Origin of the sequence: Terribacillus saccharophilus, assembly GCF_002272745.1 — a bacterium.
Classification (GTDB): domain Bacteria; phylum Bacillota; class Bacilli; order Bacillales; family Amphibacillaceae; genus Terribacillus; species Terribacillus saccharophilus_B.
Genome location: NZ_NPBD01000002.1, coordinates 690817 through 748210, shown reverse-complemented (window position 1 = coordinate 748210; position 57394 = coordinate 690817). Strand labels below are relative to the sequence as shown.

Below are 57394 nucleotides of genomic sequence, written 5' to 3'. Positions count from 1 at the left end.
CATGACCGAAGACGGATTCTTGTTCGGAAACGATGTATTTCAAGAGTTCCTTTTAGAAGAAGAACCGGCAAGCGTTTCGAATTGACAATTTTTCTAGGCTTTGTTACCTTATATGTATATTTAGCACTCCCTATAAACGAGTGCTAATCGAGGTGATGATCATGCTGACAGAAAGACAGCTGCGTATCCTTCAGGTTATAGTCGATGATTTTATTCAAACGGCGCAGCCGATCGGTTCGCGTGCTATCTCCAATAAGCAGGATGTTGCCTATAGTGCAGCAACGATTCGTAATGATATGGCTGAATTGGAGCAGCTTGGCTTGATCGAAAAGACGCATACCTCATCTGGAAGAATACCTTCCGAAAAGGGTTATCGCTTCTACGTGGATCATCTACTGACACCGTTTCATTTGTCGCGCCAGGATACGTCAGCAATCAAACAAACATTTTCGACGAATATTCGTCAGATGGAAGAAGTCGTACAGCAATCCGCCGCTCTGCTTTCAGAGCTGACGAACTACACTAGTATCATCTTGGGTCCGGAACTGCTGGAGACAAAGCTTAAGCATATTCAGATTCTGACTTTATCTGACTTTAGTGCTGTCATGATTTTAGTGACAGACACTGGTCATGTGGAACATAAATCCTTCCGTATACCGGATGGGATGGACCATGCTGAAATGGAAAAGGTAGTGAATATCCTGAATGACCGTTTGGCTGGGGTACCGCTTATGATGGTGCCTGGCAGACTTAAATCGGAAGTACAGGAACTGCTTAAGCAGCACACCGTCCATTTTGACACAATGTTCGCCTATCTGCGCTCGTTCATGGAAACGGAACAGCCGCTTAAGCTCTATTTCGGAGGCAAAACAAACATTCTGATGCAGCCCGATTTTCAGGATTTGAATAAGCTGCGAAGCCTATACACAATGATTGAGGAAGAAGGCGAGACGATTGCACGTCTTCTAAAGGGAGAACAGAATGGTCTGCATGTTTCCATCGGCACAGAGAACAAGCTGAGTGCAATGCAGGATTGCAGTTTTGTCACTGCGAGTTACACAGCGGATGGCATACACATGGGAACCGTTGCCTTGCTAGGTCCTACCAGAATGGAATATTCCCGGGTAATGTCGTTGATGCATGTTTTAACGAACAAACTGACCAGCGCCTATCAGGACTGGCAGAAATGAGTTGAATATGGCTTGCTTCACAGCAAGCCTTTCATATAAGCAATGCTTTTCAGGAGGTGACCATCATGGCAAATGAAGAAAAAGAAAAAGTGAATGAAACCGAAGAGCAGGAAGCTGTTGAAGCAGAAGTGATTGATGCAGCCCCAGCTGAGGAATCCGAAACTAACAATGAAGGCAGCGAACGATTAGCGCAGCTCGAGCAAGAAAAAAACGAGATGTATGACCGTCTGCTTCGCTTGCAGGCTGAGTATGATAACTTCCGCAAGCGTACACAGAAGGAAAAGGAAGCTGCCAGCAAATATAGATCTCAGGATTTGGCGGAAGCTTTACTTCCAGTTGTCGACAACTTGGATCGCGCCCTTCAAACTGTTCAGGATGAAGAAGCGAACAAAGGTTTCGTCGATGGTATCCGCATGGTACATCGTCAATTATTAGATGCTTTTGACAACCAAGGTATCGAAACTATCGAAACAGTTGGACAGACTTTCGATCCGCATTTGCACCAGGCAGTCATGCAGGTGGAAAATGACGAATACGAACCAAATACTGTCGTACAGGAATTGCAAAAAGGCTATAAGCTAAAAGACCGTGTCATTCGACCGGCTATGGTTCAAGTGAATCAATAAAGCACTACATATGCTGTAGAGGAGGAAAAATACAAAATGGGTAAAATCATTGGTATTGACTTAGGTACAACAAACTCTTGTGTGTCCGTAATGGAAGGTGGAGAAGCTCGCGTTATCCCGAACCCGGAAGGTAACCGCACAACTCCATCCGTTGTAGCATTCAAAAACGGAGAAAGACAAATCGGTGAAGTGGCGAAGCGTCAGGCAATCACGAATCCGAACACAATCCAATCCATTAAACGTCATATGGGTACGGATTACAAGGTGGAAATCGAAGGCAAGTCTTACACACCTCAAGAAATTTCTGCAATCATCTTGCAGTACATTAAATCTTTCGCTGAAGATTATCTAGGTGAAACTGTTGATAAAGCAGTTATCACAGTTCCTGCATACTTCAACGATGCAGAGCGTCAAGCAACTAAAGATGCTGGTAAAATTGCAGGTCTTGAAGTAGAACGTATCATCAACGAACCGACAGCAGCAGCGCTTGCTTACGGTATCAATACAGAAGAAGATCAAACGATCCTAGTTTATGACCTTGGCGGCGGTACATTCGACGTTTCCATCCTGGATATCGGTGATGGTACATTCGAAGTAATTTCCACTGCAGGTGACAACCGCCTTGGCGGTGACGATTTTGACCAAGTGATTATCGATCATCTTGTGGCAGAATTCAAGAAAGAAAACGGCATCGACCTTTCTAAAGATAAAATGGCGATGCAGCGTTTGAAAGATGCAGCTGAAAAAGCGAAGAAAGATCTTTCAGGCGTTACGCAAACACAAATTTCCCTTCCGTTCATCACGGCTGGTGCAGAAGGTCCGCTTCACTTGGAACTTTCTCTATCTCGTGCTAAATTCGATGAAATTTCTGCTGATTTGGTTGAGCGTACAATGGGCCCTACTCGTAAAGCGCTTAGTGATGCAGATCTTTCTGCAAATGAAATTGACAAAGTTATCCTAGTTGGTGGTTCTACTCGTATCCCAGCTGTTGTAGAAGCAATCAAAAAGGAAACTGGTAAAGATCCTTCTAAAGGAGTTAACCCGGATGAAGTAGTTGCACTTGGTGCAGCAATTCAAGGTGGTGTCCTTCAAGGTGATGTAAAAGACGTCGTACTTCTTGACGTAACTCCACTATCCCTAGGTATTGAAACAATGGGCGGCGTGTTCACAAAACTGATCGAACGCAACACGACAATTCCGACAAGCCACTCCCAAGTATTCTCTACTGCTGCTGATAATCAGACAGCTGTTGATATCCATGTTCTTCAAGGTGAACGTGAAATGGCTTCTTACAATAAAACGCTTGGACGTTTCCAATTGACGGATATCCCGCCAGCACCACGTGGTGTACCGCAAGTTGAAGTATCTTTTGATATCGACTCCAACGGTATTGTAAACGTACGTGCGAAAGATCTTGGCACAAACAAAGAACAATCCATTACAATCAAGTCTTCTTCAGGTCTTTCTGATGAAGAGGTAGAAAAAATGGTAAAAGAAGCAGAAGATAATGCTGAGGAAGATAAAAAACGCCGCGAAGAAGTAGATCTTCGCAACGAAGCTGATCAGCTTGTCTTCCAAACAGATAAAACATTGAAAGATCTTGCTGAAAATGTTTCTGAAGAAGATAAACAAAAAGCAGAAGCAGCAAAAGAGGAACTTAAGAAAGCATTGGAAGGTTCCGACTATGAAGACATCAAAGTGAAAAAAGATGCGCTTTCCGAGCAAGTTCAAGCATTGTCTGTAAAATTGTATGAGCAAGCAGCGCAGGCTCAGCAAGCACAACAAGAGCAAGGCGGAGAGAAAGCAGGCGACGATGTCGTAGATGCTGATTTCGAAGAAGTAGACGATAAAGACAAAAAGTAAGACGATAAGTAAAATCTAGTATCACCCGACAAGTCAAAGCCGCTTATAGAGCAGCTTTGACTTGTTACATGTTTAGCGCATTTGCTGCCTTTATGGCTTAATGGTATGATAAAATTTATGTATAAGAGAGAGTCGGGAGAGTGATTGTCAGTGAGTAAGCGGGATTACTACGATGTGCTTGGTGTCGGTAAAGAGGCCTCAAAGGAAGAAATAAAAAAAGCATATCGCAAACTTGCGCGCCAATACCACCCAGATGTGAATAAGGCGGAAGATGCAGCCGATAAGTTCAAAGAGGCAAAAGAAGCCTATGAAATACTCGGCAATGAACAAAAGCGTACCCAGTATGATCAGTTTGGCCATGCCGGACCGCAGAGCCAAGGTTTCGGCGGAGCTGGAGCTCAGGATTTTGGCGGATTTGGCGACATATTCGATATGTTCTTCGGTGGCGGCGGACGCCGCAGTGATCCGAATGCGCCTCGTCAAGGTGCAGATTTACAATACACTATGACGCTTAGCTTTGAGGAAGCAATCTTCGGAAAAGAAACCGATATTGAGATTCCAAAAGAAGAGGAATGTGATACATGTCATGGTTCAGGAGCTAAACCAGGCACCAAACCAAAGACTTGTACGCATTGTAATGGAAGCGGACAGCTTAATGTGGAACAAAATACACCATTCGGTCGTGTTGTGAACCGTCGTGTATGTAATACATGTAATGGAACAGGTAAAATCATTCCGGATAAGTGTAAGACATGCAGTGGTTCAGGACGAGTACGCAAACGCAACAAAATCCATATCAAAGTCCCGGCAGGCATCGACGATGGACAGCAGATCCGTGTATCTGGTAAAGGAGAAGCCGGTGTTAATGGAGGACCTCCAGGAGATCTTTATGTAGTCATTCAAGTCCGCAGTCATGAGTTCTTTGACCGGGAAGGCGACAATATTTATTGTGAAATGCCGATTACATTTGCTCAAGCAGCACTTGGTGATGAAATTGAAGTACCGACAGTTCATGGCGCAGTGAACCTTAAAGTTCCTGCAGGTACTCAAACAGGTCGCACCTTCCGTCTTAAAGGTAAAGGGTCGCCAAATGTACGCGGATATGGTCAAGGAGATCAACATGTGAAAATTCGTGTTGTAACACCAACGAATTTATCGGACCGTCAGAAGGAGCTATTGCGTGAGCTCAATGATATTAGCGGTAATGACCCAACTGATGAACAGAATGACAGCATTTTTACACGTATGAGACGTGCGTTCAAAGGTGAGTCTTAATAAAAGGAGTGACGTGCACGTGAAATGGGCGGAGCTGTGTATCCATACAACGAATGAAGCGATTGAGCCGATTTCTAATATCCTGCATGAAGCAGGTGCCAGCGGTGTTGTGATCCAAGATCCAGAAGATTTGGTCAAGGATCACAAAACAACTTTTGGTGAAATCTATGCGCTGGATCCAAATGATTATCCGGCAGAAGGCATCTTTGTGAAAGCATATTTGCCTCTTAATAGTTTCTTGAATGAATCTGTGAATGAGATTAAGGCTGCAATCACAAATCTAAAAGAATATCAGATTGACATCGGAGCAAACGAAGTGTCAGTCAGTGAAGTAGATGAAGAAGATTGGTCTACAGCCTGGAAGAAATACTACAAACCAGTGAAGATCTCCGAAAAGTTCACTATCATACCGACTTGGGAAGATTATACACCGGTAGCAAGTGATGAAGTGATCATGGAACTTGATCCAGGCATGGCTTTTGGTACAGGAACTCATCCGACGACAGTACTAAGTGTACAGGCAATTGAACGTTATATAAATAAAGGCGACATTGTTATTGATGTTGGTTCCGGTTCTGGTGTGCTGAGCATCGCTGCCGTACTGCTTGGTGCTGAGCATGTACATGCATTCGATCTCGATGATGTAGCTGTCAACAGTACTAAGATAAATGCTGAGCTGAATCAAGCAGCTGACCGTATTACGGCCAGTGCGAATAATTTGCTTGAAGGTGTTGAGGTTGAAGCGGACGTTATCGTATCGAATATCCTTGCTGAAATCATCTTGAAATTCACAGATGACGCATACAAATTGATCAAACCAGGCGGTCTGTTCATTACGAGCGGCATTATCAGCCAGAAGAAAGGCGACGTAAAAGACGCCTTGATCGCATCTGGTTTCGATATTGTTGAAGTCAATGAAATGGAAGATTGGGTCGCCATCATTGCAAAGAAGAATTAAAGCAGAGGTGAGCGTATGCAACGCTATTTCGTAGAACCTGCTAATTGGCAGGATAACCGGATTACATTGAGTGGGCAGGATGCCCATCATATCATTCGCGTGATGCGGATGAAAACAGGTGACACAATTATCTGTGTCCATCCGGATGGGCATGCAGCAAAATGTGAAATTGACGAATTGGCGTCAGATCATGTTGCTGTATGCGTAGTAGATAAAGTCGACATGAATACTGAAATGCCAGTATCAGTGACGATTGCCCAAGGACTTCCCAAGGGTGACAAACTGGAATGGATCGTGCAGAAAGGAACCGAATTGGGTGCAACTGCATTTGCTCCTTTCCAAGCTGCTCGTTCCGTAGTAAAATGGGACGAGAAAAAGAAGGACAAGAAGCGGCAGCGGCTCGAAAAGATTGCTAAAGAAGCTGCAGAGCAGTCCAGCCGTTTGATTATCCCAGCGATCGAAGATGTGCAATCCTTCCAAATGCTGCTTGATAGCAGCGATACATACAAGCACAAATTGTTCGCTTATGAAGAGGCGGCAAAAGGATTAAAGGCAGAGCCGCTTCGCTCTGTTTTCCAGCACATTTCACCATCAGATAATGTGCTTGTCGTAATCGGACCAGAGGGCGGATTCAGTGAATCAGAAGCAGATGCGCTTCAAAATGCAGGTTTTGCACCTATCAGGCTCGGGCCTCGTATTTTACGCACGGAAACCGCACCATTGTATATGTTGGCTAGTCTATCGTACCATTTTGAAGAATGAGGTGTTTTACCATGCCTACAGTGGCATTCCACACATTAGGTTGTAAAGTAAACCATTATGAGACGGAAGGTATTTGGCAGAAGTTCAAAGCTCAAGGCTATGAAAGGGTGGATTTTGATCACCAGTCTGACGTGTATGTTGTCAACACATGCACCGTTACGAACACTGGGGATAAGAAAAGCCGCCAAGTCATCCGCCGGGCTGTACGAAAAAACCCTGAAGGTGTCATTTGTGTTACCGGTTGTTATGCGCAGACTTCACCTGGTGAAATCATGGAGATTCCGGGAGTGGACATCGTTGTGGGTACCCAGGGCCGGGACAAGATGATTGAGCATATCGAGGAATTCAAGGTGAAGAAAGAGCCGATCAACGGAGTTTCAAACATCATGAAAAACCGTGTCTTCGAGGAAATGGATGTACCTGCCTTTACTGATCGTACGCGGGCGTCATTGAAAATTCAGGAAGGCTGCAATAACTTCTGTACCTTCTGTATTATACCTTGGTCCCGCGGATTGCTGCGTTCCCGTAACCCGGAGGACGTCATGAAACAGGCCCAGCAGCTTGTGGATGCTGGATACAAGGAAATCGTCCTTACTGGAATTCATACTGCAGGATACGGCGAGGATATGCAGGATTACAATTTTGCAAAATTGCTGCGGGAATTGGAAAATAACGTACGCGGATTGAAACGGATTCGTATTTCATCCATTGAAGCAAGTCAGATCACGGATGAAGTCATCCAAGTTCTGGATGAATCTGAGAAGATCGTACGTCACTTGCATATTCCGCTTCAATCTGGTTCTGATTCCGTTTTGAAACGCATGCGCCGTAAATATTCTTCAGACTTCTATCGCAGCAAAATTGATAAAGTGAAGAAAGCTTTGCCTAACCTTGCCATTACGAGTGATGTAATTGTCGGATTCCCAGGTGAGACAGAAGAGGAATTCATGGAAACATATCGTTTCATCCAGGAAATCGGCTATAGCGAGCTTCATGTGTTCCCATATTCTAAACGTACGGGAACGCCTGCTGCACGTATGACAGATCAAGTGGATGACGAGACAAAGAATGAGCGTGTGCATCGTCTTATTACACTTTCGGATCAGCAAGCGAAGGAATATGCTTCTCAGTTCGAGAATGAAGTTTTGGAAGTGATTCCGGAAGAACTTTATGATGAAAACGAATCCAACACGTTATATGTTGGCTATACGGATAACTATTTGAAAGTTAAATTTGAAGCAACACCGGATATGGTTGGTAAAATTGTCCGCGTGAAGCTGACAAAAGCTGGCTATCCGTATAATGAAGGTCAATTCGTCCGGGTAATGGATGAAGAGGAAGCAAGCATAACTATCTAACTTGACTATAAAAGGAGTTATTTCTCTTGGAAAATATTGCTGCATATATTGATCACACACTACTAAAGCCGGATGCAACAAAGGAACAGATCGACGTGATTGTCGAGGAAGCTGCAACCCACAAATTCGCTTCTGTCTGTGTTAATCCTTACTGGGTTTCCCATTGTGCCCAGCAGCTGAAGGGTACAGATGTAAAGGTTTGTACTGTCATCGGATTCCCTCTTGGCGCATCAACTAGTGCCGTAAAAGCTTTGGAAACAAAGGATGCTATTGAAAAAGGTGCTGGTGAGATTGATATGGTCATCAACGTTGGTGCTCTGAAATCTGGCGACTTAGTGACAGTTGAGTCTGACATCCGTGCAGTTGTGGAAGCAGCAGCAGGTGTACTGACGAAAGTAATCATCGAGACATCCTTGCTGACTGAGAAAGAAAAAGTAACCGCTTGTGAGCTTGCTGTGAAAGCAGGAGCTGATTTCGTCAAGACATCTACTGGATTCTCCGGCGGCGGTGCAACAGTTGAAGATATTAAATTGATGCGTAAGACTGTCGGTCCGGACATTGGTGTAAAGGCTTCCGGTGGCGTACGTGATCGCGAAGCTACGCTTGCTATGATCGAAGCGGGTGCTACTCGTATCGGTGCCAGTGCGGGCGTTCAGATCATCGCAGGCGTTGCTGGAAGCAGCGATTACTAAGAACAATTGTGAAATGTGCATGATTCTGCACCTTTCTATTGACCAGGATTTAGCATTATATTATAATGAGCAAAGACATATGCAGCAGTGCATATGAGTTAGCACATTGTTGTATGCTTCGGAGGGAGGGAAATTAGCATGTCAAACACTACTCGCGTTCGCAAAAACGAGTCTCTTGAAGATGCTCTTCGTCGCTTTAAGCGCACTGTTTCTAAAAGCGGTACTCTATCTGAATACCGTAAGCGTGAATTTTACGAAAAACCTAGTGTTCGTCGCAAGAAAAAATCTGAGGCGGCTAGAAAGCGTAAGTAAGCAAAGAGGGTGCAAAGAGATATGTCATTAACAGAACGTCTGAACCAGGATATGAAGACTGCGATGAAAGCAAGGGATAAGGAAACGCTCAGCGTAATCCGTATGGTGAAAGCTGCCCTGCAGAATGAAGCAATTCGTACTGGAAATGACACGCTGTCAGAAGATGAAGAACTTACCGTTTTATCTCGTGAGGTAAAACAACGAAAAGATTCCCTCCAAGAATTCCAAGAAGCTGGACGCGATGATCTTGCCCAGAAGCTTGAAGCTGAGCTTCAAGTTCTAAAAGATTATATGCCAGAACAGCTTTCGGAAGAAGAGCTTGAAGACATTATTAAACAGACCATCACGGAGGTAGGAGCTACTTCCAAGAAAGACATGGGCTCAGTTATGAGCGCTGTTATGCCGAAAGTCAAAGGCAAAACCGATGGTTCTTTAGTTAATAAAATCGTGAATAAGCACTTGTCTTAACTGATAGTTATATGAATATCTAAGGAAATCCCAATCATTGAATGATTGGGATTTCTGCTTTTTCACGAAAGTTTATCTACATATGAAACCTTTTCTTAATCCAAGCGTATAAGTTACTGTACATAACAACTGAAACGAAACTAGTCGGGGTCAGGAGGATTTCTATGCTGCAATATATCACGCTTCCGAGCCTTCAAACAGCGATGCACAGCTTCAGTGAAACGATGCAGACGTGGATTACTTTTCCAGTTCTTGTAACAATTTTGCTTTCCATAGCTTTTGCTGGATTGGCTGTCGAGATGTTCACACCGGGCTTTGGAGCGGGCGGAATACTAGGAATCACTGCTGGAGGGATCTTTCTTTACGGACACATTGCAGCAGGACTAGCGACAAATACGGATATACTGCTTTTGACTGCAGCTATCATTTTACTTGTCTTGGAATTATTCGTACCTGGAGGCATAGTGGGCATACTAGGTATGGTAGGGTTGCTCTGGGCGTTGTTTCGTATGTCGGCAGATAGAGCCGATATGATGATTAGCGTCAGTATTGCTTTTATTGTTACCATTGTTGCTGTCATCTATGTGATTCGTATCGTCGGTTTCGAAAAGGGTATGTTCAAGCCGATGATCCTTCAGGATACTCTTAGACCTGATACGCTTCCGAGTTTAACATCTATCATCGGTAAACGCGGTGTGGCAAAAACACCGCTGCGACCGTCAGGTGTTGCTGAAATCGAGAGTAGGGTAATGGATGTCATCACAGAGGGCAGGTATGTTGCTAAAGGATCTGAAATAGTTGTTATCCGTACAGAAGGCACTAAAATCATCGTCAGTCCTGTGACGAACAAGGAGGAAACAGAATGAATCAAGATATTATCGTACCGATTATTATTGCTGCAGTCATTTTGATTGCTTTGATTATCCTATTTACTTTTGTACCAGTTGCATTGTGGATCAGTGCCCTGGCAGCAGGTGTCCGTATCAGCATCTTCACATTGGTAGGGATGCGTTTAAGACGTGTTATCCCATCACGCGTCATAAATCCATTGATTAAAGCCCATAAAGCAGGCTTGAAGGTCGATACAAACCAGCTGGAGAGTCATTATCTGGCAGGAGGTAATGTCGACCGCGTCGTTAATGCACTTATTGCTGCACACCGTGCGAATATCGAATTACCATTTGAACGCTCAGCAGCAATCGATCTTGCTGGCCGTGATGTATTGGAAGCTGTACAAATGAGTGTCAATCCAAAAGTGATTGAAACACCGTTTATTTCAGGTGTGGCGATTGATGGTATCGAAGTGAAGGCGAAAGCTCGTATCACCGTGCGTGCCAATATCGACCGACTTGTCGGTGGTGCCGGAGAGGATACTATCATCGCGCGTGTAGGGGAAGGTATTGTCAGTACCATTGGTAGTTCCAAGAACCATAAGAATGTATTGGAAAACCCAGACAAAATCTCACACAATGTGTTGGAGCGTGGATTGGACTCCGGTACGGCATTTGAAATTCTGTCCATCGATATCGCAGACATTGATATCGGTAAAAACATCGGGGCGATGCTTCAAACGGATCAGGCGGAGGCAGATAAGAATATCGCCCAAGCCAAAGCTGAGGAACGTCGTGCGATGGCTGTAGCACAAGAGCAGGAAAACTTAGCCCGCGTACAAGAAATGCGTGCGAAGGTAGTAGAAGCAGAAGCGGAAGTCCCACTTGCGCTTGCTGAAGCACTGCGTTCAGGTAATATGGGTGTTATGGATTATATGAACTATCAGAACATCAATGCAGATACAACGATGCGCGATAGCATTGGAGACTTGTCTAATGGTGAAGAGGAAGAACGTTAAGATATAGAAAGGTGGCAGGTGCATGTTTGATATGTTGCAATTTCTCGTGCCTTTAGCAATTGCTGCCATTGCTTTCTTTTTTAACGCAGCAGCGAAAAAAGGGAATCAGGAAAACGATCCCCGACGGACGCAGCCTCCGGTCAAGAACTGGCAGGAAAAGAAGCCGCGTGCAAGCAAAGAACATCAGCAGAAACAAAAGCAAGTAAAAGCACCAGAACTAGTCCGAGCGGAGCAGAAAGCGGATAAATTTAGAGGGCAGGCAGTAGAGGCAATTCAACAAATTGTGGAAGTGCGGAGCGCTTCATCTGTCCGTCAAAATAAAGAAACACAACCGATAACCAAACCAATAAGGCTGAAAAGGCCAACAAGCAGACAATTGGCTGAGCAGGTGATTTGGTCAGAAATACTTGGAGAGCCGCGTGCAAAGAAACCGCACCGTACTTTTCAGAAGCGAGTCCGTTAACGGACTCGCTTTTTTTCGTTCATCAGTCTGTTCTTACTTCACCTTTTGCAACATAGAATGTGCAGAGGGGAGCTGGTGGAAATGAAAAAATGGCAGCAGCGGATCGGAAATTGGTTCACCGAGCATTTGGATATGCCTGCTGATGTGGTGCTTGAACTCCCTCGCATTACGACGATTGGCCATTTTCATGCCTATATCGAAAATCACAGAGGTCTCGTGTTATTTACGGATAATGAACTTAGGCTACGGCTTAACACAGGTTTTCTTCGAATAACAGGAGAATCCTTCGTACTGAAAGTCATGCTGCCAGAGGAAATCCTGCTCGAAGGCAAAATGAAGGAATTTAAATTCATTGATTCATAAGGCAGCGGAACGGGGGGGTATGTATGAAAAAGCACACACAGGATATTTATTTTACGGGATATGTGACCGTTCTGATTAAAGGAGACAGACCGGAGCTTTTTTTCAATCAGCTTGTGCAGGAGAAAGTCTTAGTCTGGGATATCATCAAAAAGGACAGCCAGACATGTGAAGCGAAAATCAGGAAACAGGATATAAGTAAGCTTCGCATGCAGCGAAGAGGGACAGGCTACAAAGTGCAGTTCCGCAGCAAGCATGGATTTCCTTTCCTCTTCACTGCATTGCTGCATAAGAAACCGTTGCTGCTGGGCATTGCCATCAGCATCCTATCCATCTTTTTCCTATCAAATACAGTATGGAAAATTGAAGTAAGAGGCGTAAGCCCGGAATTGGAACATCAAATTGAAACGCAGTTGGACGAATACGGTGTACGCTTAGGTGCATTCAAGCTGACTCTTGGTGCTCCGGTCGATATTCAACAGCGTCTTTTACAGGATATTCCGGATCTTCTCTGGATAGGAGTGCAAGAGAAAGGGACAACCTATGCATTGGAAGGTGTGCCGAAAACAATCGTAAAAGAAGAGGAACAACCAGGCCCCCGTCACCTTGTCGCAAAGAAAAAAGGTGTTATCGTCGATATGTTTGTATCAGAGGGAGTAGCGCAAGTTGGTGTACATGATTATGTAGAGCCTGGAGATGTGCTTGTTTCTGGTTTAATCGGCAATGAACCGCCTCCTGTAAACAAGGATGAAAAGGATAAGACAGAGCAAAAGGATACACGTAAGCATGTTGCCGCAACTGGTAATGTCATCGCTAGGACGTGGTATAATGTGTCTGCAGCAGTTCCACTTGAAGAAACGTATACCGTTCTAAGTGGTAAACAGGACAATAAATATGCGATTCAGTTCGGAGACAGCTTCCAGCTGCCAGTTTGGGGGTTCGGGGAAACTGAGTTCAAGGATTCCCAAGAGCAGACATCTGTCCGTCATCTCCGGTTCCTTCGGTGGGAATTGCCGATCGGAATGAGGAAGACGACCGAATATGAGCGGGTTACCAAACAAGTGAAGCGCACAAAAGAAGAAGCAAGTGCACAGGCTGAAAAATTGGCTAAACAGGATTTACAGCTCCAAGTTGGTGCTGATGCTGACATTATTTCTCAAAAAATTTTACATGAGACAGTCGAGAATGGTAAAGTTAAATTAATCTTATACTTTCAAGTAAATGAAGATATTGCAACATCTCAACCTATATCTCAAGGAGATTGATTATGCCTGAAGACGTAAAACGTGTGAATCTGCAATTAAAAGATACCAATGAAACATTAGCTCTGTTCGGCACGGAAGATCGCAATCTAAAGCAGATTGAAGAACATTTCCGTGTATCCATTGTTACACGAGGTGAAGAAGTTCGCGTAACTGGTCCAGAAGAAGATGTCCGAACTACAGAGGAGCTGCTGCAAGCGTTGGCTGCTGTCATTCGACGCGGCATTCCAATCGGAGAACGTGATGTGGTATACGCTATTGAATTAGCCAAAAAAGATAAGTTGGATCAATTCGAAACATTATTTGACGATGAAATAACGAAAAATGCAAAAGGTAAATCAATCCGGGTCAAAACGCTTGGTCAGCGGAATTATATCAATGGTATCAAGTCCAATGACTTAGTTTTCGGTATCGGACCTGCTGGTACAGGTAAAACGTATCTGGCAGTCGTTATGGCTGTTAATGCTTTGAAAAAAGGTATCGTCAAACGCATCATCCTAACACGGCCAGCAGTGGAAGCGGGCGAAAGCCTCGGATTCCTGCCTGGTGACTTGAAGGAAAAGGTGGATCCGTATTTACGACCGTTATACGACGCCTTACATGATGTTCTCGGTTTAGAACAGACGACCCGCTTAATTGAGCGTGGTACGATTGAGATCGCTCCGCTTGCTTATATGCGCGGGCGTACACTGGATGATGCTTTTGTTATCCTAGACGAAGCACAGAACACGACAAACGCACAGATGAAGATGTTTCTTACCAGACTCGGTTTCGGGTCCAAGATGGTCATCACCGGCGATTTGACGCAGATCGACTTGCCAAAAGGTGCCCTATCTGGTCTGCGTTCTATTGAAACAAAGCTGAGTAATGTAAAAGGTATCTATTTCACTTACTTAAAACAAACAGATGTAGTGCGCCACCCGCTCGTGCAGCGGATTATCGAAGCATACGAATCAGAGTAAAAAGGACAGGGCCCGACTTCGGGTCTTTTTCGGTTCAGGCGGATAGGAGGGTGGAGCGTGGCTAGAAAGAAGTTCACGGACCTGTTTAAAAAGAATTCTGGAGCTGGCGAACGTGCATTCATCCTGATAGGAGCAGTATTGCTAGGGTGCTTCTTCTTCATTACGACTGCTTCCAATGTGACGACGAAGAATTATGACGTCCAGATTTATGATGCAGCAAATGAAACGATTCGTTCGCCGATTACGATCGAGAATGAGGCCCAAACAGAAAGACAAAGGCAGGAAGCCAGCCAGCAAATAGATGACCGTTACACAGTATCATCTGAAATTACCGAAGCGAAGACAGATGCAGTAGAAGAGATTTTCTCTGCAATCGAACAAGCAGATAATGCCGATCAACCTATCGATCAAAGGGTCGAGTCAGTCAAGGACCTGCTTTCTGAATCTGTTAAGGAAGATTTAACGGATAGACAGCTGGAACAGCTGCTTCAAATTCCAACAGGCGAAAGGGAAATCAGTGAAAAAGTATTTGTCGATACCATGACTGGATTTCTTGAAGATGGAATTAAGCGCGATGAAGTACAGCAGACGCAGGAAGAGATGGGAGAAAGAATCGGTTATGCGGATGTATCCGCTAATGCTAAGCAAGCGCTCCGTTCACTGACTAGCTTTGCCATCGTTCAGAATGCATCCTTTGACGCGCAGGATACAGCTTCAGCAAGAGCAGAAGCCCAGCAGAGCGTGGCACCTGTCATGATTCGTGCAGGCCAGATCATCGTTCAGGAAGGCCAGACAATCACGAACGATGTTTACGAAGAACTGAAGCTCGTAGGTCTTCTAAACAATACAAGGAATGTCCTGCCACTTGTTGGTCTAGTGCTATTTATGGCTCTCTTAGTCGGTATTTTGGCATATGAAACAATACATACATTAAAAAAACAGACTAGACCGAGTAAGTCTGTCCTGATGTTTTCGTTTTTGCTTACTTGTATGTCGGTTCTGTTATTAAAGTTAATTAGTGCCCTTGGAACAACAGATCAGCATTATTATTTGCTGCTTCCTGCTGCATTTGCGGCAGTTTTATTCCGGTATCTGCTTAGCGAGCGGTTCGCTATCGGATATGCAATCGTGTACAGTATATTGGCTGGAATCATCTTGAATGATGAAATACCTGGATCTTTGAATATGGAGGCAACACTTTACTTCTTGTTCGCCCAGCTCGCAGCTGTCTATTCGATTCGTAATGTTAAGGATAAGACGGCGATGGCAAAAGCGCTGCTTTTGCTGGCAAGTGTGCAAGTAATTAGTGTATTGTTATTCTTATTCTTTGCATTCGAGAAATATGCTTGGGAAGCGGTGTTACTTTATGTTGGTTTTGCCGTTTTGTCTGCTATATTGACAGTCATACTTGTAGCCGGTATTTTGCCGTTTGTCGAAGCTGGATTTGGTGTACTTTCCGAAACGAAGCTTTTGGAATTATCGAAACCAAACCATCCACTTCTGAAAAAAATCCTTACTGATGCACCTGGGACATATCATCACAGCATCATGGTAGCAAATTTGTGTGAAGCTGCATGCGAAGCAATCGGAGCAGACGGCCTGCTCGCCAGAGTCGGTGCATATTACCATGATCTCGGCAAAACACGGCAGCCGCAGCTTTTCATTGAGAACCAAATGGGTCGAAACAATCCGCATGACAAACTATCACCGCGGCAAAGTGCAGAAATCATCATCCGCCATCCATATGATGGAGCACAAATGCTGCAAAATAACCATTTTCCAAAAGAAATTGTTGATATGGCCAAACAGCATCATGGCACATCGCTTTTGAAGTTTTTTTACTACAAGGAAAAGGAATATAATAAAGAAGTAAAGGAAGAAACTTATCGTTATCCTGGTCCAAAGCCGTCTACGCAAGAGGCAGCTGTCCTATCGATTTGTGATTCTGTGGAAGCGGCGGTTCGTTCCATGAAAGAGCCGACTCAGGAAAAAATCAGCAGCTTGGTAGACAGTATCATCAAGGATAAGCTAATGGATGGACAACTGGATTGTGCGCCGTTGACTTTGCAGGATTTGCAAGTAATCAAAGAAGCAATTTGTCAGGCTCTTACGGGAATATTTCATTCCCGTATCGAATACCCGGATGAAGAAAAAGTGAAGGAGGCAAACTAATGCATATTGATTTTCATGATAAAACAAATAGCGTGACAGCAGATTACGTTGATCTAATTGATCGGCTGATACAATACGCAGCAGATGCAGAAGAAATAACAGAGGAAGCGGAGATGTCCATCACTTTTGTGGACAATACTGAAATACAGATAATCAACCGTAATTATCGACAAAAGGATGCGCCGACAGACGTCATATCCTTCGCCATGCAAGAAGAAGGGGAAGGGGAACAGCAAATCATCGGAGAAGAAATCCCAATTGTCTACGGTGATATCATTATCTCTGTCGACAAAGCTAAGGAACAGGCAGAAGAGTATGAGCATAGCGTAGAGAGAGAGCTTGGTTTCCTAGCTCTGCATGGCTTCCTGCATCTCTTAGGATATGATCATATGAATGAGGCAGATGAGAAGAAGATGTTCGGTCGACAAGAGGAGATTTTGAATGGCTTCGGACTCAAACGGGAAGAAAACTAAATACGGCATCGGATTTCGCTATGCGTGGAATGGGATACGCTGGACTTTCCTTGAGGAGAGGAACTTCCGCATCCATACGATCGCAGCAATAATTGCCCTAACAACAGGTGTGATTTTTCGAATCGATCCGGCAGAATGGGCGGCTGTCATTTTAAGTATTGGGTTCGTCATTGTGACGGAAATGATCAATACAGTCGTCGAGCTCATGATGGACCATCTTTCGCCTGAGCAAAGCAGGGCAGCAGGTCTCATCAAAGATATTGCAGCAGGTGCTGTCCTCATTGCAGCCATCACTGCTATTTGTGTCGGGTTGGTCGTTTTCGTTCCAGAAATCATTTCTGTATTGTGAGGAAAACCGTCCATGTAGATGGGCGGTTTTTTTCTTGGTTTGGTTAGCCGTCTAGCTCCAAAGACCAGAAACTGCGTTGTAAGCAATGAATCCCGCCGTGGTAAGAACACCCACTCTGGGCTCCCTTGCTTACCACTTCGTTTCTTAGCGGTTCCCTCCCCTTTTGATTGGTCGTCTAGCTGCGGGAACCAGAAACTGCGTGTAAGCAAAGGATCCCGCCGTGGTAAGAACACCCACTCTGGGCTGCCTTGCTTATCACTTCGTTTCTTAGCGGTTCCCTCCGCTTTTGATTTTTTTAACCCCTTTTGTCGAATGGATGAAGTGGCGGGGGATTTGTAGTAAGATAGAGATACAACATTTTATAGTACTTGATGTTTTTGTCGTACTAGTACTTGGAGGAATATAACAGCATGCAGAAAGAATTTCATTCAGGTTTCATTTCCATCATCGGGCGACCGAATGTTGGGAAATCAACTTTATTAAATCGTTTTGTCGGTCAGAAGATCTCTATTATGAGTGATAAGCCGCAGACAACGCGTAATCGGATACAAGGAGTACTAACACAGGATGATGCACAGTTCATCTTTATTGATACGCCTGGTATTCACAAACCGAAGCATAAGCTCGGAGATTTCATGGTGAAGACTGCAGAGAATACAATGAATGAAGTAGACGCTGTCATGTTCATGGTCAATGCAGAAGAGGGCTATGGCAGAGGGGATCAATTTATCCTCGAACGTCTGCAGAGAGTCGAAGGCCCGGTTTTCTTAGTCTTGAATAAAATTGATAAGATTCATCCGGATAAGCTGCTCGAACTTATCGAGCTGTATAAGGACAAGTTGGACTTCACTGAAATTGTTCCAATCAGTGCGCTGGAAGGCAATAATACGGCGCATTTACTTGAAACATTAAAAGGCTATCTGCCAGAGGGACCACAATATTACCCGGAAGACCAAGTGACGGATCACCCGGAGCGCTTCGTTGTAAGTGAGCTAATTCGCGAGAAGGTACTGCATTTGACGCGGGAGGAAATACCACATTCTATTGCAGTTGTCATCGAAGCAATCGAGAATCGCCATAGTACGACGGAGAAGGTATTTATCCAGGCGACAATTATCACGGAACGTAAATCCCAAAAAGGAATCATTATCGGCAAACAGGGCAGTATGCTCAAACAAGTCGGGAAGCTGGCGCGTAGAGATATAGAGATGTTGCTTGGCAGTAAGGTGTTTCTCGAGCTTTGGGTTAAAGTGCAGCCTGATTGGCGAAATAAGCAGGCGCAACTCAATGATTACGGTTTCAGCCGTGAAGAATATTGATACCTGGTAATATTTAAAGCACATGGATTGAGGAGTAGGTGTCATCCTAACTAGGAGAATGTTTTGTATGTTCATTTCTTAAAAAAAGCATAGAAAGGTGGACTTCCTGTGATTGATTTCCATTGGCAAATCTTTAGCAAGACCGGGAGTATCGAAACCTACTTATTGATGAAAGAAATTGAAACAATGTACAATTCACTAATACCTCCGGAGCGAGATAACATTATTGAGCTCCCAAGTTATAGACTTCAATCTAAAATGTAAGTAACAGGAGTGGGGAGAGAGCGTTGCTCCAAAATGTAGAAGGAATAATCCTGCGCACACAGGATTATGGGGAAACACATAAGATCATAACAATCTTCACGGAGGATCGCGGTAAGATCGCCGTGATGGCCAGAGGTGCAAAGAAACCGAAAAGCAGGATGGCTGCCATCGCACAGCCATTCATCTTTGGATCATTCCTAGTACAGATTGGTTCCGGTATGGGAGCCATGCAGCAAGGAGAACCTCTTCAAAGCTTCAGGTCAATCCGTGAAGATATCGTCAAAACAGCTTATGCGTCCTATATAGCAGAAATGACAGATAAGCTGTCAGATAATAATAAGCCTGACCCTGAATTATTCCGTCAGCTGCTTCAAGTGATGGAATGGATCAATGATGGAAAAGATGCGGACGTTTTGCGCATAATCTATGAATTAAAGATGTTCCGTCGTGGCGGTTTCGCACCAACAGTGCATCAATGCGTTAACTGCGGAAATACGGAGCTGCCTTACCGGTTTTCCGTACCAGAAGGCGGTATGCTTTGCAGACGCTGTATGCATCTCGATCCAGATGCATATGTATTATCAGAGAAAGTTACAAAGCTATTGCAGCTATTTTCAAGTATTGATATCTCCAGGATCGGCAATATTTCAGTTAAGCCAGAAACGAAACGGCTTTTAAACGAGCTGCTTGATACTTATTATGACCGGTACGGAGGGTATTTCCTGAAAAGCAAGAAGTTCCTTGCGCAATTGGATAAACTTCAATAAAGGTTTGTTGACAATTAGTATGGCATTTTAGTATGATAGTTACAAAATCGACGGCTTGCGTTGAAGAAGAGTAGTATCCGTCCGGTACTTTGCATAGCGAATCTGGGATAGTGTGAGCCAGAACAAAGGAAGACGGAGAAGGCACTTTGGAGCAAAAGGAAAAAAGAGTGGCTTCCATTTGGGAGCAATTAGGGTGGAACCGCGGTAATCCCGTCCCTATGCTGTTTAGGCAGCATAGGGACGGGATTTTTCTTTGTCCATCCTGACGTTGATGAAAAGAAGATGGAGGGAATCCGATGAATATCCAAAATATGATTTTGACGTTACAGAAGCATTGGTCAGACCAAGGCTGTCTATTGATGCAAGCGTATGATGTAGAAAAAGGGGCAGGAACAATGAGCCCTATGACTTTATTGCGCAGTCTTGGTCCTGAGCCGTGGAATGTGGCCTATGTAGAGCCTTCTCGCCGACCAGCCGATGGCCGCTACGGGGAAAACCCAAACCGTTTATACCAGCATCATCAATTCCAGGTGATCATGAAGCCTTCACCAGACAACATCCAGGAACTTTATTTGGAATCACTTCGCAAACTGGGCATTGATCCATTGAAGCATGATATCCGATTTGTTGAGGATAACTGGGAGAACCCGACACTTGGTGCTGCTGGACTTGGCTGGGAGGTTTGGCTTGATGGTATGGAAATAACACAGTTCACCTATTTCCAGCAAATCGGCGGTTTGGAAGCAAAACCCGTTTCTGTAGAGATTACATATGGTCTGGAACGACTTGCTTCTTACATCCAAGATAAAGAAAATGTTTTCGAGCTTGAATGGACAGATGGCGTTACTGTAGCGGATATCTTCAAGCAGCCGGAATTTGAGCATAGCACGTATACGTTCAAAGAATCTGATACAGACATGCTGTTCCAACTGTTTGATATGTACGAAAAAGAAGCGAAACGAATCATGGATGAAGGACTCGTCTTCCCTGCGTATGATTACGTGCTAAAATGTTCCCACACATTTAACTTGCTCGATGCCAAAGGCGCCATCTCAGTTACTGAGCGAACTGGTTATATCGGCAGAGTGCGGAATTTGGCAAGATCAATTGCGAAGAGCTATGTAGCAGAACGGGAACGACTTGGTTTCCCAATGCTGAAAGAAGGAGCGGATGAGCATGCAGAATAAGGATGTACTTTTTGAAATTGGTTTAGAGGAAATGCCGGCGCGGTTTTTGCCCGGCACTATTGAGCAGTTGGAATCCAAAACGACAGCATGGCTGAATGAGCTGGGCCTCTCCTTCGAAAAGGTACTTGTACAAGCTACACCGAGACGTGTTGCTGTTACAATTCTTTCCCTTTCCGACAAGCAGCCTGATATTGAAGAGGAAGTAAAAGGACCTGCACTTCGAATTGCAAAAGATGAAGCAGGACAATGGTCGAAGGCAGCGCAAGGTTTTACGCGCGGTCAAGGTGCTGCAGTTGAGGATATCTACACGAAAGATGTGGATGGCACTGAATATATTTATGTGAAAAAGTTTGTCAAAGGTCAGCACGCAGTAGACTTGCTTCCATCATTCAAAGATGTGCTGCTCAGCTTGCATTTTCCGAAGAATATGCGTTGGGGATCCGGCAACTTGCGTTATGCACGACCGATTCGCTGGATCGTTGCATTGTACGATGAATCTGTCATTCCAATGGAGATAGCGGGAACAGAATCTTCAAATCTTACTTATGGACATCGCTTTCTTGGAAAAACGGCTACAATCGATAATCCTGCTGCATATGCTTCTGTACTGGAAGAGCAATTTGTCATCGTAGACCAGAAGAAACGTCAACAGATGATCATTGATGGTATTCGTCAATTGGAAACAGTGAACGGCTGGCATATTCCGATCGATGAAGATCTTTTAGAGGAAGTGCTGTATTTGGTGGAATACCCAACTGTATTCCATGGTGATTTTGCTGCCAGCTTCCTGGATCTGCCGCAAGAGGTGCTGATTACGAGCATGAAAGAACATCAGCGTTACTTCCCAGTAACAGACCCTTCTGGTCAGCTGCTGCCACATTTCATCGGTGTGCGTAACGGTAACAGCGATCACTTGGAAAACGTTGCCCGCGGTAACGAGAAGGTGCTTCGTGCCAGACTCCAAGATGCAGAATTCTTCTATGCTGAGGATAAAGCGCAGCCGATAGAGAAAGCACAAGAAAAACTGTCTAAAATGGTTTATCAAGTGGAACTTGGAACCTTGCAGGATAAAGTGGGCCGTGTGACGAAGATTGCGAAGATGATTAGTGAAGCTGCAGTTATCGATCAGGAAACTGCTGCTCGAGCAGAGCGCGCAGCAAGCATAGCCAAGTTTGACCTTGTGACAAATATGGTAAACGAATTCACTGAATTACAAGGTATTATGGGTGAGAAATATGCACGCCACTTCGGCGAATCTGACAGTGTGGCCCAAGCAATTCGCGAACAGTATATGCCGCTTTCCTCCCATGGAGCGCTGCCTGAATCTGTAGAAGGTACAATTGTCAGTATTGCCGACAAACTGGACACAATCGTAGGAAGCATGGTTATCGGCAACGTTCCGACTGGTTCCCAAGATCCTTATGGTTTACGTCGTCAGGCAATTGGTATTATCCAAATGCTGCTGAAGACAGACTGGCAGATCACAGTAGAGGAAATCGTCAATCGAGCAGTTGAATTGTTCGAGCAACAAGCATTGCCGACAGTTGAAAGAGATAAGTATACAGATGATATTCGCAATTTCTTCAAACAGCGTGCTTCTCAATTGCTGAAAGAAGAAGGCATCTCTCATGATGTAGTGGAAGCAGTTCTTTCTGTACAAATCGGTAACTATCCGTATACACTTGCTAAAGCGAAAACAATGCAAGTATTGCGTCAAGATGAGAACTTCAAACCAGTTCAGGAAGCATTGGGACGCGTCATTAACCTTGCTAAAAAAGGTGCAGATCATGGGGTAGAAGAAGCATTGTTCGAAAATGAATACGAAAAGCAGCTCTACAACATGCTCAACCAAAATAAAACAGCTTATATGGAGGCTGCAAGCAACCGTCAAGCAAAAGAAGCTTTGGATACGTTGGCAGCGTTCACTGACACTATCCATGCATTCTTCGACCACACAATGGTCATGGCAGAGGATGAAAAATTAAAAACGAACCGCTTATCATTATTGAACCAATTGGCTGCACTGATTCTCAGCTATGCAGATGTAACAAAAGTACAGTGGAAACAGGTCCAATGAGGGCAGTTCTTGGATAGAGGTGATGAACATGGATTTGTCTAAAAGACAACAGCAGATTATCGCGATAGTGAAAGAAGCGGGTCCGATAACAGGTGAACAGATCGCGGAACGGCTTAGTCTGACACGGGCGACTTTGCGTCCTGATTTGGCGATTCTTACAATGGTAGGTTTCCTGGATGCAAGACCGCGTGTTGGTTACTTCTATACAGGTAAGACAGGTTCAGAGATCATTACAGAAAAACTGATGAAATATAAGGTGGAGACCTTCCAATCGATGCCGATTGTCGTCAAAGAGGACGATTCAGCTTACGATGCGATCAGCGCAATGTTCCTTAGTGATGTCGGAACACTTTTTGCAGTTGATCAAGACAATAATCTCGTCGGAGTCGTTTCTCGTAAGGATTTACTGCGAGCAAGTATCGGCAATCAGGTGCTACAGGATATTCCAGTTCACATCATTATGACGAGGATGCCAAATGTTGCTGTTTGTTATCCGGATGAATTGTTGGTGGAAGCGGCCAATCGGTTGATAGATAAACAAATCGACAGTCTGCCGGTCATAGAAAGATCAAATGAGGCAGGCGCAAAAGTAGTTGGGCGTATTACAAAGACAACGATCACAAAGGCCTTCGTAGAACTTGCTCGAAATGAACTTATGTAAATATATCCAGGAGGGGAACCGATGGAGAAACCAATCGTCTATGTTGTATCAGATTCTGTAGGGGAAACAGCAGAGCTCGTTGTAAAAGCAGCATTAAGTCAGTACAATTTGGAAGAGCCGTTTGCTTTACAACGTGTTCCTTATGTAGAGAACACATCTATATTGGAAGAAACACTTAAGCAAGCAAGCGAACGTCCATCAATCATTGCCTTCACAATGGTCAATCCGGATTTCCGGGCTTTCCTTACAAGTGAAGCGCAAAGACAAGGTATACCTTGCATCGACTTGATGGGGCCGCTTATGGATGCGATGGCAGATATGTTCCATCAGAAGCCAAAACTGCAGCCAGGCCTTGTCCATCGTCTGGATGAAGATTATTTCCGAAGAATCGAAGCGATTGAATTTGCGGTCCGCTACGACGATGGGCGTGATCCACGCGGTATTGCCCGGGCTGATATTGTACTTATTGGTGTATCGCGCACATCCAAAACACCATTATCCCAGTATCTGGCGCATAAACGTCTAAAAGTCGCCAATGTCCCGATTGTTCCGGAAGTAGATCCGCCTCGGGAACTTTTCCAAGTGGATCCTTCCAAATGCATAGGTCTTCGCATCAGTCCTGAGAAGCTTAATGATATCCGTAAGGAACGTCTAAAAGCGCTTGGTCTTGGGGATCAAGCGAGCTATGCCAATATCGACCGGATCAATCATGAACTGGAACATTTTGATAAGATTGCCGAACGAATTGGCTGTCGTGTGATTGATGTTTCCAATAAAGCAGTTGAAGAAACTGCCAATAGTATCTTGACTGTTCGCAATCAACAGGATTAAGTTAGTACAAAGTTAGTGTTAAGATTCTGTTTATCATGTTGACGGTCCTTCGGTAGAATCTTTACGATTAAGAACAGAAGAGGTGACAGCAGATAATCTGTTGTTGCCTCTTCTATTTCGTAAAATGATGTCTACAAGGAGACCTAACATGAAAAGACAACAGCAGATCCAATCTATTTATTTGATGAGGCTCTTGGCAATGTCACTTGTCGTGCTCGTCCATGTGACAGGCACGTATGCTACTGTTCTGCCGTTTGCAGGCGATGCGTACGAAAAATATCATTTTCTTAACCGGATCATTCGGATAGAAGCAGGCTTGTTCATAGCAATTACCGGCCTGGTTTTCTTTTATCAATACAAACACAAAAAACTGACAAAGTCATTATGGAAAGACTACTACAAAAAGCGTGTCAGCTTCATCCTGATTCCTTACATCATTTGGGCAATTATATACGAGCTGCACAAGGCAATTCTCGGTTTTGGAGATCTCCAGCCAGCAGCAATTGCCAAGCGGATATTTTTTGGAGAAAGCTATTATCAGCTGCACTTTATATTTCTTATTGTCCAAATTTACTTAGTACTGCCTTTGCTGGTTTGGCTGGACCATAAAGTATCCATCTTCAGAAAATATATGTTTGTGTTCGGGGGCTTACTGCAGCTTAGCTACTTTGCCCTGCAGACCTATCTGCCGTTCAGCCCGTTTCCTTTATTCCTGCAATTGATGGGTACTTTATTGCTCGGCGGATGGATAGGCATACATTATGACAGGGAAAAAGCTAAAAGCAAACGCTGGTCTACCTGGGGATGGCTGCTGACCAGTGGCATAGCAGGATCAGCCATCGCGATTTATTATTACCTTTCTGGAACTTTAGGTGTCTTCGAGTGGAACAACATTCTGTATGAGAGTGTGAATTATGTTTTCCTTATAACAGGCTGTTACAGCATTTTCCGGATTGCTGAATCTGTTGCAGACAAGCTTTCGACATCGACACTAGCCAGATTACAGCAAATTGCGAGCTATTCCTTTGGTTACTATCTGCTGCATCCGCTCATTCTGGATTATGTGACAAGAACAATACCTGCATACAGCAACTATTTATTTCATGTCCAGATACTGCTGCGCTATCTTGCTGTAATGGGAGTTTGTTTCTTAATCATCTATCTTTTTCATCGCTATGTGCCTTTTGCTTCGTTGTTCTTCGGTAAATTACCGAAGAACAGCAGTCTGCTGAAGCATTCCAAGGCATCCTGAATGCCAGTTAAAATAATGGCTTTTTTAAATACTTTGTATTATAATTAGTTTTTGTGAAAAAATGTTGTTAGTATTAAATATGTTTAAATGGTAACCCTTGAGGTAAAAAGCTTTATAAAAATTTTACGAAAAAGGAAGGATTCCGCATTTTATTGTAGAATTAGTGAGACATGAAATCACATAACCCTATTGTCTATGTGGATGCAGATAGCTGTCCTGTCAAGCAGGAGATTGTTTCTGCATGTGCAGCCTATCACGTTCCTGTCCGATTCGTAACCACAATTAATCATTTGAGCAGTGATTCAGATGACTCCTGGGTGGTTCTTGATCCTGTGGATCAGGCAGTGGATTGGTACATTCTGAATCACATTACGCCTGGAGCTTGTGTTGTAACGCAAGATCTTGCATTGGCTACCTTACTCACAGCTAAGGACGTAACAGTCATCACACCTCGCGGAGAGCTGATTACGGAGGAAGATGCCGATGAGATACTGCTAAGAAAGCACATGCGAATCCAAAATCAACGACAGGGCAAACGAATTAAGGGACCTTCCAAGCTGACAGCTGCCGATAGAAGAAGATTCCTTACTATTTTTTCGTCTTTTTGTCGAAAAATGCAGGAATCAGACGAAAGTTGTTGAATTATATAGGTTGGTGATGTGGAATGGCTGGTGCAATACCAGAAGAAATAGTCGAGGAAGTCCGCAAATCAAATGATATTGTCGATGTGATAGGCGAGCATGTCCAATTAAAGAAACAAGGCCGGAACTACTTCGGACTTTGTCCTTTCCATGGTGAAAAATCTCCATCATTCTCCGTGACCCAGGAAAAACAGATTTTTCATTGTTTTGGCTGTGGAAAAGGAGGAAATGTATTTACTTTCCTAATGGAATTGGAAGGTCTTTCCTTCTCCCGGTCGGTTCAAAAACTCGCCGAAAGAAGCGGAACAGAAGTGCCAGCTTCCGTAGCAGAGCAGCAGGAACGCGGGCAATCCCGTGAAGACCAGACTGCGCTTGAGGCGAATGAGTGGGTTGTTAAGCTCTACCATAACTTGCTGCGCAATACGAAAGAAGGTAAGACTGGTTATGAATATCTCCTCGGTCGTGGTTTGACTGATGAGACGATTGACACCTTCCAGCTTGGCTTTGCACCGAACAGCAGAGATTTTACTGTGAAATTCCTTGAAGGAAAAGGGTACAAGCCGCAGGAATTGCTGCATACGGGGCTGTTTTCATCCGATAAAGAAAATAAGCCTCAGGATCGCTTCCGCGGGCGGGTTATTTTTCCGATACGGAACCATCTCGGTAAGACAGTTGGCTTTGGCGGCCGTACACTAGGCGGAGGTCAGGAACCAAAGTACTTGAACAGTTCCGAAAGCGAGCTTTTCCAAAAAGGAAGAATGCTGTTCAATTTCGATTTGGCAAGAAGTGAGATCCGCAAGTCTGGCCAGGTTGTTGTATTCGAAGGATATAATGATGTAATTGCAGCGCATCAGGCGGGTGTGAGAAACGGGGTTGCGACGCTTGGAACATCTCTAACAGAGACCCAAGCAAGGCTTTTGAAGCGGTATGCGGAACAGGTAGTCATTTGCTATGACGGCGATAAGGCAGGTTTTGAAGCGACTTATCGTGCATTACAAATCCTGCAAAAGAACGGTAATCATGTACGAGTTGCAATGCTCCGGGACGGTCTGGATCCAGATGATTACATCCGTGAGCATGGAGCAGAAAAATTCAAACGATCCATCATTGATGCTGCCCTGACGGCTATGTCCTTCATGATGCACTACTTAAAGCAGGACTACAACCTTTCACTTGAAGGAGATCGCCTGCAGTATGTAGAAAAAGTATTGGATGAGATTGCGCAGATTGAAAGCTCTGTAGAACGGGAACACTATTTGCGGGAGCTGTCGAACGCAATGGATCTTTCCATGGATACGCTTGTCTCCGATCTTGAACCCAGACTCCGCAAACGGGAAAGCAAGAGAGGAGTCAGCAACTCGGCTAAAGCGCCAACTCCAAAGCAGCAATCCCGTCATTACGAAAAAAAAATACCAACTGCTTTTCAAACGGCAGAAAAACAACTCTTGGCGCATATGCTTAGAACAGCGGCAATTGCGGATAAGGTTCAGGAAGAGATAGGGGCTTCGTTCATATCGGATCAAGTCCAGGTGATTGCTACCCATCTGTACGCTTTTTATGAAGAAGGCAATGATGCGGATGTGAGCCAATTCGTATCATCATTGGAGGACCCTTCCTTGCAGCAGCTGGTCATCCAAACAGCCATGCTGCCGGTGGTCGAGGATATAAGTGATCAGGAGATCGGCGACTATATCCGCACCATTAAGCGCGAGCAAGTGAATAAGACAGATATTAGCCAGTTGCTGGCGGAACAGAGGCAAGCCGAACAGGAAAATGATCCGATTCGGGCAGCACAGATAGCCATGAAGATCATGGAAATACGTAGAACTTTAAAAAGTTCTCTGTAACAATAGATAGCTTGATGTTTTGGAAGGAGGAGGACTTATGGCAGAGAATAAGCCAGCAGGTTCTAAAGTGAACGAGACTGAAATGACATTGGAGCAAGCAAAAGAACTCCTTGTTGAAATGGGTAAAAAGCGTGGAGTCCTCGCTTATGAAGAGGTAAGTGAGCGTCTTGCTAGCTTTGAATTGGATTCCGATCAGATGGATGAAATCTACGAGCACTTGAACGAACAAAATGTGGAAGTGATTGGTGAATCCGACCAGGACCCGAATATGAAACAAATTGCGAAAGAGGAAGAATTTGACTTGAATGACCTTAGTGTACCACTAGGCATCAAGATTAATGACCCTGTGCGCATGTACTTGAAAGAAATCGGCCGCGTCGATTTATTGTCAGCAAAAGAGGAAATTGCGCTGGCTGAACGTATCGAAGCTGGAGATGAAGTAGCAAAACGCCGATTGGCGGAAGCGAACTTGCGACTTGTAGTTAGTATTGCAAAGCGTTATGTAGGTCGCGGCATGCTGTTCTTGGATTTAATCCAGGAAGGTAACATGGGACTTATTAAAGCAGTTGAAAAATTTGACTACCGTAAAGGCTTCAAATTCAGTACGTATGCTACTTGGTGGATCCGTCAGGCAATCACTCGTGCAATTGCTGACCAAGCGCGTACAATTCGTATCCCTGTGCATATGGTGGAAACAATCAATAAACTGATCCGTGTACAGCGTCAGCTCCTACAGGATCTAGGGCGTGAGCCATCTCCTGAAGAAATTGGAGAAGAGATGGAACTTACACCAGAAAAAGTACGTGAAATCTTGAAGATTGCTCAAGAACCTGTATCTCTAGAAACACCAATTGGTGAAGAAGATGATTCTCATCTTGGAGACTTTATCGAGGATCAGGAAGCAACTTCTCCTTCTGATCATGCAGCGTATGAACTGCTGAAAGAACAGTTGGAAGATGTACTGGATACATTGACTGATCGAGAAGAGAATGTGCTTCGTTTGCGTTTCGGACTTGATGACGGAAGAACAAGAACACTGGAAGAAGTTGGCCGGGTATTCGGCGTAACCAGAGAGCGTATCCGTCAAATCGAAGCTAAAGCATTGCGTAAGCTTCGTCATCCAAGTCGTAGCAAACGCTTGAAAGATTTCCTAGAATAAGAAGGCTTCGCTCAGCTATCATGTGTGTATAATCGCATGTGGCTGGGCTTTCTTATTGCCCTTGGGAATACATACATTTTACAAAAATTGAAAGCCGAATGCAAATTCTCTCAGCAAAAAGTGTGGGAGGATATTTTACAAAAAACACGTATATTTGACAAAGGAGTTGGATATAATGAACGTTTTATCATTGTCAGAGCGGCTTTCAGCAGTAGCCGCCCATTTGCCGAAATCTGCGCATTTTGTCGATGTTGGATCTGATCATGCTTATCTTCCTTGCTATGTATGTTTGCAGGATCCTTCCAGCAAGGCTGTAGCGGGAGAAATTAATGAGGGGCCATTTCGCAGTGCTCAGAAACAGGTGAAGCTTCAAGGTTTAATTGATCGAATAGATGTACGAAAGGGAGATGGACTTGCAGTCGTTGAACCAGACGAGGTGAAACAAGTCGTCATTGCAGGTATGGGAGGCCCTTTAATTGCTTCAATCTTAGAACAAGGTAAAGATAAGCTTGGTCATGTAGAACAGCTTATTGTCCAACCTAATATAGAAGCCAGAGCTCTGCGTAAGTGGTTCCAGAATAATGGATTCATTCTGCAAAAGGAACAGATCTTAGAAGAAGCCGGACACATTTATGAGGTGTTAGTAGCTGTACGTGAGGGTAAGAGTATTTATCATGAGGATGCAGCTGTACGTGAGAAAGAGCTTTTGTTCGGACCTATCTTATTGAAGGAAAAAAATGAAGCTTTCCGAGCGAAATGGCTGGACTACAAGCAGAAACTGGAGCGCAATGTAGCGAACATGCAACAGGCGCAGCATGTTGATGAAGAGAAGATGGCTTCCTTTAAACAAGAGCTTACATGGCTAGAGGAGGAATTGAATGACTGAAAAGCAGATGCTTATAGCGGATGTGATTACGTATTTTGAATCATGGTGCCCGCCTTTGCTGGCAGAAAAGTGGGATAATGTCGGCCTGCAGGTTGGGACGCTTGATCAAATAGTCTCAGGTGTACTAACTACATTGGATGTAACTGAAGCTGTCGTGGACGAAGCTATTTCGCAAAATGCCAATCTGATCATTGCTCATCATCCATTATTATTTTCGCCGCCAAAAAAATTAGATACTACTACGCCCAAGGGGCGAGTCGTCCAGAAGCTTATGAAGCATGATATAACTGTGTATGCAGCGCACACGAATCTCGACATAGTCGAAGATGGCGTCAATGATTTGATGGCAGATGCATTGGGTCTCGAACAGAAGCGAGTATTCCTTCCTGCGGGGCACCAAACTTTCAAAAAGTTGATCGTCTTTGTTCCTAAAACACATGAACAAAATGTGAAGGATGCATTGCATACCAATGGAGCCGGAAATGTGGGCGACTATGAGAAAGTGAGTTTCGTTTCGGAAGGAAACGGTTATTTTCAACCGAATGCCGAGGCGCAGCCGTTCATCGGTCATGCTGGCGAAATGGAACGTGTAGAAGAGGTTCGTATCGAAGTACTGGTGCCGGAAGAGAATGTAAGCCGTGCAGTAGCTGCAATGATAGAAGCACATCCATATGAGGAAGTGGCTTACGATATTTACCCTATTGAAATGAAAGGGAAAGCCTATGGGTTAGGCCGTACCGGAAAATTGCCTGCACCGATGACCTTGAAGGAATTGGCTCTACTGGTGAAACAGCGGTATGATGTCCAGCATGTACGATTTACTGGTCATGCATCTGCTTCAGTAGAAACAGTTGCTGTACTTGGAGGAAGCGGAAGGGATTATATTGACCAGGCATTGCAGCAGGCAGATGTGTATATTACAGGTGATTTAACATTTCATGAGACACAAGATGCAATGCTAGCGGGTCTTTGTCTGATTGACCCCGGTCATTATGCAGAGCAGATCATGAAGCAAAAAGTAGCAGATTATCTACAATCTGCATTTACGAATGTGCCAATATGTGTATCACAAGTAAACACGGATCCATTTCAAGTTATATAAAAAACCGAGTCCAGAAAGGACTCGGTTTTCTTACGCTTTTTTAACTTTGACTTTCGGAAGTATCTTTTTCGGATCAACATTGAATTCCAGCTTCACATCTTCCAGATTCGCTGGATCAAATTTCTCAATAAAGTTGATAACTTCCTTCGTCACAGGAGTAGGAGTGGAGGCACCGGCAGTAATAGCAACTGTTTCGACGCCTTCCAGCCATTCAAGCTTCAACTGGGAAAGATCTTCGATACGGTATGCTGTCGTACCGGCAATCTCTTGAGATACCTGTGCGAGGCGATTAGAGTTGTTGCTTCGCGGATCACCGACAACTAATGTCAGATCAGCATCTTTGGCCTGTTCGGCGACTGCTTCTTGACGAACTTGAGTTGCCATGCAGATTTCCTGAATCATTTCAGTTTGCGGGAATTTTTCTTTTACGAGCTGCATTACATCGTAAACGTCCCATTGACTCATTGTTGTCTGGTTAGTTACGATCAGCTTTTGAGCGTCTAATTCAAGTTCTTGTACATCTTCTTCTGTTTGGACGAGATGTACCTTTCCGGGAGCAACGCCTATTGCGCCTTCTGGCTCCGGATGCCCTTTTTTACCGATATAAACTACTTCATAGCCTTCAGCAACCTTTTCACGGATTAGATCGTGTGTACGAGTTACATCTGGGCAAGTAGCATCCAGGACAGTCAGCCCTTTATCATGTGCACGCTGTTTCACTTCAGGAGATACACCATGAGCAGTGAATACAACCGTACCGCTGTCTATTTGTTCCAAAAGCTCCATTCGGTCTGAACCATCGAGTGTGATGACACCTTCTGTTTCAAATGCATTGGTTACATGGGCGTTATGCACGATCATACCAAGAATATAAATTGGCCGGGGAAGATTCTCATCCCGCACGGCATTCTGCGCAATCACCATGGCATCTACCACACCGTAGCAATAACCTCGCGGCGCTATTTTAATTACGTTCATTCGCTGTGTTTCCCCCTTCTCCGTTTACACGGGACATCTATTTCTGGGTCTCCTCCATTATAAAGGCTAATAAGGAATATGACAAAGATTGTTTATTATCCTCGTGTAATCGTGCAAAATAAGACAAAGTCCTCTATAATATAAAAGAAAGAGAATGACCTAAAGGAGTTACACATGAAAAATCATCAATTTAAACAATACGCGCTTCAGCCAACTGTCAACGAAGCGATTGATAAACTAGGCTTTGCAAACCCAACACCAATCCAGGAAAAAGTCATCCCGGCAGTTCTGCGGGGTGAAAGTGTAATCGGCCAATCCCACACCGGATCTGGTAAGACACATTCTTATTTGATTCCATTGTTCAGTAAATTGAAGGAAGGCGAGCGAAATGCACAATTCGTTGTCACAGCACCGACACGCGAGCTTGCTATCCAGATTTACGACGAAGCTCGTAATTTTATCAAGCTTGCCGGTAAAGAGCACGATTGGCATGCGAAGCTATTCATTGGCGGAACAGACAAGAAAAGATCAATTGAGAAATTAAAGACACAGCCGCAGATCATCATTGGTACACCAGGAAGAATTTTGGATCTGATGGAGGAGCAGGCGCTAGATCTATATCCAGCTACCAGCTTCGTCCTAGATGAAGCAGATTTGATGCTGGACCTAGGCTTTATCAAAGAAGTAGACCAGATTTTGACGCGCATGCGTCAGGATGTACAGCTGCTTGTTTTCTCTGCGACAATACCTGAGCGTTTGCAGCCGTTCTTGAAAAAGTATTTGAACAATCCGAAGCACTTTGAAATCGGAGGTCATTTATCTCCGGAAACGATGGAGCATCGTTTAGTTCCGATGCGGCACCGTGATGAAGCAGAGACAATCATGAAAATAGCAAGTGTTATCCAGCCATATATGGCCATCATTTTCGTGAATGGAAAGGAAGCAGCCAATGTCCTTGCAGCAGAACTGACGGATAAAGGGCTGCAGGTAGGTCTTTTGCACGGCGGACTTACACCAAGGGAGAGAAAACGCGTACTTCGCGATATTCAGGAACTGCGTTTCCAGTATCTTGTTGCGACAGATTTGGCAGCGCGCGGTATCGACATCAAAGGTGTCAGCCACGTTATTAACGCTCAGCTTCCGAAAGAAGAACCATTCTATGTACACCGTGTTGGAAGAACTGCACGTGCTGGTATGGAAGGGACTGCAATCAGTCTTTACAACGATCATGACTTAGAGCTGATTCAAAAACTGGATAAGAAAGGTCTTGAATTTACGACCTATGACATTGCCAATGGAGAATGGAAAGAGCTGAAAGCGTGGAACGAACGGGTTATACGGAAGAAAACCGAATCTGATAATGAATCTCAAGCTTGGAAGCAAGTACGTAAACCGAAGAAAGTAAAACCGGGCTACAAGCGGAAAATGCAGTATGAGAAAAATAAAATCAAGAAGAAGCTGGACCGACAAGATCGTTTTAAGCGAAAGTAAGGAGAAAGTGGATTTATGATAATCGGATCACATGTTAGTATGAGCGGTAAGAAAATGCTCTTGGGGTCAAGTGAAGAAGCATATTCCTATGGAGCCAACGCTATGATGATTTACACAGGAGCACCGCAGAACACAAGAAGAAAGGCAATTGAGGAGCTGAACATTGAAGCTGGCCGAGCGCATATGAAAGAGCATGGCATCACAGATATTGTTGTACATGCTCCTTATATCATTAATGTCGGCAACTCAATCAAGCCGGAAACCTTCGAATTGGGTGTGAACTTCCTTCGCAGTGAAATCGAGCGAACAGAAGCTATTGGAGCGAAGCAAATAGTGCTGCATCCAGGTGCGCATGTAGGCGAAGGGGTCGCTGCGGGTATCCAAAAGATTATTGAGGGTCTGAATGAAGTGCTGGTGAAGGACCAGAAAGTTCAGATTGCCTTGGAAACAATGGCTGGAAAAGGATCTGAGGTAGGATCCAACTTCGAGGAATTGGCGCGTATAATAGATGGTGTCACATATAATGACAAACTTTCCATCTGCTTCGATACTTGCCATACGCATGATGCAGGTTATGATATCGTGAACGACTTTGATGGTGTACTGGATCAATTCGACAGAGTGATCGGTCTGGATAGACTGAAGGTACTCCATGTGAACGACAGTAAAAATGAACGTGGAGCAAGAAAAGACCGTCATGAGAATATTGGATTCGGTCATATAGGCTACGATGCTCTGCGGTATATCGTTCATCACGACCAGCTGCAGCAGCTGCCAAAAATACTGGAGACTCCATTCGTTGGAGAAGATAAAAAGAACAAAAAAGCACCATATGCGCATGAAATTGATATGCTCATGAACAACAGTTTCAACCCGAATTTAAAAGAAAATATCCTGGCTTAATGAAATACCCCGAAGCAGCACACCTGCCTCGGGGTATTTTTCTACAATTTGATGCCATGTTCTTTTGCCAGTTGCAGAAAAATCTGATGGGTTTTTTGGGCGGTTTGTGTGTCGGTGATCTGTGCGAGTGCTTTCAGCATCTGAAGCCGATCATCTTCTTTAAACGGATCTAGCCTGTTCTGACGCAGAAATTGAACAATTTGGGATGCCTGCACGGGTGAAAGAGGAACTTGGTACTCTTGGCTATGCTCCAGGATCTCATCAACGGTTAGATTACGCAGCTTATTTAGCACAAGTTTATGAACGATGAAATTCATTTGAAACCTCCAGCTCTAAGATGTGGATGTAGCATGCTAATTCCTTTATCTACCTGGTAAGTTTATGCTCGATCCACACAAACTAGAACCATACCTTACCCAGATAAGGAGGTATCATATGGATAAGGAACAATTTGATCAAGATGTAAAATCAAAACGTGATGTAGAGACGGCAGCGGAGATTTCTCCTGCTGAAGACCGTTATCGACGTTCTGAAAAAGAAGGCGGACAGCAAACGACTGATTCTGGAAAAATGTTTGGCTATATTGCCTTGATCTTATCTGTTGCATCTTTCTTTTTTGCACCGATCCTTGTCGGAGCGGCTGGTATCGTCTTCGGCGTACTGGCGAAGAGAAGAGGCGCAGATGTATTAGGGAATATCGCCTTAGTTATAAGTATTTTAGCAATTGTCATTTCTCTATTCACTGCACCATATGTATAAAAAAAGCTGACTCCATTCGGAGTCAGCTTTTTCTTATGCTTTAGCTGCTTCTTTTTCTTTAGCTGCTTGTTCAGCGAAATATTCTTCTGCAATCTTATCGATTTCGATTTTTAATTCGTCTACCATCGTTTCCTCAGGTACTTTACGAATGATTTCACCGTGGCGGAACAGAAGACCCTCTCCACGAGCACCAGCGATACCGATATCCGCTTCACGAGCCTCACCAGGGCCGTTTACCGCACATCCGAGTACAGCTACTTTAATAGGTGCTTTAATTGTGCTGATGTATTCTTCAACTTCATTTGCAATACTAATCAAGTCGATTTCAATACGTCCACATGTAGGGCAGGAAATCAGTGTCGCCGCGTTGGAAGATAAATTGAATATTTTGAGTAGCTCGCGAGCTACTTTAACTTCCTCAACTGGATCTGCACTTAAGGAAATACGCATCGTACTTCCGATACCTTTACTCAAGATAGCTCCCAAACCGGCAGCACTTTTCACCGTACCGGCAAAAAGTGTTCCGGATTCTGTAATACCAAGGTGCAACGGATAAGGAATTACCTCTGCTGCTTTTTCATATGCCTCAATAGCCAATGACACATCGGATGCCTTAAGGGAAACGATGATATCGTGGAAATCAAGCTCCTCGAGTATTTTGATGTGATGCAATGCACTTTCTACCATACCGTCTGCAGTAGGGTAGCCATATTTCTCTAGAATATGACGCTCCAGTGAACCGGCGTTAACACCAATTCGAATCGGGATACCTTTTGCTTTAGCTGCGTTTACGACAGCTTCGACTTTCTCCCGCTTCCCGATGTTACCGGGGTTAATCCGGATTTTGTCCGCTCCGCCCTCGATTGCTTTGAGAGCCAATTTATAGTTGAAATGAATATCTACAACTAGTGGGATATTTATGCGTTTCTTGATTTCAGGAATCGCTTCAGCTGCACGCTGATCAGGACATGCTACCCTTACTACTTGGCAGCCTGCTTCCTCAAGACGCAGTATTTCCGCTACAGTAGCTTCCACATCATGCGTTTTTGTTGTTGTCATAGACTGGATGACAACCTCGTTTTTACCGCCGATCGTAATATTACCAACATTGACCTGACGGGTATCTTGTCTGTGTATTAATGCCATTTATATATCGCTCCTTTGATTATCGCGAGGAAAACAGGGATATATCCTTATATTTTCCCATTATAATGCTAATACTGCTAAATTAGAAGTAACTAGGCTCAACTTTAATAAAATCTTCATCTAGGATAATGGGGGAAATAATAGGCGGATCCTGCATCCAGTGCATAGGGATCCTTCCCGGGATTCAATTCCTCGAAATCCACGATCACCTGTTCCATCGTAACGCGCAAGTCATGATTGTTCAACTCATTTGCTATAGAAAGTAGTGTGTCTCCTTGCTTTACCTGCAGAAGCACAGGCTGAAACGTCTCTTGGGGCATTTCTTGCTTTTCATCGGTTCCTGGTTCTTCCGTTGTCGTTTCTGCCGGTGTGGCAGGTACCGGACTGCCTATCGTAAGATCCTTCCATATGCTCATAAATAACGCGCAGCAAAACAGAAAAACACCGATCCGTTTCCACATAGATTCTCCTCCGCTCTTCGTACGTGTATGTTAAGTATTAGGCATAGGAAGGAAAATACCTTTATGATGAAACAAAAAGTATCTTAACTCGTATATAGATAGTAGGAGAAAGGAGTATGTGCATGCTGGATTATAATTGGCTTCCGGTCTTTATGACCGGTCTCGGGACGATGTTTCTTATAGGTGAAATTTTAGTTAAAACAAAAGGTATCCTCTTTTTATTAGGAGCAGGCTTTATCAGTACTTTCTTTATCAGTTACTTGGATCCTTCTGCAATATGGTACATGCTTCCGTTGTATTTCTTAGGGATGCTATTAATCGTCATCGACGGAAAGCTTTTGAATGACGGTACGCTCAGTGTTATCGGTTTGTTGACGATGCTGCTTACAGTCGGATTCACAGCACCGAATTGGACAGCAGGTATCTATGCAATTATTGGAGTCATCATTGGAGCGGTTGGTTCCTTCGTTTTCCTCAAGGCATTCCCAAAAAGAGATATGTGGGGGAAAATAGCTCTGCTCGATACACTTAGTTCAGAAAAGGGATATAACTCAATGAATGAGACGTACGCTGCCCTTGTAGGACAAGAGGGAGAAGCGGTAACGTCGATGCGTCCGTCAGGTACAGTACGGGTGGACGGCCGTGAGTTGAGTGCTATCACAGATGGAAAGTGGCTGGATAGAGGCAGTAAAATTAAAGTGACGAATGTAAGCGGAGCGAGAATTATGGTAGAAAAAGTCGAAGAGAATAAAAATTAATTTACAAAAACAGCTAAATAAATTGTAAATTTCCATACAAGACCTTTACAAGCCTTCTAACAAATTCAATAATTGAATAGGAAACACTGAGAAGGGAAGGAAGGCTTGCTTTGTCTAATTGGGAATTTATCATCTTTGAATTTATCGGCGGATTGGGCTTGTTTCTCTTTTCAATCCGTTATCTTGGGGATGGGCTGCAGCGAGCATACGGCAAACAACTGCAGCTTGCGATGCACAGATTCACCATCCATCCGCTTGTCGGAGTGCTATCAGGCCTTATCGTAACTGTTCTTATCCAAAGCAGCACTGCAACAAGCATCCTTATTGTCGGGCTGGTCAATGCTGGCTATCTGACTTTAAGACAGGCTGTTTCTGTGATTATGGGAGCGAATATCGGAACGACTTTGACGGCGTTCTTTATCGGAATTGATTTAATTAAATTCGGTCTGCCGATCATGGCTGTAGGAGCATTTCTAATCTATTTCTTCGTAAATCAGCGTACACAGCAGGTCGGGAAAGTGTTATTCGGAGCCGGGGGTATTTTCTATGGACTGACTCTGATAGGGGAAGGGCTGCACCCTGTCCTTGGCATGGATGCATTCCAGTCCTTGGCGACAAGTATGCACTCGAATCCGATAACAGGAGTTGCGATTGGGACATTCACAACAATTGTCGTGCAGAGCAGTGGCGCAACAATTGCTATCCTGCAGGAGCTTTATGCGCAGAATGGAATCGATCTGAAGGCGGCTATGCCGGTTTTGCTCGGGGATAACTTAGGGACGACACTGACGGCAATGCTTGCAGCAATTGGAGCCACTGTACAGGCTAAGCGGGCAGCGCTCAGTCATGTTATGTTCAATGCAATCGGTATGGTAGTTTTTCTATTGATTCTGCCTTTATTCGTCGATATCGTAGCTTGGATGCAGCATGTATTCGAATTGAATGATAAGCTGACGATTGCGAGCGCGCACGGTTTCTACAATCTTGTAAATACGTTAATGTTGCTGCCGTTTCTCGGTTTATTTGTCTGGCTTATTACTAAAATAATACCTGGTGAGGAAGAGAAGCCAATGGCATTGACCAACCATCTTGATCCATTATTCATTCAGCAATCTCCGGTTCTTGCATTGGAGCAAGCGAAGCTGGAGGTATTACATATGGGCAGGCTTGCTGTAGATGGATTGGAACAGGCAAGTACATATGCGAATAATCATGAAAGACAATTCGCTGATTTGGCTATGCAGCTGGAAAAGGAAGTGAATCGGAAGGATAGGGAGATTACTGATTATCTTTCTAAAATTTCAACTAACACACTTTCTGAAGAAGAGAGCATCATGCACGCAGCTCTCCTGGATGCAATCCGGGATATCGAGCGTATCGGAGACCATTTCGAGAATGTCGTCGAGTTCGTCGATTTCCAAATTTCGAGTAACATCAAGCTGACCAGAGACGCGCAGCAGGAACTCAACAGCATGTTCGATTTGACGATAATGACAGTAAAACAGGCCCTCCAGGCATTGGACAAGCAGGATCGGGAAACAGCGCTTGCAGTCCTTCAGAAGGAAGATAAAATTGATAAGATGGAACGTGCTTACCGAAAGTCGCATCTTATTCGTTTGAATGAAGGGAGATGCGCCGGATCCGCAGGAATTGTGTTCGTAGATATTATCAGTAATTTAGAGCGTATCGGCGATCACGCGGTCAATATTGCGCAGTTGATTTTGGGTGAGTAGACAGGAGAAATATCTCCTGTCTTTATTTTTTGCTTGCACAAATATGAACAGACATGCTATAGTATTCCTGTCAGTTAACAAGAACAAAAAAACATAATAAAAACTTATGTAAAAACGATTGACAAGTTATTGAATGCATGATAAATTATATAACGTCGCTAGTACATAACTTAGTTGCGAATACATAACTTATCAAATTATTCCACAGTAGCTCAGTGGTAGAGCTATCGGCTGTTAACCGATCGGTCGCAGGTTCGAATCCTGCCTGTGGAGCCATATGGCGGTGTAGCTCAGCTGGCTAGAGCGTACGGTTCATACCCGTGAGGTCGGGGGTTCGATCCCCTCCGCCGCTACCATATAATTTAAAAGTCATGGCGGTTGTGGCGAAGTGGTTAACGCACCGGATTGTGGCTCCGGCATTCGTGGGTTCGATTCCCATCAATCGCCCTTTAAACATAACCGGACCCTTAGCTCAGTTGGTTAGAGCTATCGGCTCATAACCGATCGGTCGCAGGTTCGAGTCCTGCAGGGTCCACCATTTGAATAATTTCACATGAAAACGCGGAGGAATACCCAAGTTTGGCTGAAGGGATCGGTCTTGAAAACCGACAGGGGCTTAACGGCTCGCGGGGGTTCGAATCCCTCTTCCTCCTCCATATCATGGCTCGGTAGCTCAGTCGGTAGAGCAACGGACTGAAAATCCGTGTGTCGGCGGTTCGATTCCGTCCCGAGCCACTTTTAAAAAAGCAGCTGTTCAAATGAATGGCTGTTTTTTTGTGTGTTAAAAACAAAAGGCTGGGAAGAATATACAATGCTCTTGAAGCAAAATACTTGCCGTTTCAGATAAGCTTTGGTACGCTTTACGAAAAGGTAACCACCTTTGAATTACATATATTTAAGGAGGAATAATCATGGCTAAATTTGAACTACCAGAATTGCCTTACGCATACGACGCACTTGAGCCTCATATCGATAAGGAAACAATGAACATTCACCACACAAAACATCACAACACATATGTGACTAAGCTAAACGACGCAATCGCAGGGAAAGCTGACTTAGAAAGCAAATCCTTGGAAGAGCTTGTTGCAGGTGTTAACGAACTTCCTTCTGACGTACAGACAGCTGTACGCAACAATGGCGGCGGTCATTACAACCACAGCCTATTCTGGAAGCTTCTTTCTCCTAATGGCGGCGGAGAGCCGACTGGCGAAGTAGCTAGTGCCATTGCAAACAAATTCGGTACACTAGATAAATTCAAAGAAGAATTCGCAGCTGCAGCAGCTGGCCGCTTCGGTTCTGGCTGGGCTTGGCTTATCGTAGAAAACGGTGAAGTTGAAATCGTATCTACTCCAAACCAAGACAACCCTGTTATGGAGGGCAAGACACCAATTCTTGGCCTTGATGTATGGGAGCACGCTTACTACTTGAAATACCAAAACAAACGTCCTGATTACATCAGTGCTTTCTGGAACGTTGTAAACTGGGATGAAGTAGAGCGTCTTTACAGAGAAGCAAAATAAGACGGTAATTCAAAAAGACATCAGCTTTTAGCTGGTGTCTTTTTATGTGCATATCTCTTTTCTGTTGACAGATACTAAGTAGCAGTAAAAGGAGATGGCATTATGAAGCCGAACTTATTTACCGCGGATTCTACCAGAAAAGAGCTGCATGTGTTGCTTATTATCGGGGCCCTTTACTCTCTCGGTATCTTTCTGTCGAATACGTTTGTTAATATTTACTTATGGAAACAGACCAATGATTTGATCAATATTGCGATGTACAACTTAGCGATTTATGTTGCTCAAACAATTCTCTTTACATTGTCCGGGAGTTGGGCGAAACGAATCGATCGAGTTATCATACTCCGCATAGGCGTTTTCTTTCTGAGTGTATTTTTTCTTCTTGTTTTATTTACAGGGGAAAAAGCAGCTTCTTATAATCTGCTTCTAGGCGCGGTGCTTGGAATAGGCTATGGGATGTACTGGCTGGCTTATTCTGTACTTACTTTCGAGGTAACAGAACCAGAAACAAGAGACTTTTTCAATGGCGTATCCGGTCTTTTGCAATCTTTAACAGGTATGATCGGTCCATTTGTCGCCGGATACATTATTACCAGAATGAACAATTCTCATGGCTATACACTGATTTTCGCTGTATCTTTCTTTTTGTTCCTTTTGGCTGTTATATGTACAGCGGGTATAAAAAGAAGAGGGGCAGAAGGTAAATTCGGTCTGAGGCAGGTATGGAAGGAAGTTAAACACGATTCGGCTTGGCGCAATACAGTGTTGGCACATGTGTTCCAAGGTGTGAGAGAAGGTATCTATACATTCATCATATCTGTATGGGTTTTTATCGTTACGAATAGTGAGCTTTCGCTTGGTACATTTAATCTCGTCTATTCCGCTTTTTCGTTTATCTTCTATTATATAGCGACCCGTTACATTAAAAGCCGGCAGAGAAAGACGGCTATCTTCCTTAGTGGTGTTGCACTTTCCCTTAGTGTCGTGCTTCTGTTGGTTGAGCTAAATTTTACTACTTTGCTAATTTATGCTGCTATCATCGGTGTTTTCTATCCGATTCTATACGTGCCTTATTTATCTCTTACCTATGATGTAATCGGTAAGGCGAGAGATGCTGCAAAACTGCGGGTGGAATATATTGTCCTTAGTGATGTGGCTACAAACATAGGCAGGATTTTTTCTGTCGTACTATTGCTTATCGGGGTGGGAATCTGGGCGGATGCTTCCATTCCTTATCTAATGTTTATTCTTGGAACAGGACCATTTTTCATCTACTTTTTTACGAGACATATCAAGAGCTTCGCGCCAGCTGCTTCAGTTAAGAAGCTTCCGAAAAATGAAATCGCAGGAGACGACAATCGCTGACAGTCTATAGTAGAAGCGGACCGTGGATGATGATATAATGGGACCAGTATGTAAGAATGGGGGAACATTATGTCTAAAAAAAGGAAGAAGAAGCGTGCACTGCTTCCTTTCCGTCTCAATGTTTTGTTTGCGATTGTTTTCCTGCTGTTCTCTGCCTTGGTTCTGCAGCTTGGAGTTGTGCAGATTATCAATGGGGAGGAGCACCAGGCAGTACTGGAAGAGACGACAAATGATATCGCTGAAATTTCTGTTCCACGCGGAATGATTTATGATAGCGAAGGAAATGTGATTGTCGGGAATGAGCCAGTCTATTCCATCACATATACTCCGCCAAAAAACGGAGATTCTTCTGAAAAACGTTTAGAGATTGCTACAAAGCTTGCTGATATCATCAAGATGGAAGATAAGGCAATCGACAAGATAACCGAGCGTGAGTACAAAGAGTATTGGTACGTATTGAATTCAGACGAAGCGAACGGCAGGATCACTGCTTCAGAAAAAGAGACCCTAGATGACTCAGAAGTATACGATCTTACCTTAGAGCGGATTACAGAAGATGATTATAAGGAACTTGAAAGTGATGATCATGCTAAACAAATTATCGCTATCAAACGTGAAATCGATAGCGCCACTGAGCTTGTGCCGCATGTAATCAAGAATAAAAATGTCTCCGAAAAGGAATATGCGACGATTGCTGAAAATATGGGCGAATTGTCCGGCATCAACGTTGCAACCGACTGGGAACGTTATTATCCATTTGATGGTTCTCTCAGCGGCATCCTTGGGGGAATTAAGACAGGTATCCCAGAAGGGGAAGAGGATTATTATAAGTCCCGTAACTACCAGCTGAATGACCGGATTGGTACGAGTGGACTTGAAAAGGAATATGAAAGTCTCCTGAAAGGTGACAAAAAACGTGTTCGCTACGTAACGGATAACAGCAACAGCATCGTGTCGCAGGATGTCATCTCTGAAGGACAGCGAGGCCAGGATCTTCAATTGTCCATTAATATGGACTTCCAGAAAGAACTGGATAAAATCGTGCGCGATGAACTGAAAAGTGCTATCAACAAGCATCCTGGTTCAAACCGTTATCTAGAAGATGCAATGGCGGTAATGCTTAACCCGAATACTGGTGAAATCTACGCAGCCAGCGGACAGCATTATGACCGGGAAGATAATAAGTATGAATCTGCTGATATGAATACTGTCTTCAGCGCAAATGCGGTCGGTTCCACCGTTAAGGGAGCGACATTGCTTGCTGGGTATCAGGAAGGCGTTGTGAAAATGGGGCAGACGTTTTATGATACGCCAATGAAGATTAAAGGTACTCCACAGAAATCTTCTTACAAGAATATGGGAACAATTACAGATTTGCAGGCATTGCAAATGTCTTCCAACGTATATATGTTCAATGTCGCTTTACGATTAGGCGGAGAATATAATTACAAATATGGTGATAGTGTATCCTTTGATCACGATGCATTCCGGAAATTGCGGAACTATTATAACCAAGTTGGTTTAGGTGTTGAAACAGGAATTGATTTGCCATCTGAATCAACTGGCTATGTTGGGACTACAGGACAGGCAGGTAACCTACTTGACTTCTCAATCGGACAGTTCGACACTTATACTACGATGCAGTTGGCTCAATATGTATCTACCATTGCAAATGGAGGATATCGAATTAAACCGCATTTTGTAAGTGAGATTCATGAACCGTCAAATGAGAAGGATAAACTAGGTCCGCTCGCGGAAACAAAGTCTCCGGAAGTATTGAATAAGATCACTGCTACGGACGATCAGATAAATCGTGTAAAACAAGGTTTCGAGATGGTGTTCCAAACACAAAAAGGTACTGCTTACAGTCATTTAAGCGCAAAAGCAAAAACATATAATATTGCCGGTAAAACTGGGACTGCTCAGACTAGTATAAATGGTACTGACCTGGAGAACTGGACTTTGATTGGATACGCTGATGACGAAAATCCAGATATCGCCTTCGCTGTTATGGTACCAAACTTAGGTATCATCAGCGGCGGAACGCAGTATCCTATCACGTATAACATCATGAACCGAGCACTTGAATACTACTACGAACATACAGCTCCTGACGACGAAGACAAAAACGAATAATAGTTATACCCAAAGAATCACTCCAATAAACGGGGTGGTTCTTTTTTTTTCAACAAATTAATACTTAAATTTACACAACCTTTACATTCCGTTTATTTTTCCTTAATAGAGACAAGTTAATATTGTACTTGTAAGGCAAATGAACTAATCGAATCACGTAGGGGGAAAATTAAACATGAAGAAGATGAAACTATCTGTATTGCTTGCAATGTTCGCTCTAGTTATCGGTGTACTTGCAGCATGTGGCGGAAACGCTGGCGGCAATGAATCTGAAGGAGACACAAGCGGCAACAGCAACAGCGGCGGCGGAGAAGCTTCTGAAACTTCCATCGTTGTAGCAGGTTCTAGTGCAATGCAGCCTTTAGTAGCAGCAGCAGCTGAACAGTACAAAGGTGAAAACGCTGATGCAGACATTCAGGTTCAAGCAGGTGGTTCAGGAGCTGGACTTAGCCAAGTTCAGGAAGGTAGTATCCAAATCGGTAACTCTGATGTATTTGCAGAAGAGAAAGAAGGCATCGATGCTGGAACTCTTGTTGATCATCAAGTAGCGGTTGTTGGTATGACTGCAGCTATCAACCCTAACGCGGGTGTAGACGATCTTACAAAACAGCAGCTAATCGACATCTTCACTGGTAAAGTGACAAACTGGTCTGAAGTAGGTGGAGAAGACCAAGAAATCACACTTGTTAACCGTCCTGATTCTTCAGGTACACGTGATACTTTCGTAAAATACGCACTTGATGGCGAAACACCAGCAGAAGGTGTTACAGAGGATTCCTCCAACACTGTTAAGCAAATCGTTGCTGATACAGACGGAGCGATCGGTTACTTGGCACTATCTTACTTCGATGACGATACTATCGTAAAATCTAAAATCGATGGTGTTGAAGCTACAAACGAAACAATCGGATCTGGCGACTTCCCAATCTGGGCATATCAGCACTCTTATACAAATGGAGAGCCTGAAGGCCTAGCGAAAGAATTCCTAGATTATATGCTAAGCGACGAAGTTCAAACTACAATCGTACCTGACCAAGGTTACGTTCCAATGACTGAGATGAAGGTTGAACGCGACGCAGAAGGCAATATTACTGAAAAATAATATTAAAAACATAAGGTAGATGCAGTGTAATACTGCATTTACCTTACTGTGGTTATATAAATTAGCTATATCACAGACAGCGGGAGACCATTTTTTATGGTGTTCCTTTCCGCTGTTTTCATGAGGAGTTGTACAAGTTGGCAAAAGCATCAGTATCTCCATCAGCTGAAGAACGGCTGATTCTGACTAAGAAAAACAGACGGTGGGACGAAGTACGCGGACGTTCCCTCGTTACTATATGTGCAGTTATTATGATTGCTGCGACAATTGCTGTTACTGTATTCCTTGCCCAAAAAGGTTTGCAGTCCTTCACAGTCAATAACATTAATCCAATTGCATATCTAACTAGCGCGAACTGGAATCCAACAGGCGGTGAGAATGCATCATTTGGTATATTTCCATTTATTTTCGGCTCATTAGCCGTGACTTTCCTATCTGCATTAATTGCAGCACCACTTGGTATTGGTGCAGCGATATTCATGTCTGAAATTGCACCGAAATTCGGTAAAAAAGTACTGCAGCCGGTTATCGAACTATTGGTAGGTATACCTTCTGTTGTTTATGGTTTTATTGGACTCGTGGTCCTTGTGCCATTATTACGAGATAATTTCCCTGGTATAGGTTTTAGTTTGTTTGCAGGTGTTATCGTCCTGACTGTTATGATTCTCCCTACGGTTACTACTATAGCAACAGATGCTATGCGGTCACTGCCTAACAGCTTGCGACAAGGTTCACTTGCACTAGGTGCGACACGCTGGCAGACAATTCGTAAAGTATTAATTCCGGCTGCATTGCCTTCCTTACTTACAGCTATTGTATTAGGAATGGCACGTGCGTTCGGAGAAGCACTAGCTGTACAAATGGTTATCGGTAACACACGAGATATCCCTGGCAGCATTTTTGACACAGCTGGAACTTTGACAACAATTGTTACACTGAACATCGGACATACGACATATGGCAGTATTGAGAACAACACACTTTGGTCGATGGGTCTCATCTTGCTCATCATTTCGTTCCTATTTATCTTTGTTGTCCGTTACTTGTCCGGTAGGAGGAAAATCTAATGAACAGCAGAATCACAGATCGAATCGCAACAGGTGTATTCTACACAATCGCAGCAATCATGGTTGCATTGCTGCTTTATCTATTCTATTTCATCTTATCTAATGGGCTGCCGCAGGTAACGTGGGATTTCCTAACGTCTCCTTCCAGCTCTTATCAAGCTGGCGGCGGTATTCGTGACCAGCTATTCAACTCCTTGTATATCCTGTTTATCACGATGATTATTACAGTGCCACTAGGAGTATGTGGCGGGATCTACATGGCTGAATATGCAAAACCGGGCAAAATAACAAACTTTATTCGTACGTGTATCGAGATGCTGGCTTCATTGCCTTCTATCGTTGTAGGTTTGTTTGGTCTATTGATCTTTGTTAACATCACTGGCTGGGGTTATACAATTATTGGTGGTGCTTTGGCACTTACTATCTTTAATATTCCTGTAATGGTGCGAGTAACAGAGGATGCAATTCGAAGCGTACCAAAAGAACAAAAAGAAGCGAGCTTGGCTTTAGGTATTACAAGATGGCATACAATTAAGACAGTCATACTTCCATATGCCTTTCCTGGAATTCTTACAGGTGCAATTCTAGCTTCCGGCCGTGTTTTTGGAGAAGCAGCAGCACTGCTTTATACAGCAGGTCTTTCGACACCGACACTTGATTATGGAAACTGGAATCCATTCGCAGAGAATTCTCCGCTGAACATTTTCCGACCAGCTGAAACACTTGCTGTTCACATCTGGTCTGTTAATACACAAGGTCTTATTCCAGATGTACGTGAAGTAGCCAATGGTGCATCAGCGGTTCTAGTCATTGCTGTACTTGTGTTCAATCTCCTCGCTAGATGGTTGGGCAGTGTCATTCATAAGAAGCTAACAGCAGGTAAATGATGAAGAGAGGAGTTCGTGACATGAACTATACAGCAGATAAACCAACAGAAACGAGAACAGAAGATGAATTGGCTGCATCCATTACAAGAGCTTCTAAGAAAGAAGTTGTACTTGATGTAAAGGATCTCAGCATTTTTTATGGTAATAATGAAGCAGTGAAACGGGCGAATATGGGTATCGAGAAGAACGCAGTAACAGCACTGATCGGCCCTTCCGGCTGCGGAAAATCTACATTCATCCGTTCCATCAATCGGATGAACGACTTGATTCCATCCAGCCGAGCAGAAGGTGAGATCATTTATGACGGAATTAATATCCTTCGTAATGACATCAATGTTGTAGCATTGCGTTCAGAGATCGGCATGGTGTTCCAAAAACCGAACCCCTTTCCTAAATCCATCTACAACAACATTACACATGCATTGAAATACAACGGTCAGAAAAATAAGAAGGTCCTTGACGAAATCGTTGAGGAAAGTTTACGCAAAGCTGCTCTCTGGGATGAAGTGAAGGACCGTCTGCATCAATCAGCTTTATCATTATCCGGTGGTCAGCAGCAGCGTCTATGTATTGCTCGTACGCTGGCAATGGAACCGCAGATCCTTCTATTGGATGAACCTGCATCAGCGCTGGATCCAGTATCCAATTCTAAGATTGAGGAACTTATTCTGCAGCTGAAAGAAGATTATAGTATCGTCATCGTGACACATAATATGTCGCAGGCATCTCGTGTGTCAGATAAGACAGCCTTCTTCTTGAATGGGGATGTCGTGGAATACGATGATACGAAGAAAATCTTCACTAATCCTTCTGAGACGAAAACAGAAGAATATATTTCCGGTAGATTCGGGTAGGAGGCACGACAGCTATGCAAGTGGCAGCAGCGAAAGAGACAATTTTCCAAGTAAATGATTTGAACCTATGGTATGACGACTTCCACGCATTGAAGGATGTAAGTCTGGAAGCATTGAATAACGAAATTTATGCTATTATCGGTCCATCTGGCTGTGGTAAATCCACATTCATCAAGACGCTTAACCTGATGATAAATATGGAGCCAGGTGTCAAAATGACTGGTGAAATCAATTATAAAAACAAAAACTTGCTTGATTCGAGAGTTGACTTGGTTGACTTGCGTCGTAAAGTGGGGATGATTTTCCAAAAAGGTAACCCTTTCCCGCAGTCAATTTACGATAATATCGTGTATGGACCAAAAATTCATGGTATTAAGAAGAAAAGCGAATTAGATGAAATCGTGGAAACGACTTTGAAGGATGTTGCACTATGGGATGAGGTAAAGGATCGCTTGAAGTCTTCTGCGATGGGTCTTTCCGGTGGTCAGCAGCAGCGTTTGTGTATTGCACGTGCGCTTGCAACGAAACCAGATGTCGTCTTAATGGATGAACCAACATCAGCATTGGATCCAATTTCCACTTTGAAAATTGAAGAGCTTATGTCCGAGCTTAAGAAGAAATATTGTATCGTAATCGTGACCCACAATATGCAGCAGGCTTCCCGTATTTCAGATAAAACAGCATTTTTCCTGCATGGTCGTGTTGTGGAGTCAGCAGAAACAGGTAAAATTTTCTCTAACCCGGAAGATAAGCGCACAGAAGATTATATTAGCGGACGTTTTGGTTAATTACGTATTGGAGGAGAACGTATGGTAGCGAGAGAGCAGTTTTCAGCAGATTTAGAAGCAATTCAGAAGTCAATCATTTCTTTTGCGTATGAAGTAGACACAGCTTTAAAGCAAGCTATCGACGCATTATATGAGCGTGACAGTGATCTTGCTTATAAAGTAATTGAGAATGATGAGTTATTGAATGAACGTGATCAGGAGATCAATGAGGCGACTATCCAGTTAATTGCAATGCAGCAGCCTGTAGCAACGGATTTGCGTCGCTTAGTCGCTTTCCTTCGTGTATCCTCCGACTTGGAGCGAATGGGTGACCATGCAAAAAATATCGCGAAAAGCGTAAATCGATTGAATGTTTTAAGTCCGTATGACATTCCCCAGGCTATCCGTGATATGCAGGAAGTTGTCAGCAAAATGATTCATAGTGCTGTCCAAGCCTTTGAAGAAGAAGATATTACGAAAGCGAAAAAGCTGGCTGATTTGGATAACGTGGTAGATAGTATGTACGGAGAGTTGTTCCGTGACATGCTGGATGAGCGCAAGGCACAGTCAGGGAAGCATCAACAGACAATGCAGCTCGTCTTTGTTGGACGTTTCGTTGAGCGTGTAGGAGATCATATTACAAATATCGGAGAAAGTATCCTTTACCTTGTTAAAGGGACTGCAGTCGATCTAAATAAATAAGAAGCAGCGGCATATGCCGCTGCTTCTTATTTTGTCATTAATTTAGCAATGCCTTCGTACTTCATATCCGAACTCACATGATAGGTACCGACTTGCAGGGATTCACTTGCTTCTGTAATATCCAAATACGTACGGAATGCAGATGCGTCCTCGATGATGTCTGCTTTTTCAAGTGCAGATGCAACGTCTTCGCTAGTCATTCCACTCTCTAGTTTAAGAGTAAATGTTTTTTGCTCCTCTTTATTAGGTTTTTCTGGAGCCTTCTTCTGTGTTTCTTTTAGCTCATCATATTCTTGATTAGATAAAACATGATAGTCGTTTTCTTCAAGCTCTTTTTTCATTTCGTCAACACTAGATTTTACAGTTTTGACTGCAACTGAAGCTGTTGCTGTTTCTTCAGTTTTTGGAGTTCCAGTATAATGAATAGCCAACATACAAGCACCAGCTAACAGAAGAGCCGTAGCGAATCCTTGGATTACTTGCTTCATAACTGAACTCCTGCTTGTTTAGCAATCCGGTAAACATCATCTTCAGCTAGACTAGTCTGCTTGGCAATTTCCTTAATGGAATAGCCTTGCTGTTGTAGCTTTACAATCTGCTGGAAGATGGCAGGTTTCTGTGATGCCTTATTCGGTTTTGGTTCATGCTGTACAGTTGGTAGCAGCTCTTCTTCGAGAATTTTGACTTTCTTATTCAACGTATATGTTTCTTGCATAGTCGAAAGGGTCAATTGTTCAATTTGTTGATCCATTTGTTTGAATTTATCTTGCATGAAGAAAGAGAAAATCCATAATATAATACCAGCTGTAAGAAAGGCGATAGCAGCAATTAACATGTTAGTATAAACCTCCTACTTATTGCTAACCTAGTTATACCATACCAAACAGCTACCGGATATATTGTTTTCGACATTTTTTGAAATAGTTATTGATAACGGTTGATTACCTAACATAAGTCTGCTATTATTAGATGGTCTGAAGATCGTTAAGTTTTCATACACTTATTTAAGATTGTTGGGAGGGATTATACATGCGTGTAAACATTACTCTCGCCTGCACAGAAACAGGAGATCGTAACTACATTACAACAAAAAATAAGCGTAAACATCCAGAACGCATGGAGCTTAGAAAATATAGCCCACGCTTGAAAAAGTATACGCTGCACCGCGAAACAAAATAAGTTCGACAAAAAAACTCCCCCTTCAATCGGTGGGAGTTTTTTTTACATATCAAGGAGGCTGAGCAAATGGAAGAAAAAGCAAAACTTCGACAGGAAGGGCTTCGTTTGCTGAAAGAAATGCCGCAAACGGATAAACTGCATATCGAGCATCGGCTAGCAGAGCACCTTTTTGCTTCTACCGTCTGGAAAGGGGCAAAAAGCATCGGTCTGACGATGGCTCTTCCGCATGAGTGGGATACAACTAAGCTGATCCAGCAAGCGTGGCTCGAAAAGAAGAGAATATGTGTTCCGCTCACAATCGAGAACCGATCTATGCAGTTTTACCACATTGAAAGCTATAACCAATTGACGGACGGAGCATTCAGCATTAAAGAACCGATTGCCGATCGGTGTGAACCTGCTTCGAAGGATACCATTGATCTTCTTATTGTCCCCGGCCTTCTTTTTGATATGTCAGGTTACCGGATTGGGTACGGCGGAGGATACTATGATCGCTATCTAACCGATTATCAAAATAAAACATTGTCGCTAGCAGGAAGTCAGCAGATTAAGCAGTCATTACCTGTGGGACCTTTAGATCTTCCAGTCGATCATCTTCTGACAGATGATGGTTTTCTGTTTTAACCGAATAGGAGTATTCGGCTTCGGGTTAAACTAGGGTTATCCCGAAGGAAAGGAAGAGTGCCGATGTGGAAAACCCTCATTACAACGTTAACGTTGGCAGCAAGTGTCGTATTTTTGATACGGGAGCGGTATCGGGTGCTGAATGCACTTTTAGCCGTAACGGTTCTTCGCAAAGGTCTTATTCGGCTTTCAATGGGATTTGAGCCTCTGCGTTCCCGGATGCTGCCGATTTTATTTAAACGCTCAGTGTAAACTGGGCGTTTTTCCATGACTTTTTTGATAAACTGTAGGCAGAGGGGGAGAGGTATGACCTACAACGAAGAAACGGCCTATTATAAGATGATCAATCGTTTGTTAGCCGTTCATGGTTTTACATTTTTGAGAGCCGAAGAAGATCTAAGTGTCTGTTGGCTCGAGAAGAAGCAGAATGGTATCACCCATGTTGTGAAACTAAATTATAGAACGTTTACTTGGGCAAACCATTTAAAACAGGATATTTTAAAAACAGCAAATCAAATACAAAATATGAGTAAAGGTTTATTCTCGAAAAAGACGCGCATCCATAATGTCTATTTCGGTGAGCAGGAACCTGCAGATGACTGGTCGAAGCTGAAGAAGCCGATGATCATCAAAAGCAAGCGTCCTATTCCGATGCAGCTTTATTATTTGGATGGAGACTCTTATGAAAAAGAATCGGAGAAACTATTTCGCCATTTGAAACTTGATGACAAAGTTACATTGACTTCAGCTGATGAACAAGAGCTTGAGGTGGAGAAGGGCAGACTCCGCAGCTTGCTTGTCCAGCAGCAGCAGGCAGATCAAGCTGTATTCCACCGTAAAAAACCGCTGCTTGTATATGTTCTTATCGGAATCTGTGTGTTGATGTTCCTATTGGAAACTATGCTCGGTGGCTCAACTGATCCTTCTGTACTTATTGATCTCGGTGCGAAGTACAACCCATTAATTCTTGCAGAAAATGAATGGTGGCGAATTGTTTCTTCGATGTTTTTACATATCGGGGCACTGCATCTTCTGACAAATATGTTGTCACTTTACTATTTAGGTACATTGACAGAGCAAATATTTGGTCATCGTCGTTTCTTTCTTATCTATCTTTTGGGAGGGGGCATCGGCGGGCTGGCAAGCTTTGCTTTCTCAGATAATCTTAGTGCTGGAGCGTCAGGTGCCATTTTCGGTCTGTTCGGAGCACTGATTTATTTTGGCGTTGTTTATCCGAAGTTGTTCTGGCGAACGATTGGGAACGGTTTGATCGTTATTTTGCTGATTAACTTAGTGATCAGTTTCTCCGCTAGCCATGTGATTGATGTATTCGCGCATCTCGGCGGCTTAGTAGGAGGCTTCGCCAGTGCCTTGCTCGTCGGACTGCCTGGTAAGAGAAATACAGGAGCGCGAATCGGCGGTACGTTATTGTCCTTCGCACTTATTGCTGGTCTCATATGGTATGGCCTGACTGGACCTGTGAATGATACACTGCGTCACGTTCTTAAAGTGGAAGATGCAGTTAAGCAAAACGATTATTCTGCTGTTATTTCAGATGCAACACTAGCTTTGGATGAAGGGAATTCTGTTTATGAACCAATGCTCCTTTTTAATCGTGGTCTAGCTTACTACAAGACTGGAGACATTGAAAAAAGTGCACAGGACTATGAGCAACTGGTGAAATTAACACCGGAGGATCATGCTGCTCATTATAATTTGGCGCTTGTCCTGCAGGCAGAAGGCAAGAAAGAGGAAGCCTTGAAGCACGCAAAGAGAGCTGTCGAGATATCGCCGGATAACAGTCAGTACGAACAGCTCCAGCGAAAGCTTTCTCAATAATATTGTAGCAGCTCTCTGTGCTGTCCTGTCTCATCTTGATAAAGGACACGGAGATGCTTTCCTGATTTATCAAACAGCAAAAGCGGGATATACGTAGCTACTGTGCCATTTTTCACTGTTGGACCGATTGGCAGTATATAATTTCGATACAGCCCCTCCCATAGCCGACTGATGATTTCCTGTCTTTTCTTATCTTCCGTAAGTCCTGAGATTGCCGTTAAGTCGGCAGTCGGAAGTGCAGTAAGCGGTATTTCTGTATACTGACCGGCGGGGATGGATAATTGCTGTTTCGCGTCGGTCCAGACTTGCTGCAGTGTCCGGCTCGTCTCTGTTTTTGCTAGCTTCCGGGACTGCATCTCTTTTTCATTTTTGGGAAAGGAAAAAAGTTCATATGTATCAGATGTGTATGATCGAACACCGGACAGCTTGAATGAACTGGTAATTTGGTTCTTGTGCAGTTCAGCAAAATGAAAAGAAACTGCATCCAGCTGTTTATTCGGCTGAAGGATATGCGTTTTCTCCTGTGTAAGGCGGCTTGCAGGATGCAGCCATTTATTCATCACCCCAACCAATCTGCCATTTTCGTACAATAATCCAACATCCTGACGTAAATATGCTTCGGTGTCGAGTGCGCTTGTCAAACGCCAATGAATGCGGCGGAAATCCACTTTTTTCATTGAGGTAGATGTATCGGTGAAAGCTGCAGAGCCATCAAGCGGGAAATGCTGAATCACAGGCTGTGGTTGCTGCATGCGTATAATGTAAGTGAAGCACAGTACTATGCAAAAGAAGATGCAGCCAATTATAAGCCATTTTCGCATAAGTTTTCCTCCTCATTGGACAAACTCTCGCTTATTGATACTATGTAATAGACCGATATGTTATGAAAGAGGGGATACGAATGCAGCAAATTGATCGAATATCAGAAACGTTGGAAAATCTAGTGCATATACCAAGTCCTTCAGGTTATACGGAACAGGCAATAGATTTTTGCCGCAGTATTGCTGATTCACTTGGATACAATTCAAAGGTGACGAATAAAGGCAGCCTGCTCATTACGGTACCAGGTAAAGATAAAGCTCACCATCGATTGCTGACTGCGCACGTTGACACACTAGGAGCCATGGTAAGAGGAATAAAAGCGGATGGTACATTGTCCTTGGCGATGATCGGCGGTTTCCGCTGGAACAGTGTCGAAGGGGAATATTGTACGATACATAGCAAAGATAATGCCTTCACTGGCACAATCCTTATGCATCAAACATCTGTGCATGTTTATAAGGATGCTGGAGAAGCAAAGAGGGACGAGAAAAATATCGAGGTTCGAATCGATGAAAAGACAACATCTCGTGAAGAAACAGAAGCACTCGGTATTCGTGTTGGAGATTTTGTGTCGTTCGATCCGCGTTTTGTCCGTACTGATTCAGGCTTCATTAAATCAAGGCATTTGGATGACAAAGCAAGTGTTGCCATCCTGCTTGAACTGCTTCGTGGTCTAAAGGAAGACAACCAACAGCTACCATACACCACTCATATGCTAATTTCGAATAATGAGGAAATCGGTTATGGAGGAAATTCGAGTATACCGTCAGAGGTAGTAGAATATATTGCAGTCGATATGGGGGCAATTGGGGACGGGCAAGCCACTACAGAATATGATGTATCAATCTGTGTAAAAGATTCGAGCGGACCTTACCATTATGCTTTAAGAGAACAGCTTGCCGAGCTCGCTCAATACAATGGTCTGCCATACAAGCTGGATATTTATCCATATTACGGATCAGACGCGTCCGCTGCGATACGTGCAGGATACGATATCCGTCATGGTCTTATCGGTCCGGGTATTGCTGCATCACACGCTTTTGAACGCACACATGAAAGTGCTTTGACAGCTACGTATGCGTTGTTAAATGCTTATCTGAAAAGCGATATGTTTTAATTGTAAAGAATCAACCTGAAGTCAACCGACTTCAGGTTATTTTTTTTACATTAAGGCATATTGTTAAGAAGGTGTGAACGTAGTCTTAAATCATTTTCAATTTTAGGTGAAGGTTGTTATAATAACTTAGGTGATGTGTATGAAAACGGTTTATGATGTAATGCAGCTATTGAAGACGTACGGTATTTTCGTATACATCGGAGACCGCAAGCTTGATCTGACGATGATGCTGGAAGAGCTGCGGGAGCTGTATGACAATAACCTACTGTCCTTAGAGGAATATGGACAAGCAAATTTGATTCTTAGAAAAGAGATAAGTGCTTTATCGGATAGTCGAGAAGGAGCGGGAAACAATGAGTAAGGATGGATTATTGGTCGGTGTCGATATCGGCGGCACAACAATTAAGCTCGCCATCATCGATGAAACGAGCGAAATAGTGGATAAATGGGAAATAAAGACGGATAAATACGAGCAAGGTCTGCACATACCGAAGCAGATTTGGGAAACGATCCAAGCGAAGCTCACAGAACGTGGCATTGCAAAGGATAGAATCCAAGGCATCGGTGTTGGAGCGCCGGGATTCGTAGTCCCGAGCAACGGTGTTATCGCTGAAGCAGTCAATGTTGGCTGGCGCGACTTCCCTCTTTCTGCTGAGCTTGGTGTACTATCCGGTTTGCCTGTTTTCATCGATAATGACGCTAACCTGGCTGCGCTCGGCGAAGTGTGGAAAGGTGCAGGAGCCCAGCAGGGTAATATCATTGCCATTACACTAGGTACCGGTGTAGGAGCGGGTATCATTGCAAATGGTCATATCGTGAATGGAATCAATGGAACAGCAGGAGAAATAGGCCATGTCACCGTCGAAGAAAATGGAGCACCGTGCAATTGCGGGCGAAAAGGTTGCTTGGAGACAATTTCTTCTGCTACTGGTATCAGCAGGCTGGCAACAGAAGCGGCCACTGTGCATCCAGAGAGCGGCCTAGGCCAACGTTTTGCAGAAAACGGTCGCGTTTCTTCCAAGGATGTTTTCGAACTGGCAGCCGAAAATGATGCAGCAGCTCAAAAAATTGTGGAGAGAGCAACTAGTATCTTGGCAAAAACCTTAGCGAATGCGGCTATCCTTACCAACCCGTCCCGGATCATTATCGGGGGAGGCGTATCCAAGGCAGGGGATGCTTTGATGGAACCTATCAGGGAAGCGTTTAAAAAAGCGGCCCTGCCGCGTACAACATACGAATGTGAAATCGTGCTGGCTCAGCTCGGCAATGATGCAGGTGTCTACGGTGCTGCTTATTTAGTCAAACAGCACCTGGAAGAGACCGTCAAATAAATAAAGAAATGCGTGCATGGCAGCAGCGCAAGTTGCTGCCATCTGTTTTACGCTTGGTTCTATTATGAGGAGGATTTTTACTTGAAACGAACATTCACTGCACCATTATATATTTTGGCGACAGTTTTGTTTGGACTGAAGACGTATATCATTTATCGTTTCCTATTCAATATCAGCTTGGATAATGCGATGCAGGAGTTCATACTGCTGCTGAATCCGTTTGTCAGTGCCTTTTTGGCTTTTGGTCTTAGCGTTTTATTCTCACGTAAATGGCAGATGCGGTATATCCGCTTCATCAGTCTCGTGGGTTCTATCATCTTGTACATCAACTTAATTTTTTACCGTCACTTCAGTGATTTTCTTACAGTGCCGGTCCTCATGCAAGGAAGCAACGCCGCAGATCTTGGCGGCAGTGTACTCAGCCTCATTTATCCACAGGACATTCTGCTGTTGTTGGATTTGG

The 57394-nt window shown here is 43.8% G+C and carries 62 protein-coding genes and 6 tRNA genes (2 of these 68 running past the window's edge); 61 read left to right on the top strand and 7 right to left on the bottom strand.

Annotated features, from left to right (window positions below):
• The 33 genes from hemW to CHH58_RS05450 form a co-directional block, all read left to right on the top strand.
• On the top strand, positions 1-85 hold the final stretch of the coding sequence (hemW, locus tag CHH58_RS05610; protein ID WP_095226874.1) for a radical SAM family heme chaperone HemW. The gene continues 1076 nt to the left of window position 1, outside the view; only the last 85 of its 1161 coding nucleotides appear in the window; the start codon falls outside the window, past its left edge; its stop codon occupies positions 83-85.
• Between the two features lie 76 nt (positions 86-161).
• Positions 162-1190 (top strand): heat-inducible transcriptional repressor HrcA, encoded by a 1029-nt coding sequence (gene hrcA / locus CHH58_RS05605; RefSeq protein ID WP_095226875.1) that lies wholly within the window; start codon positions 162-164, stop codon positions 1188-1190.
• A gap of 65 nt (positions 1191-1255) precedes the next feature.
• On the top strand, positions 1256-1816 hold the full coding sequence (grpE, locus tag CHH58_RS05600; protein WP_095232867.1) for a nucleotide exchange factor GrpE: 561 nt from the start codon (positions 1256-1258) through the stop codon (positions 1814-1816).
• Between the two features lie 36 nt (positions 1817-1852).
• Positions 1853-3679, top strand: coding sequence for a molecular chaperone DnaK (gene dnaK / locus CHH58_RS05595; protein ID WP_095226877.1), 1827 nt, complete (start codon positions 1853-1855; stop codon positions 3677-3679).
• A 150-nt stretch (positions 3680-3829) separates the two neighbouring features.
• A complete protein-coding gene (gene dnaJ / locus CHH58_RS05590; RefSeq protein ID WP_095226878.1) occupies positions 3830-4954 on the top strand; it encodes a molecular chaperone DnaJ in 1125 nt (374 codons plus the stop codon).
• Positions 4955-4973: 19 nt separating this feature from the next.
• Complete coding sequence (gene prmA, locus CHH58_RS05585) at positions 4974-5912, top strand: 50S ribosomal protein L11 methyltransferase (RefSeq protein ID WP_095232866.1); 939 nt, start codon at positions 4974-4976, stop codon at positions 5910-5912.
• A gap of 15 nt (positions 5913-5927) precedes the next feature.
• Positions 5928-6674, top strand: a complete 747-nt coding sequence (locus CHH58_RS05580) for a 16S rRNA (uracil(1498)-N(3))-methyltransferase (RefSeq protein WP_095226880.1) — start codon at positions 5928-5930, stop codon at positions 6672-6674.
• Between the two features lie 11 nt (positions 6675-6685).
• Positions 6686-8032, top strand: coding sequence for a tRNA (N(6)-L-threonylcarbamoyladenosine(37)-C(2))-methylthiotransferase MtaB (mtaB, locus tag CHH58_RS05575; protein ID WP_095226881.1), 1347 nt, complete (start codon positions 6686-6688; stop codon positions 8030-8032).
• 26 nt (positions 8033-8058) lie between these two features.
• Complete coding sequence (deoC, locus tag CHH58_RS05570; protein WP_095232863.1) at positions 8059-8724, top strand: deoxyribose-phosphate aldolase; 666 nt, start codon at positions 8059-8061, stop codon at positions 8722-8724.
• Between the two features lie 138 nt (positions 8725-8862).
• On the top strand, positions 8863-9036 hold the full coding sequence (gene rpsU, locus CHH58_RS05565) for a 30S ribosomal protein S21 (RefSeq protein WP_077308578.1): 174 nt from the start codon (positions 8863-8865) through the stop codon (positions 9034-9036).
• 21 nt (positions 9037-9057) lie between these two features.
• Positions 9058-9504, top strand: a complete 447-nt coding sequence (locus tag CHH58_RS05560) for a GatB/YqeY domain-containing protein (RefSeq protein ID WP_095222480.1) — start codon at positions 9058-9060, stop codon at positions 9502-9504.
• Positions 9505-9668: 164 nt separating this feature from the next.
• Positions 9669-10370, top strand: a complete 702-nt coding sequence (locus tag CHH58_RS05555; RefSeq protein ID WP_095262151.1) for an NfeD family protein — start codon at positions 9669-9671, stop codon at positions 10368-10370.
• Positions 10367-11353 (top strand): flotillin-like protein FloA, encoded by a 987-nt coding sequence (gene floA / locus CHH58_RS05550; protein WP_095218133.1) that lies wholly within the window; start codon positions 10367-10369, stop codon positions 11351-11353. The genes CHH58_RS05555 and floA overlap by 4 nt, the downstream gene beginning before the upstream one ends.
• A gap of 22 nt (positions 11354-11375) precedes the next feature.
• On the top strand, positions 11376-11816 hold the full coding sequence (locus CHH58_RS05545) for a hypothetical protein (protein ID WP_095262150.1): 441 nt from the start codon (positions 11376-11378) through the stop codon (positions 11814-11816).
• 81 nt (positions 11817-11897) lie between these two features.
• Positions 11898-12179, top strand: a complete 282-nt coding sequence (gene yqfC, locus CHH58_RS05540; RefSeq protein ID WP_095226886.1) for a sporulation protein YqfC — start codon at positions 11898-11900, stop codon at positions 12177-12179.
• A 23-nt stretch (positions 12180-12202) separates the two neighbouring features.
• The gene (gene yqfD, locus CHH58_RS05535; RefSeq protein ID WP_095260709.1) at positions 12203-13441 is read left to right on the top strand and encodes a sporulation protein YqfD; all 1239 of its coding nucleotides are present in this window, start codon (positions 12203-12205) and stop codon (positions 13439-13441) included.
• 2 nt (positions 13442-13443) lie between these two features.
• On the top strand, positions 13444-14400 hold the full coding sequence (locus tag CHH58_RS05530; protein ID WP_095226888.1) for a PhoH family protein: 957 nt from the start codon (positions 13444-13446) through the stop codon (positions 14398-14400).
• Between the two features lie 57 nt (positions 14401-14457).
• Positions 14458-16572, top strand: a complete 2115-nt coding sequence (locus tag CHH58_RS05525; protein WP_095262149.1) for an HD family phosphohydrolase — start codon at positions 14458-14460, stop codon at positions 16570-16572.
• Positions 16572-17045: an rRNA maturation RNase YbeY gene (ybeY, locus tag CHH58_RS05520; protein ID WP_095226890.1), complete on the top strand. Its 474-nt coding sequence runs from the start codon at positions 16572-16574 to the stop codon at positions 17043-17045. The genes CHH58_RS05525 and ybeY overlap by 1 nt, the downstream gene beginning before the upstream one ends.
• Positions 17014-17394, top strand: coding sequence for a diacylglycerol kinase family protein (locus CHH58_RS05515; RefSeq protein WP_095226891.1), 381 nt, complete (start codon positions 17014-17016; stop codon positions 17392-17394). Before ybeY ends, CHH58_RS05515 begins: the two co-directional genes overlap by 32 nt.
• 410 nt (positions 17395-17804) lie before the next feature.
• Positions 17805-18713, top strand: a complete 909-nt coding sequence (gene era / locus CHH58_RS05510) for a GTPase Era (protein ID WP_095226892.1) — start codon at positions 17805-17807, stop codon at positions 18711-18713.
• 108 nt (positions 18714-18821) lie between these two features.
• Entirely contained in the window at positions 18822-18977 is a 156-nt protein-coding gene (locus CHH58_RS18900; protein ID WP_095218126.1) for a YqzL family protein, read from the top strand.
• 23 nt (positions 18978-19000) lie between these two features.
• Entirely contained in the window at positions 19001-19744 is a 744-nt protein-coding gene (gene recO / locus CHH58_RS05500) for a DNA repair protein RecO (protein ID WP_095232858.1), read from the top strand.
• Between the two features lie 296 nt (positions 19745-20040).
• Positions 20041-20931: a glycine--tRNA ligase subunit alpha gene (gene glyQ, locus CHH58_RS05495; RefSeq protein ID WP_095218124.1), complete on the top strand. Its 891-nt coding sequence runs from the start codon at positions 20041-20043 to the stop codon at positions 20929-20931.
• Positions 20921-23008 (top strand): glycine--tRNA ligase subunit beta, encoded by a 2088-nt coding sequence (glyS, locus tag CHH58_RS05490; protein WP_095262148.1) that lies wholly within the window; start codon positions 20921-20923, stop codon positions 23006-23008. Before glyQ ends, glyS begins: the two co-directional genes overlap by 11 nt.
• A gap of 28 nt (positions 23009-23036) precedes the next feature.
• Positions 23037-23669, top strand: a complete 633-nt coding sequence (locus tag CHH58_RS05485; RefSeq protein WP_095226896.1) for a helix-turn-helix transcriptional regulator — start codon at positions 23037-23039, stop codon at positions 23667-23669.
• A gap of 21 nt (positions 23670-23690) precedes the next feature.
• Positions 23691-24500 (top strand): pyruvate, water dikinase regulatory protein, encoded by an 810-nt coding sequence (locus CHH58_RS05480; protein ID WP_095226897.1) that lies wholly within the window; start codon positions 23691-23693, stop codon positions 24498-24500.
• Positions 24501-24648: 148 nt separating this feature from the next.
• Positions 24649-25752, top strand: coding sequence for an acyltransferase (locus CHH58_RS05475; protein WP_095260705.1), 1104 nt, complete (start codon positions 24649-24651; stop codon positions 25750-25752).
• 170 nt (positions 25753-25922) lie between these two features.
• Positions 25923-26393, top strand: a complete 471-nt coding sequence (locus CHH58_RS05470; RefSeq protein WP_095226899.1) for a YaiI/YqxD family protein — start codon at positions 25923-25925, stop codon at positions 26391-26393.
• Between the two features lie 23 nt (positions 26394-26416).
• The gene (dnaG, locus tag CHH58_RS05465; protein WP_095262147.1) at positions 26417-28240 is read left to right on the top strand and encodes a DNA primase; all 1824 of its coding nucleotides are present in this window, start codon (positions 26417-26419) and stop codon (positions 28238-28240) included.
• Positions 28241-28277: 37 nt separating this feature from the next.
• Positions 28278-29399, top strand: a complete 1122-nt coding sequence (rpoD, locus tag CHH58_RS05460; RefSeq protein WP_038561388.1) for an RNA polymerase sigma factor RpoD — start codon at positions 28278-28280, stop codon at positions 29397-29399.
• 175 nt (positions 29400-29574) lie between these two features.
• On the top strand, positions 29575-30285 hold the full coding sequence (locus CHH58_RS05455; RefSeq protein WP_095262146.1) for a tRNA (adenine(22)-N(1))-methyltransferase: 711 nt from the start codon (positions 29575-29577) through the stop codon (positions 30283-30285).
• Positions 30278-31387 (top strand): Nif3-like dinuclear metal center hexameric protein, encoded by a 1110-nt coding sequence (locus CHH58_RS05450; RefSeq protein ID WP_249275036.1) that lies wholly within the window; start codon positions 30278-30280, stop codon positions 31385-31387. The genes CHH58_RS05455 and CHH58_RS05450 overlap by 8 nt, the downstream gene beginning before the upstream one ends.
• Positions 31388-31417: 30 nt before the next feature.
• Here the strand turns inward: CHH58_RS05450 and CHH58_RS05445 are convergent, their stop codons facing one another.
• Entirely contained in the window at positions 31418-32365 is a 948-nt protein-coding gene (locus CHH58_RS05445) for a 4-hydroxy-3-methylbut-2-enyl diphosphate reductase (protein ID WP_038561383.1), read from the bottom strand.
• Between the two features lie 174 nt (positions 32366-32539).
• On the opposite strand from CHH58_RS05445, the gene CHH58_RS05440 reads away from it, so the two are divergent.
• Both CHH58_RS05440 and CHH58_RS05435 read left to right on the top strand, forming a co-directional pair.
• Positions 32540-33856 (top strand): DEAD/DEAH box helicase, encoded by a 1317-nt coding sequence (locus tag CHH58_RS05440; RefSeq protein WP_095226902.1) that lies wholly within the window; start codon positions 32540-32542, stop codon positions 33854-33856.
• A gap of 15 nt (positions 33857-33871) precedes the next feature.
• Complete coding sequence (locus CHH58_RS05435) at positions 33872-34759, top strand: deoxyribonuclease IV (RefSeq protein ID WP_095232854.1); 888 nt, start codon at positions 33872-33874, stop codon at positions 34757-34759.
• A gap of 41 nt (positions 34760-34800) precedes the next feature.
• Here CHH58_RS05435 and CHH58_RS05430 read toward each other — a convergent pair whose 3' ends face one another.
• Complete coding sequence (locus CHH58_RS05430; protein WP_038561376.1) at positions 34801-35076, bottom strand: DUF2624 domain-containing protein; 276 nt, start codon at positions 35074-35076, stop codon at positions 34801-34803.
• 118 nt (positions 35077-35194) lie between these two features.
• Between CHH58_RS05430 and CHH58_RS05425 the strand changes: the two genes are divergently transcribed.
• Positions 35195-35518, top strand: a complete 324-nt coding sequence (locus CHH58_RS05425) for a hypothetical protein (RefSeq protein ID WP_095226904.1) — start codon at positions 35195-35197, stop codon at positions 35516-35518.
• Between the two features lie 33 nt (positions 35519-35551).
• On the opposite strand, the gene ispG is transcribed toward CHH58_RS05425, so the two are convergent.
• Both ispG and CHH58_RS05415 read right to left on the bottom strand, forming a co-directional pair.
• Positions 35552-36664 (bottom strand): flavodoxin-dependent (E)-4-hydroxy-3-methylbut-2-enyl-diphosphate synthase, encoded by a 1113-nt coding sequence (ispG, locus tag CHH58_RS05420; protein ID WP_095226905.1) that lies wholly within the window; start codon positions 36662-36664, stop codon positions 35552-35554.
• A 116-nt stretch (positions 36665-36780) separates the two neighbouring features.
• Positions 36781-37125: a type IV pilus assembly protein FimV gene (locus CHH58_RS05415; protein WP_095260700.1), complete on the bottom strand. Its 345-nt coding sequence runs from the start codon at positions 37123-37125 to the stop codon at positions 36781-36783.
• A 122-nt stretch (positions 37126-37247) separates the two neighbouring features.
• On the opposite strand from CHH58_RS05415, the gene CHH58_RS05410 reads away from it, so the two are divergent.
• From CHH58_RS05410 to phoU, 17 genes are all read left to right on the top strand, one after another.
• The gene (locus CHH58_RS05410) at positions 37248-37883 is read left to right on the top strand and encodes an NfeD family protein (protein ID WP_306452886.1); all 636 of its coding nucleotides are present in this window, start codon (positions 37248-37250) and stop codon (positions 37881-37883) included.
• Between the two features lie 110 nt (positions 37884-37993).
• A complete protein-coding gene (locus CHH58_RS05405) occupies positions 37994-39616 on the top strand; it encodes a Na/Pi cotransporter family protein (RefSeq protein ID WP_095226908.1) in 1623 nt (540 codons plus the stop codon).
• Positions 39617-39817: 201 nt separating this feature from the next.
• Positions 39818-39892 (top strand) — tRNA-Asn (locus tag CHH58_RS05400).
• 3 nt (positions 39893-39895) lie between these two features.
• Positions 39896-39972, top strand: a tRNA-Met gene (locus CHH58_RS05395).
• Between the two features lie 18 nt (positions 39973-39990).
• Positions 39991-40063: transfer RNA gene (locus CHH58_RS05390), tRNA-His, on the top strand.
• 14 nt (positions 40064-40077) lie between these two features.
• A tRNA-Ile gene (locus CHH58_RS05385) sits at positions 40078-40154 on the top strand.
• 25 nt (positions 40155-40179) lie between these two features.
• A tRNA-Ser gene (locus CHH58_RS05380) sits at positions 40180-40272 on the top strand.
• A gap of 6 nt (positions 40273-40278) precedes the next feature.
• Positions 40279-40351: transfer RNA gene (locus tag CHH58_RS05375), tRNA-Phe, on the top strand.
• A gap of 176 nt (positions 40352-40527) precedes the next feature.
• Complete coding sequence (locus CHH58_RS05370; RefSeq protein ID WP_095218106.1) at positions 40528-41139, top strand: superoxide dismutase; 612 nt, start codon at positions 40528-40530, stop codon at positions 41137-41139.
• A gap of 102 nt (positions 41140-41241) precedes the next feature.
• Positions 41242-42504: an MFS transporter gene (locus CHH58_RS05365; RefSeq protein ID WP_095226915.1), complete on the top strand. Its 1263-nt coding sequence runs from the start codon at positions 41242-41244 to the stop codon at positions 42502-42504.
• Positions 42505-42573: 69 nt separating this feature from the next.
• Entirely contained in the window at positions 42574-44640 is a 2067-nt protein-coding gene (locus CHH58_RS05360) for a peptidoglycan D,D-transpeptidase FtsI family protein (protein ID WP_095262145.1), read from the top strand.
• Between the two features lie 175 nt (positions 44641-44815).
• Positions 44816-45742, top strand: coding sequence for a phosphate ABC transporter substrate-binding protein (locus CHH58_RS05355; RefSeq protein WP_095226917.1), 927 nt, complete (start codon positions 44816-44818; stop codon positions 45740-45742).
• Between the two features lie 137 nt (positions 45743-45879).
• Entirely contained in the window at positions 45880-46809 is a 930-nt protein-coding gene (gene pstC / locus CHH58_RS05350) for a phosphate ABC transporter permease subunit PstC (protein WP_095226918.1), read from the top strand.
• A complete protein-coding gene (pstA, locus tag CHH58_RS05345; protein WP_038561341.1) occupies positions 46809-47696 on the top strand; it encodes a phosphate ABC transporter permease PstA in 888 nt (295 codons plus the stop codon). Before pstC ends, pstA begins: the two co-directional genes overlap by 1 nt.
• A 20-nt stretch (positions 47697-47716) precedes the next feature.
• Positions 47717-48550 (top strand): phosphate ABC transporter ATP-binding protein PstB, encoded by an 834-nt coding sequence (gene pstB / locus CHH58_RS05340; RefSeq protein ID WP_095262144.1) that lies wholly within the window; start codon positions 47717-47719, stop codon positions 48548-48550.
• Positions 48551-48564: 14 nt separating this feature from the next.
• Positions 48565-49338 carry a phosphate ABC transporter ATP-binding protein PstB gene (gene pstB / locus CHH58_RS05335; protein ID WP_038561333.1) on the top strand — a complete coding sequence of 258 codons (774 nt, stop codon included), beginning with the start codon at positions 48565-48567 and terminating at the stop codon, positions 49336-49338.
• Positions 49339-49359: 21 nt separating this feature from the next.
• On the top strand, positions 49360-50019 hold the full coding sequence (phoU, locus tag CHH58_RS05330; protein ID WP_095226920.1) for a phosphate signaling complex protein PhoU: 660 nt from the start codon (positions 49360-49362) through the stop codon (positions 50017-50019).
• Positions 50020-50045: 26 nt separating this feature from the next.
• Here phoU and CHH58_RS05325 read toward each other — a convergent pair whose 3' ends face one another.
• A complete protein-coding gene (locus CHH58_RS05325; RefSeq protein WP_095226921.1) occupies positions 50046-50507 on the bottom strand; it encodes an endolytic transglycosylase MltG in 462 nt (153 codons plus the stop codon).
• On the bottom strand, positions 50504-50854 hold the full coding sequence (locus CHH58_RS05320; protein ID WP_095232830.1) for a helix-turn-helix domain-containing protein: 351 nt from the start codon (positions 50852-50854) through the stop codon (positions 50504-50506). Before CHH58_RS05320 ends, CHH58_RS05325 begins: the two co-directional genes overlap by 4 nt.
• Before the next feature lie 194 nt (positions 50855-51048).
• Between CHH58_RS05320 and rpmG the strand changes: the two genes are divergently transcribed.
• The 4 genes from rpmG to CHH58_RS05300 all read left to right on the top strand — a co-directional run bounded on the left by rpmG (position 51049) and on the right by CHH58_RS05300 (position 53661).
• On the top strand, positions 51049-51198 hold the full coding sequence (gene rpmG, locus CHH58_RS05315; protein ID WP_038561326.1) for a 50S ribosomal protein L33: 150 nt from the start codon (positions 51049-51051) through the stop codon (positions 51196-51198).
• A 66-nt stretch (positions 51199-51264) separates the two neighbouring features.
• A complete protein-coding gene (locus tag CHH58_RS05310) occupies positions 51265-51822 on the top strand; it encodes a 5-formyltetrahydrofolate cyclo-ligase (RefSeq protein WP_095232829.1) in 558 nt (185 codons plus the stop codon).
• Positions 51823-51885: 63 nt separating this feature from the next.
• Positions 51886-52074: a hypothetical protein gene (locus tag CHH58_RS05305; protein WP_095218050.1), complete on the top strand. Its 189-nt coding sequence runs from the start codon at positions 51886-51888 to the stop codon at positions 52072-52074.
• Between the two features lie 54 nt (positions 52075-52128).
• On the top strand, positions 52129-53661 hold the full coding sequence (locus tag CHH58_RS05300) for a rhomboid family intramembrane serine protease (protein ID WP_170937529.1): 1533 nt from the start codon (positions 52129-52131) through the stop codon (positions 53659-53661).
• Here the strand turns inward: CHH58_RS05300 and CHH58_RS05295 are convergent.
• Positions 53655-54482 carry a hypothetical protein gene (locus CHH58_RS05295; protein ID WP_095262142.1) on the bottom strand — a complete coding sequence of 276 codons (828 nt, stop codon included), beginning with the start codon at positions 54480-54482 and terminating at the stop codon, positions 53655-53657. The genes CHH58_RS05300 and CHH58_RS05295 overlap by 7 nt on opposite strands.
• 80 nt (positions 54483-54562) lie before the next feature.
• On the opposite strand from CHH58_RS05295, the gene CHH58_RS05290 reads away from it, so the two are divergent.
• The 4 genes from CHH58_RS05290 to CHH58_RS05275 all read left to right on the top strand — a co-directional run.
• Positions 54563-55600 carry a M42 family metallopeptidase gene (locus tag CHH58_RS05290; RefSeq protein ID WP_095262141.1) on the top strand — a complete coding sequence of 346 codons (1038 nt, stop codon included), beginning with the start codon at positions 54563-54565 and terminating at the stop codon, positions 55598-55600.
• A gap of 139 nt (positions 55601-55739) precedes the next feature.
• Positions 55740-55961 (top strand): YqgQ family protein, encoded by a 222-nt coding sequence (locus tag CHH58_RS05285; protein WP_095218046.1) that lies wholly within the window; start codon positions 55740-55742, stop codon positions 55959-55961.
• The gene (locus CHH58_RS05280) at positions 55954-56931 is read left to right on the top strand and encodes an ROK family glucokinase (protein ID WP_095262140.1); all 978 of its coding nucleotides are present in this window, start codon (positions 55954-55956) and stop codon (positions 56929-56931) included. The genes CHH58_RS05285 and CHH58_RS05280 overlap by 8 nt, the downstream gene beginning before the upstream one ends.
• An 81-nt stretch (positions 56932-57012) precedes the next feature.
• Positions 57013-57394, top strand: the beginning of a protein-coding gene (locus CHH58_RS05275; protein WP_249275035.1) for an LTA synthase family protein. Its footprint extends 1553 nt past the window's final position; 382 of the gene's 1935 nt are visible here — the first part of the coding sequence; its start codon is at positions 57013-57015; the stop codon falls past the right edge of the window.

Bases quoted from the DNA above. Each gene is read 5' to 3' on its own strand.
- CHH58_RS05470 (WP_095226899.1), top strand. From the start codon at position 25,923: ATGAAATCACATAACCCTATTGTCTATGTGGATGCAGATAGCTGTCCT.
- rpoD (WP_038561388.1), top strand. From the start codon at position 28,278: ATGGCAGAGAATAAGCCAGCAGGTTCTAAAGTGAACGAGACTGAAATG.
- CHH58_RS05515 (WP_095226891.1), top strand. From the start codon at position 17,014: ATGGCTTCGGACTCAAACGGGAAGAAAACTAAATACGGCATCGGATTT.
- glyS (WP_095262148.1), top strand. From the start codon at position 20,921: ATGCAGAATAAGGATGTACTTTTTGAAATTGGTTTAGAGGAAATGCCG.
- mtaB (WP_095226881.1), top strand. From the start codon at position 6,686: ATGCCTACAGTGGCATTCCACACATTAGGTTGTAAAGTAAACCATTAT.
- CHH58_RS05365 (WP_095226915.1), top strand. From the start codon at position 41,242: ATGAAGCCGAACTTATTTACCGCGGATTCTACCAGAAAAGAGCTGCAT.
- CHH58_RS05450 (WP_249275036.1), top strand. From the start codon at position 30,278: ATGACTGAAAAGCAGATGCTTATAGCGGATGTGATTACGTATTTTGAA.
- rpmG (WP_038561326.1), top strand. From the start codon at position 51,049: ATGCGTGTAAACATTACTCTCGCCTGCACAGAAACAGGAGATCGTAAC.
- ispG (WP_095226905.1), bottom strand. From the start codon at position 36,664: ATGGCATTAATACACAGACAAGATACCCGTCAGGTCAATGTTGGTAAT.
- CHH58_RS05305 (WP_095218050.1), top strand. From the start codon at position 51,886: ATGTGGAAAACCCTCATTACAACGTTAACGTTGGCAGCAAGTGTCGTA.
- CHH58_RS05410 (WP_306452886.1), top strand. From the start codon at position 37,248: ATGCTGGATTATAATTGGCTTCCGGTCTTTATGACCGGTCTCGGGACG.
- CHH58_RS05485 (WP_095226896.1), top strand. From the start codon at position 23,037: ATGGATTTGTCTAAAAGACAACAGCAGATTATCGCGATAGTGAAAGAA.
- CHH58_RS05320 (WP_095232830.1), bottom strand. From the start codon at position 50,854: ATGTTAATTGCTGCTATCGCCTTTCTTACAGCTGGTATTATATTATGG.
- CHH58_RS05355 (WP_095226917.1), top strand. From the start codon at position 44,816: ATGAAGAAGATGAAACTATCTGTATTGCTTGCAATGTTCGCTCTAGTT.
- CHH58_RS05295 (WP_095262142.1), bottom strand. From the start codon at position 54,482: ATGCGAAAATGGCTTATAATTGGCTGCATCTTCTTTTGCATAGTACTG.
- dnaK (WP_095226877.1), top strand. From the start codon at position 1,853: ATGGGTAAAATCATTGGTATTGACTTAGGTACAACAAACTCTTGTGTG.
- CHH58_RS05445 (WP_038561383.1), bottom strand. From the start codon at position 32,365: ATGAACGTAATTAAAATAGCGCCGCGAGGTTATTGCTACGGTGTGGTA.
- pstB (WP_038561333.1), top strand. From the start codon at position 48,565: ATGCAAGTGGCAGCAGCGAAAGAGACAATTTTCCAAGTAAATGATTTG.
- CHH58_RS05475 (WP_095260705.1), top strand. From the start codon at position 24,649: ATGAAAAGACAACAGCAGATCCAATCTATTTATTTGATGAGGCTCTTG.
- CHH58_RS05545 (WP_095262150.1), top strand. From the start codon at position 11,376: ATGTTTGATATGTTGCAATTTCTCGTGCCTTTAGCAATTGCTGCCATT.
- CHH58_RS05300 (WP_170937529.1), top strand. From the start codon at position 52,129: ATGACCTACAACGAAGAAACGGCCTATTATAAGATGATCAATCGTTTG.
- yqfC (WP_095226886.1), top strand. From the start codon at position 11,898: ATGAAAAAATGGCAGCAGCGGATCGGAAATTGGTTCACCGAGCATTTG.
- CHH58_RS05480 (WP_095226897.1), top strand. From the start codon at position 23,691: ATGGAGAAACCAATCGTCTATGTTGTATCAGATTCTGTAGGGGAAACA.
- CHH58_RS05325 (WP_095226921.1), bottom strand. From the start codon at position 50,507: ATGAAGCAAGTAATCCAAGGATTCGCTACGGCTCTTCTGTTAGCTGGT.
- ybeY (WP_095226890.1), top strand. From the start codon at position 16,572: ATGCATATTGATTTTCATGATAAAACAAATAGCGTGACAGCAGATTAC.
- CHH58_RS05560 (WP_095222480.1), top strand. From the start codon at position 9,058: ATGTCATTAACAGAACGTCTGAACCAGGATATGAAGACTGCGATGAAA.
- CHH58_RS05430 (WP_038561376.1), bottom strand. From the start codon at position 35,076: ATGAATTTCATCGTTCATAAACTTGTGCTAAATAAGCTGCGTAATCTA.
- CHH58_RS05290 (WP_095262141.1), top strand. From the start codon at position 54,563: ATGCAGCAAATTGATCGAATATCAGAAACGTTGGAAAATCTAGTGCAT.
- CHH58_RS05310 (WP_095232829.1), top strand. From the start codon at position 51,265: ATGGAAGAAAAAGCAAAACTTCGACAGGAAGGGCTTCGTTTGCTGAAA.
- dnaG (WP_095262147.1), top strand. From the start codon at position 26,417: ATGGCTGGTGCAATACCAGAAGAAATAGTCGAGGAAGTCCGCAAATCA.
- CHH58_RS05555 (WP_095262151.1), top strand. From the start codon at position 9,669: ATGCTGCAATATATCACGCTTCCGAGCCTTCAAACAGCGATGCACAGC.
- CHH58_RS05530 (WP_095226888.1), top strand. From the start codon at position 13,444: ATGCCTGAAGACGTAAAACGTGTGAATCTGCAATTAAAAGATACCAAT.
- CHH58_RS05435 (WP_095232854.1), top strand. From the start codon at position 33,872: ATGATAATCGGATCACATGTTAGTATGAGCGGTAAGAAAATGCTCTTG.
- CHH58_RS05285 (WP_095218046.1), top strand. From the start codon at position 55,740: ATGAAAACGGTTTATGATGTAATGCAGCTATTGAAGACGTACGGTATT.
- pstA (WP_038561341.1), top strand. From the start codon at position 46,809: ATGAACAGCAGAATCACAGATCGAATCGCAACAGGTGTATTCTACACA.
- yqfD (WP_095260709.1), top strand. From the start codon at position 12,203: ATGAAAAAGCACACACAGGATATTTATTTTACGGGATATGTGACCGTT.
- glyQ (WP_095218124.1), top strand. From the start codon at position 20,041: ATGAATATCCAAAATATGATTTTGACGTTACAGAAGCATTGGTCAGAC.
- rpsU (WP_077308578.1), top strand. From the start codon at position 8,863: ATGTCAAACACTACTCGCGTTCGCAAAAACGAGTCTCTTGAAGATGCT.
- CHH58_RS05360 (WP_095262145.1), top strand. From the start codon at position 42,574: ATGTCTAAAAAAAGGAAGAAGAAGCGTGCACTGCTTCCTTTCCGTCTC.
- CHH58_RS05425 (WP_095226904.1), top strand. From the start codon at position 35,195: ATGGATAAGGAACAATTTGATCAAGATGTAAAATCAAAACGTGATGTA.
- CHH58_RS05440 (WP_095226902.1), top strand. From the start codon at position 32,540: ATGAAAAATCATCAATTTAAACAATACGCGCTTCAGCCAACTGTCAAC.
- CHH58_RS05370 (WP_095218106.1), top strand. From the start codon at position 40,528: ATGGCTAAATTTGAACTACCAGAATTGCCTTACGCATACGACGCACTT.
- hrcA (WP_095226875.1), top strand. From the start codon at position 162: ATGCTGACAGAAAGACAGCTGCGTATCCTTCAGGTTATAGTCGATGAT.
- era (WP_095226892.1), top strand. From the start codon at position 17,805: ATGCAGAAAGAATTTCATTCAGGTTTCATTTCCATCATCGGGCGACCG.
- pstB (WP_095262144.1), top strand. From the start codon at position 47,717: ATGAACTATACAGCAGATAAACCAACAGAAACGAGAACAGAAGATGAA.
- CHH58_RS05455 (WP_095262146.1), top strand. From the start codon at position 29,575: ATGAACGTTTTATCATTGTCAGAGCGGCTTTCAGCAGTAGCCGCCCAT.
- floA (WP_095218133.1), top strand. From the start codon at position 10,367: ATGAATCAAGATATTATCGTACCGATTATTATTGCTGCAGTCATTTTG.
- CHH58_RS05580 (WP_095226880.1), top strand. From the start codon at position 5,928: ATGCAACGCTATTTCGTAGAACCTGCTAATTGGCAGGATAACCGGATT.
- grpE (WP_095232867.1), top strand. From the start codon at position 1,256: ATGGCAAATGAAGAAAAAGAAAAAGTGAATGAAACCGAAGAGCAGGAA.
- CHH58_RS05415 (WP_095260700.1), bottom strand. From the start codon at position 37,125: ATGTGGAAACGGATCGGTGTTTTTCTGTTTTGCTGCGCGTTATTTATG.
- phoU (WP_095226920.1), top strand. From the start codon at position 49,360: ATGGTAGCGAGAGAGCAGTTTTCAGCAGATTTAGAAGCAATTCAGAAG.
- CHH58_RS05280 (WP_095262140.1), top strand. From the start codon at position 55,954: ATGAGTAAGGATGGATTATTGGTCGGTGTCGATATCGGCGGCACAACA.